A 57,021-nucleotide genomic window follows, 5' to 3' on the forward strand; every position below is an offset into this window, starting at 1 on the left:
GCCATGACATGCTCGATCGTCGCGATCGAGGTCGCCGGCGAGAGGCCAAGGACGGTGCACAGATCGGTGTTGCCGACCTGCGAAGAGACGGCCCGGAATTCGCTCACCCGGCCGCCGGCAAGCACACGCTGGAACACGATCCCGGCGTCGGCATCGGCCGGCTGGAAGGTGATCTCGACTTCCGCACCGGAGTGAACGCCAATTCCCTTGAGGGTTATCGGGTTTGCAATCGTCGTCTGAAACCCGAGCAGTTCGATTCCCATTCTCGTCACTTTCAATCAAGGCGGCCTTCGGCCAAAATCCTAGAGGGTGCCACGTTGCTCAAGACACAAGACGAAGTACCGGGATCCCGCGCCAGTCGGCGGAAATCTCGTCTTCGAACTAACAGCGCCCGATCGAATCGTATGCGTCCCCAATTCCGATGATGAAAATAAGAGTTTGGAGACACCATTCCAAATCACTGTTCGTTTCGGTTTGTTACGCAATTCATATGCGCGCAATGCAAATGATAAGCATCTGATTTCCCGCGGGAAATCGAAAAATGCCCGGGCTGGCGCCCGGGCATCGGCAAGGTGAAGGAACAGTCTCCGCATGTTTCCTCGAACCGGAGCCGGCTCAGGAAAAACTGCGGCGACTGAAAGTACCACGGCGACGTTGCGCGTCCGATCGGACGCACGGCGCCGCAGGTATCAGCTCGACTGGCGGCGCAGGAACGCCGGAATTTCGAGCTGATCGTCTTCATGCGACCGCATCTGAGGCGCAGCGCGACCGTGATCGTCGAGCTGGCCGCGACGCGGCGCATAGAGGCTGGCTTCCGGCGAAAGCGGCCGGCGCTGTTGCGAGGCGGCGCTTGGTGCGGCGGCGGTCATGTCGGACGAGACATTCGTCGCTTCCCGTTCACGCAGCCCGAGCGAGCTCGTGATCCGGTTCAGGAGTCCCATCGGTCCGCGTTCCTCCTGATGCACAGGCGCCGGCTGCGTCCGGTGATCCATTTCCGCCTTCACGACCGGCGGAAAGTCCTCAACCTTCGGCATGCGTACCGGCTGGGCCTGCTGCCGCACGACCGGGGTGGGCTCCTGCCGGACCGGCTGTGCCTGCATCTGCGGCTGAACGGGCGCCTGCATCTCGACCGGGCGCGGTGCCGGCTGCGCCGGCCGCATGACCGGTGCGGCCTCCGCCGGAGCGACGCCTGCGAAAAGCTTGCTCTGCGGACGGAAGGTCTCTTCCTGCAGTTGGGGCTGCGGCTGCGGTGCGGCGACCTGGGTGCGCGCAGCGATGTCGAGTTCGCGCTCCATTTCGGCTTCGCGAATGGCGAGCGCGATGTGGTCGACATTCTGCTGCTGCTGGAGCGGCTGCTGCACCGGCTGCGGCTGCGGGGCCGGCTGCAGCGAAACAGTCGGCTGCGGCTGGGCCGGAACGGCGGCGGACGGGCGGACGATCGGCTTCGGCGCTACCGGACGAAAGTCGGCGGAGCGGCCGGCCACCTCCGCGGCCGTGCGGTCGATGCCGGTCGCGACGACCGAAACCCGAATGAGGCCTTCGAGTTCCTCGTCGAAGGTCGCACCGAGAATGATGTTGGCGTCCGGATCGACCTCCTCGCGGATACGCGTCGCAGCCTCATCCACCTCGAAGAGCGTGAGGTCGCGTCCACCGGTGATGGAGATGAGCAGGCCTTGAGCGCCCTTCATCGAGGTTTCGTCGAGCAGCGGGTTGGCGATCGCAGCTTCCGCAGCGGCCATTGCGCGGCCTTCGCCGGAGGCTTCGCCCGTACCCATCATGGCGCGGCCCATTTCGCGCATCACCGAACGGACGTCGGCGAAGTCGAGGTTGATGAGGCCTTCCTTGACCATGAGGTCGGTGATGCAGGCGACGCCGGAATAAAGAACCTGATCGGCCATGGCGAAGGCGTCCGCGAAGGTCGTCTTGTCATTGGCGATGCGGAAGAGGTTCTGGTTCGGGATGACGATCAGGGTGTCGACCGACTTCTGAAGATCGGAAATACCCTGGTCGGCGATCCGCATGCGGCGTCCGCCTTCGAAATGGAACGGCTTGGTGACGACGCCGACGGTGAGGATACCCTTGTTGCGGGCAGCCTGGGCGACGATCGGAGCAGCGCCCGTGCCGGTGCCGCCGCCCATGCCGGCGGTGACGAAGCACATATGCGTGCCCTGCAGGTGATCGATGATCTCGTCGATGCATTCTTCAGCGGCCGCACGGCCGACTTCCGGCTGCGAGCCGGCACCAAGACCTTCGGTGACGGCGACACCCATCTGGATGATCCGCTCGGCCTTGGTCATGGTGAGTGCCTGGGCATCCGTGTTGGCGACGACGAAATCGACGCCCTGGAGCCCGGCGGTGATCATGTTGTTGACGGCGTTGCCGCCGCCGCCGCCGACGCCGAAGACCGTGATACGCGGCTTCAGCTCGGTAATGTCCGGCTTCTGCAAGTTGATGGCCATAGTCCTGTTCCTTCTCTTTCCCTGGCCGCCTTGCCGAGCCGGCCAATTCCTTCAAACTCGAACACCTGTCCCGTTCGGCGCTATGCCGAGCGGTCTAGAAACTTTCTTTCAGCCATTGCCCCATGCGGGCGAAACGGCTGTTGCCGCCGAGGGTGGAGAACATGCCGCTGCCGGCGGCATGCGTCTCGAGGTCGGCGAGCTGAGGGTAGATCATCAGCCCGACGGCCGTGGAGAAGGCCGGGCCCTTGGCAGCGGCCGGCAGTCCGGATACGCCGAGCGGGCGGCCGATGCGGACATTGCGTGCAAGGATGCGCCGCGCCGCTTCCGGCAGGCCTGTCAACTGGCTGGCTCCCCCCGTCAATACGATCCGCTTGCCGACGATCGGGCTGAAACCGGACCGCTGGATACGGTCGCGTATGAGTTCCAGCGTCTCTTCGATGCGAGCGCGAACGATGCGCGAGACCAGAGCGCGCGGCACGTGTGTCGGCTGGTCGCGGTCGTCTTCGCCGATCGGCGGAACCGAAATGATATCGCGCTCGTCCGCGCTGTTCGGAAGCGCCGAACCGTGCACGACCTTCAGGCGCTCGGCATCCTCGATGCGGGTGGACAGGCCGCGCGCAAGATCGGTCGTGACATGGTGGCCGCCAAGCCCGACGGCATCCGCATGGACGAGCTTGCCTTCGGCGAAAACCGAGATCGTCGTCGTACCGCCGCCCATGTCGATGGCCGCACATCCGAGCTCGACCTCGTCATCCACGAGTGCCGCAAGGCCGCTGGCATAGGGCGTCGCGACCATGCCCTCGACCGAGAGGTGAGCGCGGTTGACGCAGAGCTCAAGGTTCTTCAGTGCGGGCCGCTCCGCCGTCAGCACATGCATGTCGACGCCGAGAACGTCACCGAACATCGCCAGCGGGTCGCGGATGCCGCGCTCGCCGTCGAGCGAGAAGCCTGTCGGCAGAGAGTGCAGGATGGCACGATCGGTGCGCAGCGACTGGTGACCCGCGGCAGCGAGTACCTTCTTCAGATCGTTCGCCTCGACCTCCTGCCCGCCGAGATCGATCGTCGCGGTATAGACGTCGCTCTGCAGGCGGCCGGCGGAAACATTCACGATGAGGCTGTCTATGGTCAGTCCCGCCATGCGCTCGGCTGCATCGACCGCAAGCCGGACGACACTTTCGACCGCGTCGAGATCGGCGATGACGCCATTCTTGACGCCCCGCGACTTCTGGTGACCGATGCCGATGACCTCGATGCTGTGCGTGCGCCCGGGCAGGATCTGGCTCTCGGCACGCGGCGTCAGGCGGCCGATCATGCATACCACCTTGGTCGAGCCGATATCGAGCACCGACACGACATGCGACCGCTTCGAGGGCAAGGGTTTCAGACGCGGAAGGCCGAAATTGGCGGATCCGAACAAACTCATATCCGCTTCTCCTGGGCTTTCAGCATTTTCTCCCTCGCCTTGAGTGCGACTTCCCGGCGCTTCACGGCTTCCGGCGTCAGCTGTACGGTCGTGCGGTCTTCGAGCCTGAGATCGACGGCGGCGATGTCGCGCTCCAGCAACTGATGCGTGTCTTGCATACCGGCGAGCACGCTCATCGCGCGCGCAACATCCTTTTCCGGAAGCTTCACGACGACGCCGTTGTTGAGCCGCAGATCCCAGCGACGCCCGGCCACGCGCACGAAGGCCTTGACGCGGGAGCGGAACTCCGGCCAGCGGGAAAATTCATCGTAGAACGCGGCCGCCGCCGTCTCCGCGTCGCGGCCGACGAAAAGCGGCAGGCTGGCGAACTTGTTGTCCCTGAGCGGCGCGATGACGCTGCCGCTACGCTCTATCAGGGAGAGATCCGATCCGTGCTGCCAGATACCGAAGGCTTCGCGCTCCTTGAGAACGACCTCGATCGTACCCGGATAGATCTTGCGCACCGTGACGGTCTCCACCCAGGGCAGTTCGCCGATAAGCCGACGCGCCTCCTCGATGTCGAGCGCCACCAGTGACGTCGTGCCGTCCAGGCCGAGCTGCTGGAGAATGTCGATCTCGGAGGTCTGCGCGTTGCCGGAAACGCGGACGTCCTCGATCGCGAAGCCGGCGGCAGTCGTCGAGACCTGCGCGAAACTCTGCGTGTGGCCGCCGAGCGACATGCCGTAAAGGCCCGTGGCCACCATGAAAGCTGCGGCGGAAACTGTTCCGGTATGATTCGGGAAGCGGATTCGACCGGCGCCAAGGCTGATCAGAAAGCGCACGCCCTTGCGCAGCGGCCGCGGCAGGACGAACGCTTCATCCGCCTCGGCGACAGCGCCGGCCGGGTAACGAACCCTCTTGCCCCTTCTGCCCCTCAGCGCAAGCACGACGCGTCCTCCACCATCCACCTGAGAAATTCACCGAACTGAAGACCCGCATGCTGCGCCATTTCGGGCACCAGGGACGTTGGGGTCATGCCGGGTTGGGTGTTGATCTCGAGCCAGATCAACTCGCCCTCACCATCCCCACGATCGTCGAAACGAAAGTCGGACCGGCTGACGCCGCGGCAACCAATCGCCTCATGCGCCTTCAACGCCAGTGTTTGTATTCTTTGGTAAATATTTGGTGAAATCTGTGCAGGTATGACGTGCTTCGAACCACCTTTTACGTATTTCGAGTCGTAATCGTAGAAGGCGTGCCCCTGCGGGATGATTTCAGTGACGCCGAGGGCGACATCGCCCATGACACCGCAGGTGAATTCGCGTCCGGCAATATAGCGCTCGACCATGACGCGGTCGCCGTAGCGCCACTCGCTTGAGGTGATCACCTGAGGCGGATGCGACTGATCCTCCTTGACGATCACCACCCCGAAGCTCGACCCCTCGCGGACCGGCTTCACCACATAGGGCGGCTTCATCGGATGCTGATTGCCGAAGCTGCGCCGGTCCATGACCAGCGCCTCGGCAACCGGGATGCCGGCAGCCTTGGCGACATGCTTTGCCTGGTCTTTATCCATGGCCAGCGCCGAAGCCAGGACGCCCGAATGGGTATAGGGGATCTCGAGATATTCGAGAATGCCCTGGATCGTCCCGTCTTCGCCGAACGGCCCATGAAGCGCATTGAAGACGACATCCGGGCGCAATTCCTGAAGAACCGCTGCGACGTCGCGACCGACATCGACGCGCGTGACGCGATAGCCTTCCGCCTCCAGGGCATCCGCGCAAGCCGTCCCCGAAGACAGGCTCACCGGCCTCTCCGAGGAAAATCCGCCCAACAGGACAGCAACATGCTTGCTGCTCATTCAAACCCCCAAACAATACGCCACTATCGCGAAGCTTGCTTGCACCTGGCTGATTTCGAAGCCTCGATTCGCGTGACCGCCGCGTGGAACCACTACAACGACATTATGGTTAATGAAGTGTTTACTTTGGTTAACTCTCGCCGCGAAACGCGCTTCGGCGAAACCCGCCAAGAATCAATCAGAGACAAGATTTCCTAGCTGAATCAGAGCTTTCTGTGGCTTGCAAGGGAAATAATCTTAGGAAAGGCAGAGCCCGCCTGCGTGTGCAGGCGGGCTCTACATGGTCTTACGTGGCGCTATCTTTCCCGATCTAGCTATCGTCGCCGACGATTTTCCATACGATTCCGGCAATGGCTGCACCGATCAGCGGTGCGACCCAGAAGAGCCAGAGCTGGGAAATGGCCCAGTCGCCGACGAACAGCGCCTGTCCGGTCGATCGGGCCGGATTTACGGAGGTGTTGGTGACGGGGATCGAGACGAGGTGAATCAAGGTCAGCCCCAGGCCGATGGCGATGGGCGCGAAGCCCACAGGCACGCGGCCATGCGTCGAGCCAAGAATGATGAGCAGGAAAAAGGCGGTCATGACGACCTCGGTGACGAGAGCCGCCGTCAATGAGTAGCCGCCCGGAGAATGTTCGCCGTAACCATTGGCGGCAAAACCGCCAAGCTGGAAATCGGCCTTGCCGCTGGCGATCACGTAGAGCACGGCAGCTGCGGCGATCGCGCCGGCGACCTGCGCGATGATGTAACCGACGAGGCTCGCCGGCGGCATTCTGCCGGCTACGGCAAGTCCGACCGATACCGCCGGATTGAAATGGCCGCCGGAAATTCCGCCGACCGCATAGGCCATGGTCAGCACCGTAAGGCCGAAGGCAAAGGAGACCCCGAGCAGGCCGATGCCGACCTCCGGGAAGGCAGCGGAAAGTACGGCGCTGCCGCACCCACCGAGAACGAGCCAGAAAGTACCGAGAAATTCCGCAGAGAGCTTTCTGAACATGAATATTCCCCCAAATCGAAGCAAAACGCTTCGCCGGCGAGAGTTCTCCAGTATTCGATTCTCGTCAAGCAGGAGATGTATTTCCTGGCGATGCCCGCAATACGGGAAGCCCTGAATTCATGTAAGTGGGCATGTCGACCCCTCGAGCACACCGGGGCGATGCGCCGGTGGAATATTGCTGCGCCGGCAAGCGCATTTAGTTCGCATTTCTTACGAAATCGGACTTTCTCGATGTGAAAACTTGCGCTAAGAACCGGCCGCCCGCCTCCCAAGACGGCATAACCGCCAGATCATTTTTTTGCGTCCATGGGACAGCGAACTGATCTAACCCTCTGAAACTACGCAATTCCGGCGGGGGAGAGTTTACTCGCTTTCCCGCGAATTGCCACAGGAACGAACCAATGACAGACGCGACAACCTCGCTGTCGCCGCAGGATGGTGCGTTGCATCGGCAGGCCGTGAACTCCCCTGCCCGGGTGCTGTTCGCCAGCCTGGTCGGCACCACGATCGAATTCTTCGACTTCTATGTCTATGCGACCGCAGCGGTAATCATCTTCCCGCACCTTTTCTTCCCTGCAGCCGATCCGACCTCGGCAATGCTGCAGTCCCTTGCCACCTTTTCGATCGCCTTCTTCGCCCGCCCGCTCGGCGCCGTGATCTTCGGTCACTTCGGCGACAGGATCGGCCGGAAGGCGACGCTCGTCGCCGCGCTGATGACCATGGGCATTTCCACGGTCATCATCGGCCTGTTGCCCACCTATTCGACGATCGGCGTCGTGGCACCGCTGCTGCTTGCCCTTTGCCGTTTCGGTCAGGGCCTCGGCCTCGGCGGCGAATGGGGCGGCGCGGTGTTGCTCGCCACCGAGAATGCGCCCGAAGGCAAGCGGAGCTGGTACGCCATGTTCCCGCAGCTGGGCGCGCCGATCGGCTTCATCCTGTCGGCAGGAACCTTCCTCATCCTCGGCGAAGTCATGAGCGAAGAGGCCTTCTTCGCCTGGGGCTGGCGCGTCCCCTTCATCGCCAGCGTGCTGCTCGTGATCGTCGGCCTCTATGTCCGCCTGAAGATCACCGAAACGCCGGAATTCCAGAAGGCGATCGACAAGCACGAGCGTGTCGAGGTGCCGGTCGCGGCGATCTTCCGCTCGCACAAGCGAAGCCTCGTACTCGGCACCTTCGTGGCGCTCGCGACCTTCGTCCTGTTCTATTTGATGACCGTCTTCTCGCTCTCCTGGGGCACGACCAAGCTCGGCTATTCGCGCGAACAGTTCCTGCTCGTACAGATGACGGGCGTCGTCTTCTTCGGTCTGATGATCCCGGTCTCCGGCATACTTTCGGACCGCTTCGGCCGACGCCTCGTGCTGGTGCTGACGACGATCGGCATCGGCGTTTTCGGCCTCTTCATGGCACCGCTTCTGTCATCCGGTCTCGGCGGGGCCTTCGTCTTCTCGATCGTCGGCCTCGGCCTGATGGGCCTCACCTACGGGCCGATCGGCGCGGCGCTGGCGGCCCCCTTCCCGACGGCGGTGCGCTATACCGGCGCCTCGATGACCTTCAACCTCGCCGGCATCTTCGGCGCGTCGCTGGCGCCCTATATCGCCACCTGGCTCGCGACCAATTACAGCCTCGGCCATGTCGGCTACTATCTGCTGGCGGCGGCATCGATCACGCTCGTCTGCCTGCTTCTTTCGAACGAGGAAGAGGTCTCGGGCTGAGAGATGGAATAATCCGGAAAAAAGGGCCGCGTCGGATATCCGCCGCGGCCTTTTTCTTGGTCCCGATTTCGGATCAGGCCGTGGCGCGGCCGAGGAATTCCCTGATTTCATAGCCCGGCATGAAATTGCCGACCCGCTTGATTTCCCATTCCAGCTTGACGCCGGAATGCTCCATCACCCGCTGGCGCACGGTCTCGCCGAGATATTCGAGCTCGTAGCCAGTCGCCTGTCCGGTATTGATCATGAAATTGCAGTGAAGCGGCGACATCTGGGCATTGCCGATCATCATCCCGCGGCAGCCGGCCTCGTCGATCAGCTTCCAGGCCGAGTGGCCGTCCGGGTTCTTGAACGTGGATCCGCCGGTCTTCTCGCGGATCGGCTGCACCGTTTCGCGATGCTGGCGCACGGCGTCCATGTCGGTGCGGATCTTGGTCTTGTCTTCCGCATAGCCCTCGAAGATCGCATGCGTGAAGATCAGCTCCTTGGCCGCGCCGGAATGGCGGTAGCCGTAGCCCATCTCGGCTTTGCTCAGGACATGCCTGTTGCCCTTGCGGTCGACGGCATGGACCTCGACGACGCGTTCGCTGGTTTCGCCGCTATTGGCGCCGGCGTTCATGCGGAGTGCCCCGCCGATCGAACCGGGAATGCCGTAATAGAAGTAGAAGCCGCCGATACCATGGTCGAGCGCCATGGCGGCGATGTTCTTGTCCGGGCAGATCGCGCCCGCCTTGATGCGGTTTTCACCGGCGAGTTCCAGATCGCCGAAGCCCTTCGCCGAAAGCCGGATGACGACCCCCGGAATACCGCCGTCGCGCACGAGCAGGTTGGAGCCCACGCCGACGACCATTACCGGCACCTCTTCGGGCACCAGCTTCAGGAAGGCGACGAGGTCGTCGGTGTCGTGCGGCTGGAACATGAGCTCGGCGAGACCGCCCGCACGAAACCAGGTAACGCGGTCCATCGGCGCATCGGGCGTGAGACGTCCGCGGATTGCAGCGACGCCGTTTCCGAGCGAATCGAGAAGTTTCTGACCGTTGACCTGTTTCATGCTCGATTTCCTGAAATTTCCGCGAGCTGCTTGGGCAAGGCCGCGGCCCAATAGGTAATGCTGCCAGCTCCCAAGAGAACCACAAAATCGCCCGGCTGTGCAATCTTCGCGATAACAGGCGCCAGTGCCTCCTGTCCGGGGATGTGGCGGGCATCGCGATGGCCGGCAGCCTTGATGCGGTCGACAAGCGCTTCCGAACTGACGCCCTCTATGGCTTCCTCGCCGGCCGCATAGACCGGAGCGAGCAGGATCGTATCGGCGTCGTTGAAGCAGGATGTGAAGTCTTCGAAGAGGCTCGACAGGCGCGAGTAGCGATGCGGCTGGTGGACCGCGACGATGCGCCCCTGGCACGCCTCGCGCGCCGCCCTCAGGACCGCCCTGATCTCGACGGGATGGTGGCCGTAATCGTCGAAGATGCGCGCGCCGTTCCACTCACCCGTCAGAGTAAAGCGGCGTTTCACGCCGCCGAAGGTGGCAAGACCTCTCGCAATGTCCTCGGGCTTGATGCCGAGCCGCTGCGCGACCGCCACGGCAGCCGTGGCGTTGGAGACATTATGGCGTCCGGGCATCGGCAGCCTGAGGTCCTTGATCGCGATCACCTGGCCCGTGCGGCGGCGGCGGATCTCGATATCGAAGATGGAAGTCGCACCGTCCATGCGGATATTGTGGAAGCGCACGTCGGCCTGGGGGTTCTCGCCGTAGGTGACGACCTTCCGGTCCTCGATCTTGCCGACCATGGACTGGACCTCTGGATGGTCGAGACACAGCACGCCAAAACCGTAAAAGGGCACGTTCTCGACGAACTGCCGGAATGCCGCGCGCACGGCGTCGAAATTGCCGTAGTGGTCGAGATGTTCGGGATCGATATTGGTGACGACCGCGATGTCGGCCGGCAGCTTCAGGAACGTGCCGTCGGATTCGTCTGCTTCGACTACCATCCATTCGCCGGCGCCCATGCGCGCATTGGTGCCGTAGGCGTTGATGATGCCGCCGTTGATCACGGTCGGATCGAGGCCGCCCGCATCGAGCAGGGCGGCGACCATCGAGGTCGTCGTCGTCTTGCCATGGGTCCCGCCGATCGCAATTGCATTGCGGAAGCGCATCAGCTCGGCAAGCATCTCGGCACGCCGCACGACCGGCAGGAACTTCTCGCGGGCAGCGATGAGCTCGGGGTTGTCCTTCTTGATCGCCGTCGAGACGACGACCACCTCGGCATCGCCGAGATTTTCCGCTTTGTGCCCGATGGAGACGCTGATGCCCTTTTCCCGCAGACGCTGCACATTGGCGCTGTCGGCCTGGTCGGAACCCTGGACGCGATGGCCGAGATTGTGCAGGACCTCGGCAATACCGCTCATGCCGATGCCGCCGATACCAATGAAATGTACGAGCCCGATCGTCTTCGGCATCTTCATGAGCGTGTTTCCTTGAACTTCGCGACTGTCGAGCCGCTGGCAATAGCCTCTACCAGCAAGGCAAGCAAGCGCGCGGCATCCGGCTTGCCGGTCTGGCGGGCGCCGGCCGCCATCTGCGCCAGCGCATCTGGGTTGCTCATCGCATCCGCAAGGATGCCGGCGAGCCGCTCGGCGCTGAGCTCCACCTGCGCGATCACGCGCGCCCCCCCTTTCGCGGCGAGTGCCGCGGCATTGGCTGCCTGGTCGTGGTCGAGAGCGTAGGGATACGGCACCAGGATCGCCGGGCGTCCGATGACCGAGATTTCCGAAACGGTGGACGCGCCCGAGCGGCATATAACGAGCTGCGCCGAAGCGATCCGACCGGCCATGTCGGTGAAGAAGGGAGATACCTCAGCGGGAACGCCGAGCTTCTCGTAGACCGCGATGACGCCTTCGCGGTCCTCGGGCCGGGCCTGCTGCGTCACCTTCAGCCGCTGGCGCAGCGCGTCGTCGAGCCGGCAGACCGCCTGCGGCACCGTTTTCGAGAAGAATTGCGCGCCCTGGCTGCCGCCGAAGACCACGAGATGAAAGGGCGCATCGCCAGCAGCCGGCGCATAAGGAAGCCCGGCAGCCTTCAGCACCGCCGGACGCACAGGATTTCCGGTCGCCACGGTCTTCGCCGCGAAGGCTCCGGCGCCTTCCGGGAGAAAGCCGCCGGCGACGGCCTTGACCCGCGATGCGAGCATTTTGTTGGCGCGGCCCATCACCGCGTTCTGTTCGTGGATGATCGACGGAATGCCCATGCCCGTGGCCGCAAGCAGCGGCGGCACCGTCGGGTAGCCGCCGAAGCCGACGACGGCCCTGGGCCTAAGCCTGGCAATCAGTCGCCGGGCCGCCCTCAGCCCCGTCCAGAGCTTCCACACCGACCGGGCGAGTTTCATCGGGTTCTTCGAACCGATCGTCGCCGACGGCACGACATGAATCTCGTCGGCCGGGAACTTCCCCGTGAAGCGTTCGGCACGGCTGTCCGTCACCAGATGCACGGAATAGCCCGTCGCTTTCAGCTCATGCGCAAGCGCCTCGGCTGGAAAGAGGTGCCCGCCGGTTCCGCCGGCGGCAAGAAGAATGATGCCTTTATCCATGTCTCACTCCGCCGGCACTCCGACGCCCGATCGAAAGAGGCTGCGCTCGACGGCACGTTTCTCCGGCCGATGACGCGTCAGTGCCAGAATGAACCCCGCCGTCACGCAGATCGCCACCATCGACGACCCGCCATAGGAAATCAGCGGGAGCGTCATGCCCTTGGCCGGAAGCAGCTCGAGATTCACGCCGATATTGATCATCGACTGGATGCCGATTTGCAGAACCAGCCCGGCAACCGCGAATCGATTGAAATCGTTGCGCTCGCGGAAGGCATGATTGAGGCCGCGCATGACCACGAAGGCGAAGATCATGACGATGACCATGCAGAAGACGATGCCGAACTCCTCCGCAGCGACGGAGAAGATGAAGTCCGTATGGCTGTCCGGAATGATGCGCTTCACCACGCCCTCACCAGGGCCGCGGCCGAACCAGTCACCGCGAATGATCGCCTCGCGGGCCGTATCCACCTGGAACGTATCGCCTTCGCCGGTCAGGAACCGGTCGATGCGGCCGGCGACGTGGGGCAGGATGGAATAGGCGGCGAAAAATCCGCCTATCGCCACCGACGCGAGCACGATGATCCAGAGCCATGGCATGCCGGCCATGAAGAACATGCCGCCCCAGACCGCCGCAGTGAGGATGGTCTGGCCGAGGTCGGGCTGGGCAACGAGGAGCGCCCCGACGATACCGAAGAGGAGGATCGACAGCAGATTACCGGGAATTTCCGGCTGCCGCGCATGTTCGGCGAAAAGCCAGGCGCAGACTACGACAAAGGCGGGCTTCATGAATTCCGAGGGCTGTATCGAAATGCCGGCGACCGCCAGCCACCGCCGGGAGCCCTTGACCTCCTGGCCGAAGAACAGAGCCAGCACCATCATCGCCGTGGAGATCACGAGCAGGATGATTGCCGTGCGCCGCACCTGTCGCGGCGAGAGAAAGGAGATGCCGACCATCACCACCAGCGACGGCAGGAGGAAGAGGGCATGGCGCTTGACAAAGTGGAAGCTGTCGAGGCCGAGCCGTTCGGCGACCGGGGGGCTTGCGGCGAAGGAGAGCATGAAGCCCACGCCCATCAGCAGGATGAAGGCGGCGAGAAAAAATCTGTCGATCGTCCAGAACCAGTCGGCCACGGGGCCACGTTCGGCTCGGCTTACCATCAGTCTGTCCCCTTTCCGGGCGCGTACCGCGCCAAAATCCACTACCGGCCGAAGCCGTCAAATCAGCATGCTCACGCCCTCGAGCGCCGCCACATGGCCGACGAAGGCATCTCCGCGCACCTCGAAATTCTTGTACTGGTCGAAGCTTGCGCAAGCCGGGGAAAGCATCACGGCCGCAGGGCCTTGCATGTCCCGCGCCGCATCCGCTGCCGCGTGCGCAACCGCCTTCTCCAGCGTCCCCGAGATTTCGTAGGGCACTGCTTCGCCGAGGGTCGCCGCGAAGGAGGGTGCCGCTTCTCCGATCAGATAGGCCTTTACGATCTTCGGGAAGAACGGCGCCAGTGACGTGATGCCGCCCTCCTTCGGCAGACCGCCGGCGATCCAGTAGATTCGGTCGTAACTCGAAAGCGCCGGGGCTGCAGCCTCTGCATTGGTCGCCTTGCTGTCGTTGACGAAGACGATCTCGCCCTTTTTCGCAACCGGCTGCATCCGGTGCTTGAGGCCCGGAAAGCTCCTGAGGCCGTTCACGATTTCCTTCCCGGAGATGCCGACCGCCAGGCAGGCGGCGATCGCAGCCGCGGCATTCTGGGCATTGTGCCCTCCGCGCAGCGTCTGGATGCCGGCAAGATCGGTAAAGAGCGACGATGCCCCGTCCTGCGCCCGCATCAGCGCCGAGCCTTCGGCATATACGCCCTCGGCAAGCGGATGGCGGCGCGATATGCGCACGACCTTTGTTCCTGCCCGCTCCACCCGATCCGCGATCAGGCTCGAGAGGCTGTCGTCGACGCCGACGACCGCCGTTCCGCTCCCCGCCACCAGACGCTCCTTGATATCCGCATAGTGCTGCATCGTGCCGTGGCGATCCAGATGATCCGGCGTCAGGTTGAGCAGTATCCCGGCGGTCGGGTCGAGCGTGGGCGCAAGGTCGATCTGGTAGGATGAGCATTCGACGACATAGAAGCGCCCTGCTTTCGGCGGATCCAGCGTGAGCACTGCGGTGCCGATATTGCCGCCGAGCTGCGTGTCCCGCCCGCTCGTCCTGAGAATATGGGCGATCAGCGCCGTCGTCGTGGATTTGCCGTTGGTGCCGGTGATGGCGATGAAGGGGCACTCGGGCGCGTGCTTGCGTCGCTCACGCACGAAGAGCTCCACGTCGCCGATGATCTCGACGCCGGCCTGATGCGCGAGATCGACGCTCCAGTGCGGCTTCGGATGCGTCAGCGGCACGCCGGGCGAAAGCACCAAAGCGGCAAAGTCATGCCAGTCGACGCCGCGCAAGTCAGCCGTGCTTATCCCGGCCGCGGCAGCCTTGGCGACGCTGTCAGGATTGTCGTCCCACGCCACGACATCGGCGCCGCCCGAAACGAGTGCCTGAGCCGTCGCGAGCCCCGAGCCGCCAAGCCCGAAGAGTGCGACCTTCCCGCCCTTGAATGAGGTGACCGGGATCATCGTGGCTCACCGCAGCTTCAGCGTGGAGAGGCCGACCATTGCGAGGATCACTGCGATGATCCAGAAACGGATCACCACCTGGCTTTCCGTCCAGCCTTTCTTCTCGAAGTGATGGTGGATCGGCGCCATCAGGAATACGCGATGCCCGGTGCGCTTGAACCAGAAGACCTGGATGATGACTGACAGCGTCTCGATGACGAAGAGCCCGCCGATGATGACCATGACGATCTCGTGCTTGGTCGCGACGGCCACGGTGCCGATCAGGCCGCCGAGCGCAAGCGAACCCGTATCGCCCATGAAAATCGCAGCAGGCGGTGCGTTGAACCACAGGAAGCCGAGCCCCGCGCCGATCACGGCGCCGAGGATCACCGCGAGTTCGCCGGTGCCGGGCACGAAATGGATCTGCAGGTAATTGGCGAAGACGGCGTTACCGGCAAGATAGGCGATCAGCCCGAATGCGGCCGACGCGATCATGACGGGAACGATCGCGAGCCCGTCGAGACCGTCGGTCAGGTTTACGGAATTTCCGGCGCCGACGATGACGAACCCGCCGAACAGCACGAAGAAATATCCGAGATTGAGCATCAGGTCCTTGAAGAAGGGAAAGGTCACCGACGAGCCGAAGGTGGAACCCGCCGCCCCCGCGGAAAGCGCCGCCTGCATCATGAAGAAGACGGCAACGGCGGCGATCACGAACTCGATGCCGAGCCGTGCCTTGCCGGAGAAGCCCTTTTCCGACTGCTTCGTCACCTTCAGATAGTCGTCGTAGAAGCCTATCGCGCCGAACCCGAGCGTCACCAGAAGCGTCGATACGACGTAGATGCTGGATAGATCGGCCCAGAGCAGCGACGACACCACGATGCCGGTCAGGATCATCAACCCGCCCATGGTCGGGGTCCCTGCCTTCTTGAAGTGCGTCTGGGGGCCGTCCGCACGGATCGGCTGGCCCTTGCCCTGGCGGATGCGCAACGATGCGATCATGGCGGGGCCGAACAGGAAGACGATCAAGGCAGAGGTGAAGAGAGCCGCCCCCGTACGGAAGGTGATGTAGCGAAAGAGATTGAAGAATTGAAAGTGGTCCGCCAGTTCCACAAGCCAGATCAGCATAAGGGACCTTTCCCCCAGAAGTTTATAATCGGACATCGTCCAACAGAATCATCTGCCAGAAGATACCCGCTTGCGTTCGACTATGTTAGGCCATTTCCCCTGGCCGAAGGGCGTATCCACCAGCACTGCGGCGCCGCGCACCCTTTCGGGCGTACAAGAGCCGCCGCAGCGCTTTCAGTAGCCGCATGTTCTTCCGCAGACCGGTTCCGGGTTCGAGGAAACATGCAGCGATGGCAACGTCCCTATACTTCCCCTGCTCCGGCCGTCTCCTGCGGATAGGCATCGAGAAGCGCCTGGACGATCTTTGCGCAACCGGTGCCCTTCGAAGACTTGACCATTACTACGTCGCCGGCCGCGACAGCTCCGAGCGCGTAGGCCGTGAGATCATCCACCCGGTCCCGATGGACGACGGATACCTCCTGCGGCAGGGCGTCGCGCAGATGGGCCATCTCGGGCCCGGCCAGCCAGACATCGGCAATACCCGCCTCGACAATGGGTCTCGCAAGCGCCGCATGAACCGCCGCCGAATGCTCGCCCATTTCCAGCATGTCGCCGAGAACGGCAATGCGTCGCCCGCCGGGTGACGGCTCTGCATCGCGCAGAAGCGAGATCGCCGCCCGCATCGAGGCGGGATTGGCGTTGTAGCTTTCGTCGATCACGGTGAGGTGCCCGGTGCCGATCCTGAGGTGATGCCGCAGCCCCCGGCCCTTTTCCGGCTGCATCGTCGCAAACGACGCGGCGACGCGATCGGTATCCGCGCCTGCCAGCGTCGCCGCGGCGATCGCCGCCAAGGCGTTCTCGGCAATATGGCGCCCGGGTGCCCCTATCGCTACCTCAAGCGTTCTGCCTCCGACGGCGGCCCAGAGCACCGAGCTTTCCGCTCCCCCGGCAAACTCGGCCAGACGGAACTCCGATCTCGGATTTGCGCCGAAGGAATGGACATGGCTGACCCCCGCCGCCGCAGCCGCCCTTTCGAGGAGCTCGTATTGCGCGCTGTCGCGATTGATGACCGCATGGCCGCCATTGACCACGCCTTCGAAGATCTCGGCCTTGGCGGCCGCAATCTCGTCCAGGCTCGTGAAATTGCCCAGATGGGCGGCGGCAATGCTGGTCACGACCGCGACATGCGGGCGGACCATCCGTGTCAGCGGCAGAATTTCGCCCGCATGGTTCATTCCGATCTCGAAGACCCCGAAATCGGTCGTCTCCGGCATGCGCGCAAGCGTCAGCGGCACGCCCCAGTGATTGTTGAAGGACGCCACGGAGGCGTGGACCCGGCCGAGGGGCGACAGCACGTGCCTCAGCATCTCCTTCGTGGTGGTCTTGCCCACCGATCCCGTGACGGCGATGATTTTCGCCGCGCTGCGGTCGCGGGCGGCGCAACCGAGCCGGATCATCGCCTCCAGCACGTCGTCAACGACGATCATCGGGGCGGTCAGGCGCCCCAGCGCCGGGAGTTTCGCTTCGCTGACGACCAGGAGCGCGGCTCCGTTTGCAAGCGCGATCCCGGCATAGTCGTGGCCGTCGACGCGATCGCCTCTGATCGCGAAAAAGGCCTCGCCATCGCCGATCGTGCGGCTGTCGATCGAAATGCCGGTGATCCCTTCGGGCAGGTTCCCGACCGGGCGGCCGTTCATGGCGGCCAGAAGATCGCTGCTTGTCCAGAGCCAGTTCAAATCAAAGACCTCCCAGTGCCTTGCGGACCTCCGCGTGGTCGGAAAAAGGCAGCGTCACCGAACCGACCGTCTGCCCCTCTTCATGCCCTTTTCCGGCAACGATCAGCGTATCGCCGGTCTTCAGCATTCCGACGGCCGCACGGATCGCCTCGGCGCGATCGCCGATTTCCGTAGCCCCCTTGGCCGCAGCCATGATCTCGGCACGGATCACTTCCGGTACTTCCGAGCGCGGATTGTCGTCGGTGACGATCACGACATCGGCGAGGCGGCTGGCAATCTCTCCCATGATCGGGCGCTTGCCCTTGTCCCGGTCGCCGCCGCATCCGAAAACCACCACGACCCGGCCGGTGGTAAAGGGACGCACGGACTCCAGTACGTTTGCGAGTGCGTCCGGCTTGTGGGCGTAGTCCACATAGGCGAGTGCGCCGTCTTTCGTCTGTCCGACGAGCTCCAGCCGCCCCGAAGCGCCCTGCAGCCTCTCCAGCGCCGAGAATGCCGCCTTTGCGGTGATCCCGGTGGACATTGCGAGCCCCGCGGCAACGAGCGCGTTGGCGATCTGGAAATCACCGGCAAGCGGCACGTGAATTTCGTAGATGTCGTCGCCGACATGCACCTCCGCCGACTGCTTGTGGCGGAAATGCTCGACGCGCTTCAGCGCGATGAAATCGCCATTGCGCCCGACGGTGCGCACATCGTGGCCGGCCTTGCGAGCGGCAGCGATCGCCTCGGCGGACCATTGGTCGTCCGCGAAGATCACCGCCGGCGAACCTTTCGGCAGGAGCGCCCCGAAGAGGCGCATCTTGGAGGCCATGTAGTGTTCGACCGTCGGATGGTAATCCATGTGATCGCGGCCGAGATTGGTAAAGGCGGCGGCCGCGAGGTTGACCCCGTCCAGCCGGCACTGGTCCAGGCCGTGGCTCGAAGCCTCCATTGCCGCGTGGGTCACGCCCTCATCGGCAAGTTCGGCAAGCAGCTTATGCAGGGATACCGGGTCGGGGGTCGTCAGCGAGCCGTATTCGGTGCGGCCGGGCGCCACCACTCCCGTGGTGCCGATCATCGCCGCCGAGAAGCCGCTATGCGCCCAGATCTGCCGGGTGAAGGAGGCAACGGACGTCTTTCCCGCCGTGCCCGTGACCGCCACCATCGTCTCCGGCTGGCGCTCGTAGAAGCTGGATGCCGCCTTTGCCAGGAACCTTCGCGGTTCGGAGATCGCAAAGACGGGCGCACCCGCTTCCGCCTGGGCGCCTTTTCCGGCGACGACCGCCGAGGCTCCGCGAGACAGCGCATCCGCTATGTAAGCAGCCCCGTCAGCCTTCGATCCGGCAACGGCGACGAAGAGATCGCCGGGCTTGACCTGCCGGCTGTCGGCCGTGATGCCGCCGATCTCGATGGTTGCGGCGTCGCCCTTCAGCTGCGCCGAAAGTTCCGGGAAATTCGATCCCGCCAGATCCGTGATCTTCATGAACTGCACGTCTCACATCGATATGAACCAACAGCGCCGTGCGTCTTTTCAGACGCGCAAAGGTCGCCGTAACACTTTGAATGCAGCATGGTATGGTCCTTGAATCGACTCCGGTTCACGGAGCCATGCAGCGGAATCGCGAATCCTCCGCCTTTCATTTCACGGTCAATAAGACACAAGCAAGGCAGAACCGTCTTGTCCGAATTTCGGCTCCACGCCGAGCAGCGGAGCGGAGCGGCTGATGATGTCGCGCACCATCGGGGCGGCATTCGAACCGGCCGTGCGGCCCCCGCCTTCGCCGGTCTTGGGCGCGTCGATGAAGGTCAGCACCATGTATTTGGGATCGTCGATCGGAAACGCCGCAAGGAAGGCATTGAAGTTCAGGTCGCTGGCATAGCGGCCGTTGACGACCTTGTCGGCCGTGCCGGTCTTGCCGCCGACATTGAACCCCGGAACGAGCGCCCGCTTGCCCGAACCCGCGATGCCGTTCCAGCGAAGCAGATAGCGCATGTCTTCACTGGTGCTCTTCTTGACCACTGCGCTCGCAAGTTCGCTCGCTTTTTCCTCGCTGCGCGGCAGGAAGGTCGGCGGGATGAGTTTGCCGCCATTGACCAGCGCGGCACCTGCGACCGCCGTCTGCAGCGGCGTCGTCGAAACGCCGTGGCCGAAGGAGATCGTGATCGAGTTGATCTTCTTCCACTCGCGCGGCTGGCTTGGCGCCTTTACTTCCGGCAGTTCGGTCGGCAGCCTCGTCAGCAGGCCTATCCGTGTGAGGAACTCCTTGTGGCCCGGAATGCCGATCAGGTCGGCGATCTTGGCGGTACCGATATTCGAGGAATACTGGAAGATTTCCGGCACCGTCAGTACGCGGCGCTTGCCGTGGAAGTCCTTGATCGTGAATCCGCCGATGCGGATCGGCGCGGTCGCATCGAAACTGTCGTTGAGCGTCACCTTGCCGGAATCGAGACCCATGGCGATGGTGAAGGTCTTGAAGGTGGAGCCCATCTCGAACGTGCCGTTCGACATGCGGTTCATCCAGCCCTCTTCGGCGCCTTCCGCGGGCCTGTTCGGGTCGTAATCCGGCACGGAGGCCATGGCCAGCACTTCGCCGGTATGGACGTCGAGGACGACGGCACCGGCGGCAATCGCCTGGTAGTTCTTCATGCCTGCGTCGATGACGTCGCGCACGATGTTCTGCACGCGCACGTCGATCGAAAGCCTGACCGGTTCGAGCTTGGCATCGCTGGTCATTCCGATCGCCGCAAGATCGGCGAGACCCTGCTCGTCTATGTAGCGCTCCATACCGGCGACGCCGCGGTTGTCGATGTTGACGTGACCGAGGATGTGGGCGGCAGTCGGCCCTCCCGGATAGAAGCGCCGTTTCTCCGGGCGGAAGCCGATGCCGGGAATGCCGAGCGCGAGGATTTCGCTCTGCTGCTTCGGCGTCAGTTGCCGGCGCAGCCATTGAAAGCGCGAATTCGACTTGAGCTTGTTGTAGATTTCGCGCGCGTTGAGATCGGGAAGCACCGTCGCCAATCGCTCCACCGCCTCGTCGGCATCGACGATCTTGTGCGGCTCCGCATAGAGCGAGACGGTACGGATATCGGTCGCGAGAACCTCGCCGTTGCGGTCGAGAATGTCCGGCCGCGAGGCCATGAGACTATCGGCGCGGCCGATCGAGGAGACCGTTTCCGGCTGCGCGAGACCATATTGGACGAGGCGTCCTCCGATCGCCGCGTAAACGAGGCCGAAACTGGCGATGATGATCGCGACCCGGCTTTTCGCCCGGCTTGCGCTCTTCTTGCGCGTTCCTTCGAAAGTGACGTTGAGCCCGCTGTCGGCGGGGCGGTTATTGCCGCCCGCCGAAAAATGCGCCTTGCTCTTCAGCACCATGATACGAGAGAGAAACGACATCAGCGCGCCACCGAACCTGTTGCGATATTGTCGGCCTCGATGACGGCGGCGATATTGTCCGCCGCCTGGTCCCTGGCCTTCTTATCCTCTTCGGAAGGAGGCAGATCAGCCCTCAGCATCGGCAGCTCCTCCGGCCGCGCCAGCTGCGTCGAGGGGGTCGGCGCGAGTTGCAGATCGGCTGCAAAGACGGTCACCAGCCTCTCCAGCCGGTTCGGCTGGGTCAAAAGCGCCCAGTCGGCCTTGAGCAGATCGATCGTGTCCTCTTCGAGCTTTATCGCTGCGTCGAGCCTGCGCACCTCTTCGAGCTTGTTCTCGGCCTTATGCTTGATCGTGTAGGTGACCGTCGCGGCCGCCGTCATGATGACGATCAGGACAATATCGAGCGTTCTGAGCATCGTCTTCTAGCCCCCCAGCCTTGCAAGGCTCGCCAGTTCCGGCAGATTGAAAATCGAAAGATCGGCGCCCGGCGACGGAGCCTCGGTGCGGACACCCGCTCTCAGCTTCGCGGACCGGGCACGAGGATTGCGGGACGCCTCCTCCTCGCTTGCCGCGACCATAGGCTTGCCGACTGGCGTGAAGGTTGCGGCGCGCGCCGTCACCAGCGGCAGATGGCGGGAGCCGCCCGCCTTGCCGGACCGATCCTGGAAGAACGTCTTTACGATTCGATCCTCGAGCGAATGAAAGGTAACGACGACGAGCCGGCCGCCAGGTTTCAGAGCCCGTTCGGCCGCAAACAGGGCGTGGGCGAGCTCGCCCAGCTCGTCATTGACGAAGATGCGCAACGCCTGGAAGACACGCGTTGCGGGGTGAATCTTGTCCTTGGCCTTGCGCGGCGTAACCGTCTCGATGAGATTTGCGAGATCGCGGGTGGTCTCGAACGGCGTCTCGGCGCGGCGCTTTTCGATGGCGCGCGCAATCCGCCCCGCCTGCTTTTCCTCTCCGAGGAAGCCGAAGATGCGGATGAGGTCCGACACCTTCGCGCGATTGACGACATCGGCGGCGGAGACGCCGGCGGCCGACATGCGCATGTCGAGCGGCCCCTTCTTCTGAAAGGAGAAGCCGCGCTCCGCCTCGTCGATCTGCATGGAAGAGACGCCGATATCGAGCACGACGCCGTCGAGCCCCTGTGCCGGCGCATGCTCGGCCAGATCGGAAAAACGGGAATGAACGAGCTTCAGCCGCCCGCCGCTCGCGTGCATCATGGATTGCCCCGCGGCGATCGCCGTCGGATCGCGGTCGAGCGCGATGACGTCGGCACCGGCATCGAGAATGGCGGATGCGTAGCCGCCGGCGCCGAAAGTGCCATCGAGAACGATCTTGCCGGGAGCGGGATCCAGAGCCGCGAGAACTTCCTTCAGGAGGACGGGAATGTGACGAACCGGTCCGCCGTCGGCATCAGAAGTTCCGCCGCCTTGATCCGTCACCATTCCGCCTCTCCATTCTATTGTGAACGCAGCCCCCGTTGCTTGCGCCCTTCTCTGGCCTCCGCCTGCGCCCTCGCAAACGCCTGCGGATCCCAGAGCTGAAAATGATCGCCCCGCCCGACGAAGGTCACGTCGTTCGAGATGCCGGTGAAGTCGCGGATGAAATCCGTCACCATCAGCCGGCCCTCCGGGTCGAGCTTCACATAGACCCCGCCCCCATGAACAAGGAGCGACATCTCGTTGGCCGCATCCGAAAACGGATCCTCGGCGGCCATCTGCTTCTCGAACCGGTCCAGAAGCTCCGGCCCGCCGACGCTGATCGCCGGAAAGACGAAGTCCTGAAAACAGTATAACTCCCGCACGCCTGCCTCCAAAAGCACGGCGCGGAAGGCCGACGGGACGGAGACCCGCCCCTTGGCATCGATCCGGTTCGTAACATGTGACAAGAAGCGGTTCATGACGCGAAACGGCCGCCTCCGATTGACGGGCCACGATCATCGGCCCGCACATACACTCGCACCACCGCGCATGGATCCCCCGCCGGGCACGTGCGTGCCCGCCTGATCTTCCCATCGACGGAAGCCTCGAATTTCGCGATGGAGGGCCGCTGCATGGCCCTTGCGCAGTACCATTATGGGATAACATGGGACCATATGGGCGTCAATGGGAGAAGCTCGTAACCAGCCTTGCGGATGATCAAATATTGATAGGTTGTTAAGTTTAACAAAGGGTTACGATCCAAATCCTAATGCCTTGGAATCGCGCGCAAAAGCGAGCCCCGCCGGTGAGGTGCGGCGAGCCTCGCAGGCGTGATTCGCCTGAGTCAGGGAATTGAGGAGACGTGCTTTGCCGCAGTGGCGAAAGCTGCAAAGAAAAAAGCCAGTTGGCCTGTAAGCCGGGTTCTGTATGGCTCCGCCTCCGGAGAGACGAAACGTGGCAGCCATTCATCTGGGGCTGCGCTTGCGCGCAGCCTCGTGCAACCCACCCGGACGACGCGCCTGGAAACCGGCTGGGCGCTTGCGCGCCCATGTCGTCCCTATTCGGTCTTGCTCCCGGTGGGGTTTGCCGTGCCGTCCATGTCGCCATGTCCGCGGTGGGCTCTTACCCCACCCTTTCACCCTTACTCCGCAAGCGGAGCGGTCTGCTTTCTGTGGCACTTTCCCTGGGGTCGCCCCCGCCGGACGTTATCCGGCACCGTGTTTCCGTGGAGCCCGGACTTTCCTCGCCCCGCGGCCTTTCGGCACTTGCGAGGCGCGGCTGCCCGGCCAACTGGCAGAGGCTCATTAAACGACCGGGACGGCAAGCGCCAGAGAAATCGGCACTGCCGCGCGGTCCGGCGGTTACTTAGCGATACGCGACCGCGAAGTCCGTTTCGTACCCGTCCGCCTCGAGCCGGCCTTCCGTCATTAGCAACGCGCCAAGCCTGCCGATCTCGTCGGAGCTCTTGGCAGCCTGGCCATTGCCGCCTGTGAGCACGGCGATGCGGTCGCTCACGAAACCGATATAAGGATAGCCGTGTCGCGTGAACGCCGTGACGCAGGGCGAATAATGCGTCGAAACGGGTCTCAAGGCGGGGATCGTCTCGGCGAGCAGTCCGCGCATGTGTTCGGCCGCTTCCGCGTTTGCACCGCTTCGGAACCAGTCCCTGATCGCCCGCTCGCTCGCAAGGATCCGATCGGTCGGATCGCCGCCGATCTTTACGTAGTGTTTGCCATCGGCATAGGCAACCGGCGGCAACAGGTAATAGCTTCTCTCCTGCTCCGGCGCGACGCCGATCAGCGACGGCATGCCTTCATAGAAGGAAAGATCATCCGCGCCCACCTCCGCAAAAAGCACGGTGCGCGCCTTTACCGCAAGGTCGAGCGGCCGCGGAAGAAGCGCCTGCGAAAGCGAGAAGCCGCCCGCAGCGACCAGGACGCGGCCGGCCCGTACCAGGTGGCCGTCGGTCGTGCCGACCACCACGTGATCCGGGCCGTCTTCGACCGAGATCACCTCCGAGCGGATCACCCGTGCACCCGATTTCTCGGCCGCGATCGTTTGCGCCCGGACGAGCGAGCGAGGATTTATGTAGCCTGCGCCGCTTGCCTCGTGAACGCCGGCATAGCCTTGCGGGAAGCGGAACCAGGGAAACCGCCCGGCAAGGTCGTCGCCAAGGATCAGCGGTGCCTCGAGGCCGAGCCTGTCGCAGGCACGCTCGACATTCTCGAGATAATCGAACGCGCCGCCGGGAGCTGGGGCCGCGATCAGACAGCCGACGGGAAAATAGAATTCGACGCCGCTTTCCTGTGCGATTTCCGGATACCGATCGATCGAGCGCCGGGCCAGACGCGCCCAGACCGGGTCGTCGTCGATCGTACGGGTGATGCGGGCATTGTCGTAATGACTGGCGAAAACGCCGCCGTGGTTCGCCCAGTCCTCCGGCTCATCGGGGCCGATAAGCGCGACACCGGCGCCCGCCCTCGCAAGGTGACGCGCCGCTGCGGCGCCCATCATCCCCTTGCCAATGATAACGAAATCAACGCTCTCCGACATGCCTTTCCCCGATGTTCGCTTCGCGACCGAGATAGCACGCCGTTCAGGCTTTCGCACCGAATTCCTTCGGACAATCAACAATATGCCGGAACGCAATACCCACCCGGCGTATGTCTTACAGCGTCACATGCGATAGATCACAACCAGTCCAGGATGTTCTTGACTTTACCGCAATAGCGCTTCGAAACGGGGTTCATTCGCTTCGCGGCGTGGCCGGCATTGTATTTGAGGATGGTGCCGCAGGTCGTCCCGTCCGAAAGCTCCTGCGCCTTCGCCAGGTACTTCATCCCGAATTTGATATTGGTCTCAGGCTCGTAGAGGTCTTTGATCGAGCCGGTATAGCCCATCATCCGGGCCGTGGCCGGCTTGATCTGCATCAGGCCGACTTCGCCGGCGCTTCCGCGAGCCTTGGCATTGAAGTTGCTCTCGACCTCGACGATCGCGTGAGCGAGGTCGGCGGGAATGCCGTATTGCTTGGCATAGGACTGGATGAGGATCGTATATTGGGATCCGCGCGGCAAAGTCAGGTCGGGTTTCGGATAACCCGTCGTTCTGCTTACCGACGGAATTGCAGAAGTCTTGACGGTTTTGTCGATGCCCCCTGCATACGACGTACCAATCCCGGCGAAGAACATGCCAAGGCATGCCGCCACCGCAGCAACAGACGCTATTCTCATTTAGTTTGAAGTCTCCGGTCTGGGGAACCGATCGCGCGGCGCACCCCACCGCGACGATCGAATTTCCCGATCGTTTTCATTGACAAGAGTGCCGCGCCCGGCGCCACATCCCCTGCAGTTGATGCAACGGAAATGACCGGCGCATCATGGTAAACATGTGGCAGCACGAGAAAATCGTGCACGAAAATCAATCAGACGCTAATTTAGGGCGGACAAAAATCGCTTTTCAGGCGGCCAGAATCGGCAATGTCGAAAGCAGGCGGTGCAACGTATCGATGGTGGAAACGTCGGCGATGCCGTCCACTCGCGATTGTCGGAAATGGCGCTGGAACGCAGCGACCACCCCTTCGGTCTTCGCGCAGAAATCCCCTGTGATTTCAACTCCGTAACCATAAAGCAAAAGCATGGACTGGAGTGCTTCCACGGGCTGGCCCCGGTCGCCGCGCTGGAAGAAGCGACCGCCCCTCACGGAGGCCGGTTCAACCCAGTGTCCGACCCCGCGACGAAACAGCACATCCCAAGGAAAATTTTCTCCAGGATCAACCTTGCGAATCGGCGCGATATCGCTATGCGCAAGCACCCTCTCCGGGGTGATTTGCCAGCGTTCGCCACAGTCCAGACACAATTCGGCGACCGCCTCGATCTGCGCTTCAGGGAAGTCCGGGAGGCCGCCCGGGTGACCGGCATTGGCAATCTCGATCCCGATGGAGCACGAATTGATATCCGTTTCGCCCTTCCAGACGCCCTTGCCCGCGTGCCAGGCCCTGCGTTCTTCCGGCACCAGCTGGGCGATTCGCCCCTCCTCGTCTACGAAATAATGACAGGAGACCTGGCTTTCCTCGCGACAGAGCCAGTCGAGCGCGGACGCCGCCGTCTCCATGCCGGTGTAATGAAGGATGATCATATCCGGCCTGCGCCCGCCGGCGCGCTCGCCATGGTTGGGCGAGGGCACGAGATGAGCGCCGGGGAAGTCGCAGGTCTCGGATGTCATGCGGCGCGGCGCTCTCTTTCGATCGCCTCGTAGGCCGCGTTGAGCACGGCCATGCGATCGTTGGCGATCGCGTGGAACTCTTCCGGCACGCCACGCGCCACGAGCATGTCCGGGTGGTTCTCGGAAACGAGAACGCGATAGCGCTTGCGAATCGCGGAAAAGTCATCCTTCGGCGAAACGCCGAGAACCTGGTAGGGATCGCGGTCGTCGCCATGAACGTGGCGCGCCATGATGCACCCGAAATGCTCGTCGTCCATCCTGAATATTTCAGCCACACGCCTCAGGAACGTAAGCTCCTTCTCGTGCACCGCCCCGTCCGATTTCGCGATATGGAACAGGCCGTCGACGATGTCTTCGAGAATCGGGCAATTCCTCTCGCAAGAGGAGCAGAGCGAAGCCATTTTCTCCGCATAGGCCTCGTAGCCGGCAACGTCCTGTCGGGCGAGATTGTAAAGCCTGGCGACGTTCCTCGCCTGGTCCGCGGGAAACTTGAAGATGTCGCGAAAGGCGCTCACCTCGGCCTCGTTCACGATGCCGTCGGCCTTCGCCATTTTCGCTGAAAGCGCGATCATGGCGACCGAAAAGGCGACCTTTCGCCGGGTTTCCGGATCTCCTTCGAAGAGCGTCCGGACCGCCTCGACCACTCCAGTAAGGGCGTTACCAGTGGTCGTGACGATTTTGAGGAGGCTGTCCCAAAATGACATGAGTGCGATTGTTCCCTGTCCACCCCGCGAGCATGATCTGATGCGGTGGCGATTTGCAAGCGGCAGAGCCGCGTCAACCATCATGGATGACGAATTTGTGATGGCCCCTCAATAATTCATATCGTCACAAATCTCAATCGAATTCCTGGACGGCGCCGTGCGACCTTCAGGCGCAACGCTGCTACCGCGCGGCCGGTTCCCCTTTCTCGTGATCCACAACCCTGTCATTTAATTTCCATCGGATTTGGGTTAGACCACCGCTATCTTTGATCTAAGGCAAGGATTTAGAATGCGGTTGATCTCACGAGCGATCGCTTGATGCCGAAATCCCCAGGAGGACCCCATGGCCAAGAAGAAAGTCGCAATGTTGACGGCAGGCGGGCTCGCGCCCTGCCTCTCATCCGCTGTCGGCGGCCTGATCGAACGCTACACGGACATCGCGCCGGACTATGAGCTCGTGGCCTACCGTTCCGGCTATCAGGGCCTGCTTCTCGCCGACCGGATCGAAATCACCCCGGCCATGCGCGAGAAGGCGCATGTGCTCCACCGCCACGGCGGATCGCCGATCGGCAACAGCCGCGTGAAACTCACGAACACGGCCGACTGCGTGAAGCGCGGCCTCGTCAAGGAAGGGGAGAATCCGCTGCGCGTTGCGGCCGAGAGGCTCGCCTCCGACGGCATCAGCATCCTGCACACGATCGGCGGCGACGATACCAACACCACCGCGGCCGATCTCGCAGCCTATCTCGGGGCCAACGGCTACGATCTGACGGTCGTGGGCCTGCCGAAGACGGTCGACAACGACGTGGTGCCCATCCGCCAGACACTCGGCGCCTGGACGGCGGCCGAATACGGCGCACGCTTCTTCGACCATGTCAGCAACGAACAGAGCGCTGCGCCGCGAACCCTCGTCGTCCATGAAGTCATGGGCCGCCACTGCGGCTGGCTGACCGCGGCAACCGCGCGCGCCTATATCCAGCTGGCCGGCAACAAGGAATATGTCGACGGCTTCATGATGAACGCACAGCTGAAGAACATCGACGGCCTCTACCTTCCCGAGATGGCGTTCGATCTGGAAGCGGAAGCCGAGCGCCTGCGCGAAGTCATGGATCGCGCCGGGTTCGTCACGCTGTTCGTGAGCGAAGGCGCCTGCCTCGACGCCATCGTCGCCGAGCGGGAGGCCGCCGGCGAGACGGTCAAGCGCGACGCGTTCGGCCACGTGAAGATCGATACGATCAACGTCGGCAACTGGTTCTCCAAGCAGTTTGCGGCGCTCCTCGGCGCCGAGCGGTCCATGGTGCAGAAGTCCGGCTACTATGCCCGCTCCGCCCCCGCCAATGTCGACGATCTGCGCCTCATCCAGAGCATGGTCGATCTTGCGGTCGAGAGCGCGCTCAACAAGGTCTCCGGCGTGACGGGTCACGACGAGGACCAGGGCGGGCGGCTGCGCACGATCGAGTTCCCGCGCATCAAGGGCGGAAAGCATTTCGACACGTCCGCGAAATGGTTCGGCGAGGTCATGGATGTCGTCGGTCAGAAATGGCAGGTGGCCGACTGATGAAGGACGAGGAACGGTTCGCTGTTTTCTGAAACGGCGAACCGCTTCTCACCGGAGGCTTTCGGCTCGAGAGGAGTTGACGGCTGCGCGCCGGCATGGCTCCCTCCTCTTCAGCAGCCATTCAACCGCGGAGCCCACTCATGTCCTTCGAACACTGGTTCGCCTTCGCCGCCGCATCTGCGGTGCTGCTTGCGATTCCCGGCCCCACGATCCTTCTCGTCATATCCTATGCGCTCGGCCACGGCCGCAAGATCGCGGGGGCGACCGTGGCTGGTGTCGCTCTTGGCGATTTTACCGCAATGACGGCGTCGATGCTCGGCCTCGGCGCTCTGCTTGCAACCTCGGCGGCGATTTTCACCGTGCTGAAGTGGGTCGGTGCCGCCTATCTCGTCTGGCTCGGCATCAAGCTCTGGAAGGCGCCGGTCGGCAACGACAGCGGGAGCACCCTTGAAACGAGTCCTGCAGAAAGGCCGTTGCGGATCTTCGTTCACACCTATGCGGTGACCGCACTCAACCCGAAGAGCATTCTCTTCTTCGTCGCCTTCCTGCCCCAGTTCCTCGATCTGTCGCGGCCGCTTTTCGCGCAGATGGCGATCTTCGAGACAACATTCCTGATACTCGCCACGATCAACGCGGCGCTTTATGCCTGGCTTGCTGCCGCGGCCGGAAGCACCATCCGCAAGCCGAATGTCCGGCGCATCGTCAATCGCCTCGGTGGTTCGCTGCTCATCGGCGCCGGCCTGCTGACGGCGGGTCTGAAGCGCGCCACGACCTGACATGAGCAGTCTCTGAAATGCTCTCACGCGCTTGCCGCAACCGGCGGCATAGGTTAATGGAGATTCAAGCGCGGCGGGGTGGCAACCGCTGATTTGCAGGGGCTACGGGGCCCAGAAGCACGAAAGTGACAGCATGGCGAAATTCCGTATTCCCCTTTCGAAGCGGGCACTTGCCGCCGTGTCCCTTGTTTCCGTCGCTGTTGCTTCCGGGTGTTCCACGGTCGAGCATACGTCGCTTGCGGAGTTAACGGCCGTGCAGACGGTCACGCCACTGCCGAAGCCGGGAACAGAGACGACGGCTTACGCACTGCCCGCGCCGGTCGGCGCAACGGCGAGCACCTCGGCCGCATTGACCGCACAAACCTCGTCGGCGGCGCCGGCAAGCGCCGCAGGAACTGATTTCGCTGGCGAAACGAAGACGGCGCCCGCGACAGACACGACCCTCGCTTTCGCGGCTCCCCAGTCGGTCGCCGTGCCGGCAGCCAAACCCGCGCAGCCCTTTGAAGTAGCGATGGCGACACCCGCCTCGGCAGGTACCTCCCCGGCAGCCGCGCCGCCGGTCCCCGAGAAAGGCGCCGGACATCAGTCCGCCCCGCTTATCGGGGTTGCCGCCTCGTGGGAATCGGATTTCGACACCGGCGAGCCGGTCGGTCTGGAAACGCTTGTCGCCAAGCGCATGATCGTTCCGACGGAGCGCCCGAAGACGGGCGTGTTCGGCACCGCAGTCGGCGCGGTCGCAAGCGTCATCCCCGATTCGCTGAAGTCCGGAAAAGCACCGACCAGCTCGCGGCCGGAGCTTGACAGGCTGATCAAATATTATGCCGAACTGAACGGTCTGCCGCTCGAGCTGGTGCACCGGGTGGTCAGGCGCGAGAGCAACTACAACCCCCGCGCCTACAGCAAAGGCAATTTCGGGTTGATGCAGATCCGCTATAACACGGCCAAGGGTCTCGGCTATGAGGGCCCGGCCGAAGGGCTCTTCGACGCGGAAACCAACCTCAAATACGCGACCAAGTATCTGCGCGGAGCGTGGATGGTTGCCGACAACCAGCACGACGGCGCGGTAAGGCTCTATGCCAGCGGCTATTATTACCATGCCAAGCGCAAGGGCATGCTCGACGAGCTGAATATGAGGTAAGCCGAGCGGCTGGCCTGTCTGCCGGACATCGCTCAATCGAGCGCATCGATTATCCTCGCATTCAGCTTCTGCACGTCGTAGCCGAGGCGCGACGGTGTCAGCCCCAGGCGGACGACCGCGAGGCGAAGCGAGGGGACGATCATGATCGCCTGCCCGTCATGTCCAAGCATCCAGAACGTGTCGGGCGGGAAATTCGCCGTTCCGGCGCGGATACCGTTTTCCTTGAGCCAGACCTGTCCAGCCCCGTAGTCGCCGCCGGAAGCCGCAGTCGGCGTGCGCATGAAGGATACGTAACCTTCCGGCAGGAGCCGCCTCCCCTTCCAGCTTCCGTCCTGAAGCAGAAACTCCGCGAAGCGCGCCCAGTCCGGCGCCGACGCATACATGTAGGAAGAGCCGACGAAGGTTCCGCTTGCATCCGTCTCCATCACGGCGCTCGTCATCCCGAGGGGAGCGAAGAGCGCCTCGCGCGGATAGGAAAGCGCTTCGGCCGGATCGTCGAATGTCTCCATCCAGAGCCGGGACAGAAGATTGCTCGTGCCGCTCGAATAGGCGAATTTCGTGCCCGGAGCCGCCTCCAGAGGCTTCGAGGCGACGAAGCCGGCCATGTCGCTTTCCAGATAGAGCATGCGCGTCACGTCCGTGACGTCGCCGTAATCCTCGTTGAAATCGAGCCCGCTCTGCATCGCGAGAAGATCGGTCAGCTTGATGCGAGCTCGCTCGTCGCCGTTCCATTCGGTCACCAGATCGGTCTGGGCCAGATCCATCCGCTCTTCGGCAATGCGCCGGCCGATGATCGCCGCCGTCACGGACTTCGTCATGGACCAGCCGAGCAGGGGCGTGTTCCGGTCGAAGCCCGCCGCATAGGTTTCCGCGACCAGCCTGCCATCCCTGACGACCACGATTGCGCGCATGCCCGGACCTGCCAGTGCCGGATCTTCGACAAGCATTTGAATGGCCGCGTCGATGTCCGGCTTGTCCCCGTCCGGCCAGTCGACGCCAGGATCGTGGGCGAGAGGCGCCGTCGCCGACTCGGTCCCGCGCATCCCCGCGATGGCCTCGGCGCTGCCTCCGCTCACATTGGCGCAACCGCTGCCCGGACGGTAGACGGCGCGGCCGGGTGCGGCAAAGCCCAGGATACGCGCCGTCACGCTCTGCTCTTCCCGATCGACCGAAACGCGCACGAGCTTCAGCAGCGGGTGCCCGGGCGCCTGCACGTCCTGCGCCAGCACTTCCTGCGGATCGCGTCCGGCGAGGAACACGTTGGAGCAGACGATCTTGGCGGCATAGCCGTCTCCCACCTTGAGGAGTTCAGGCGGAAACAGCGCCAGCCAACCGACGAGGCCCACGAGCGAGGCCGCCCCCAGTCCGCCAAGCGTCTTCAGAAGACCCTTCATTCTCGCCCTCCCGCTCTTCGCATAAGTGCTACTGCGCTTTCGCCCGTCTGACCAGTCGGATGAGGGGCAATACCCGAATCCCTGCGAGCCCTTGTGCGAAACCTCGTCATCAAAGTGTAGCCGAGTCACCTTAGAAGCGGCTCAGTTTCAACTGGACGATAGGCAAGATGACCGACTTCGCCCCGGATGCCGGCTTCGGCAAGAAGAATCCGAAACTGAAAAGCGCACTCCTGCAGCATAAACCTCTCTCCCCCGCCGGTCTCTCCGAACGCCTGTTCGGTCTGCTCTTTTCCGGACTCGTCTACCCGCAGATCTGGGAGGATCCGATTGTCGACATGGAAGCGATGCAGATCCGCCCCGGACATCGGATCGTGACGATCGGTTCCGGCGGCTGCAACATGCTGACCTACCTCTCGGCCGCGCCTGCCCGGATAGACGTGGTCGATCTCAATCCCCATCACATCGCGCTCAACCGGCTGAAGCTTTCGGCCTTTCGCCACCTGCCGAGCCACAAGGACGTGGTGCGGTTCCTCGCCGTCGAAGGTACGCGCACGAATGGTCGGGCTTACGACGTGTTCCTCGCTCCGAAGCTCGATCCGGCAACCCGCGCCTATTGGAACGGCCGGGATCTCACCGGCCGCCGGCGCATCGGCGTCTTCGGGCGCAACATTTACCGTACCGGCCTGCTCGGCCGCTTCATTACCGCGAGCCATGTTCTCGCACGGCTGCATGGCGTCAATCCTGAAGACTTCGCAAAGGCGCGCTCCATGCGCGAGCAGCGGCAGTTCTTCGACGACAAGCTCGCTCCGCTCTTCGAGCGTCCGGTCATCCGGTGGATCACCAGCCGCAAGAGCTCCCTTTTCGGCCTTGGCATCCCGCCGCAGCAGTTCGACGAACTCGCGAGCCTGAGCAGGGAGAAATCCGTCGCCGCGGTGCTGCGCAATCGCCTGGAAAAGCTGACCTGTCATTTCCCCTTGCGCGATAACTACTTCGCCTGGCAGGCCTTTGCGCGGCGCTACCCGCGGCCGGACGAGGGCGAGTTGCCGCCTTATCTTCAGGCATCGCGATACGAAGCGATTCGCCACAATGCGGAGCGGGTCGAGATCCACCATGCGAGCTTCACCGAGCTTCTCGCCGGCAAGCCCGCCGCCTCCGTCGACCGCTACGTGCTCCTCGACGCACAGGACTGGATGACCGACCAGCAGCTGAACGATCTCTGGACGGAGATCACCCGCACCGCCGACGTCGGCGCGGTGGTGATCTTCCGCACGGCGGCGGAAGCGAGCATCCTGCCGGGGCGCCTCTCCACCACGCTCCTCGATCAGTGGCACTACGATGCCGAGAGCTCGATGAGGCTCGGCGCCGAGGACCGGTCGGCGATCTATGGCGGCTTCCACATCTACCGGAAGAAAGCATGAGCGCCGTGCAGACTGCGAATGAAAGCCAGGCTCACCTCATGGACCGCATGTATCGCTATCAGCGGTACATCTATGATTTCACGCGCAAATACTATCTCTTCGGCCGTGACACGCTGATCCGTGAATTGAACCCGCCGCCGGGTGCATCCGTGCTGGAAGTCGGTTGCGGCACGGGCCGCAATCTCGCCGTGCTCGGGGAACTCTACCCCGGTGCGCGCCTCTTCGGCCTCGATATCTCGGCCGAAATGCTGGCGACCGCCAAAGCCAAGCTCCGGCGCCAAAATCGGCCGGACGCAGTGTTGCGGGTCGCCGACGCGACGAACTTCACCGCCGCCTCCTTCGATCTGGAAGGTTTCGACCGGATCGTCATCTCCTACGCCCTTTCCATGGTTCCCGAATGGGAAAAGGCGGTCGATGCCGCGATTGCCGCGCTCAAGCCGGGCGGCTCGCTGCATATCGTCGATTTCGGCCAGCAGGAAGGTTGGCCGGCCGGCTTCCGCCGCCTCCTCCAGGCCTGGCTCGGACGTTTCCACGTCACGCCGCGCGAATCGCTTTTCGACGCGATGCGCAAAAGGGCCGAGAGAGACGGAGCGGCGCTCGAGGTCAGATCGCTCGGACGAGATTATGCCTGGCTCGCCGTCTATCGCCGCGCGGCACCGTAGCGGACGATGGCGGAAAGCATTCGGCTGCAATTCCCACTTGAGCTAACGCAATTTTTACGATGATATGGTGAAAAGGAGGTCACGCCTCCCTGGGGGACATCACCAATCATGGAAACCATCGCGTGAGGCAGGATCGTCGTTCGTCTCGAAACGGAACCCCCATGCGCCGGCTTCTCCTGGCATTGCTGCCCATCGCCTCCATTCTCTCTTCCTGTACCTCCACCGATTACGACCTCGTCAAGACGGCCTCCATTCAGCCGCGCTTCCACGATACGGATCCGCAGGATTTCGGCGGCCGCACGCCGCACCATCACAGCGTTCACGGAATCGACGTCTCCAAGTGGAACGGCGACATCGATTGGCGAAAGGTCAAGAATTCCGGCGTGTCCTTCGCGTTCATCAAGGCAACCGAAGGCAAGGACCGGGTGGACTCGCGCTTCCACGAATATTGGCAGCAGGCGCGCGCCGTCGGCCTCGCCTACGCGCCCTATCATTTCTATTATTTCTGCTCCACCGCCGACGCCCAGGCCGACTGGTTCATTGCCAACGTGCCGAAGAGCGCAGTCCACCTGCCACCCGTCCTGGATGTCGAATGGAACGGCGAATCGAAGACCTGCCGCTACCGGCCGGCGCCGGACACCGTACGGTCCGAAATGAAGCGGTTCATGGACCGGCTCGAGGCCCATTACGGCAAACGCCCGATCATCTACACGTCCGTCGACTTTCACCGCGACAATCTGGTCGGCGCCTTCAACGACTATCATTTCTGGGTGCGCTCGGTAGCCAAGCACCCAAAGGACATCTACGTCGAACGCCGCTGGGCCTTTTGGCAATATACCAGCACCGGCGTGATCCCCGGCATTCAGGGCAGCACGGACATCAACGCCTTCGCCGGTTCCGCCAGGAACTGGCAGAAGTGGGTCGCGACCGTCTCGCAGGCAAGATAGACCGGAGGACGGGGCGGCATGGTCCGCATTTTTCTTCATTCGGTCATAATGCTCTGAGAGAGCATCGATAGATTTCATTCTCGACAGACTTCGGGCCCGGCGGCATTCCGTGCGGCCGGCCACGGAAAGGAATTGTAATGACAGGCACAGCGCGCAAAGCCCTTCTCTCCCTCGGATTCCTTGCCATCGCCGGCACGCCGGCCCTGGCGCAAGCTCCGGCTCAGTCGGGAAACCCAGCCGCCGCGTGCGGCGGCGACCTCGGCTCCTTTCTGGAGGGCGTCAAGGCAGAAGCGGTCGCCAAGGGCATTCCCGCAGACGTCGCCGATCGGGCCCTCGCAGGCGCCGCGATCGACCAGAAGGTGCTCAGCCGCGACCGCACCCAGGGCGTGTTCAAGCAGACCTTCACCGAATTTTCGAAGCGAACCGTCAGCAAGTCGCGCCTCGACATCGGTGCGCAGAAGATGCGGGAATATGCCGACGTCTTTGACCGGGCCGAGCAGGAATTCGGCATACCGGCGCCCGTGATCACCGCATTCTGGGCGATGGAAACCGACTTCGGCGCCGTGCAGGGCGATTTCAATACGCGCAACGCGCTGGTGACGCTGGCGCATGACTGCCGCCGCCCGGAAATGTTCCGGCCGCAGCTTCTCGCTGCAATCGAGATGGTGCAGCACGGCGATCTCGATCCCGCGACGACCACGGGCGCATGGGCGGGCGAGATCGGCCAGGTACAGATGCTGCCTGAGGACATCATCGCCTATGGCGTCGACGGCGACGGCGACGGCCATGTCAATCTCAAGAAGAGTTCTTCGGATGCCATTCTGACGGCGGCGAAATTCATCCAGAGCCTGGGCTTCAAGCGCGGCGAGCCGTGGATTCAGGAGGTCCGCGTCCCGGAGCGACTGCCTTGGGAGAAGACGGGCCTGCAGTCCGGCATGACCGCCGGCGACTGGTTCGCACTCGGTGTCACGCCGCGTGACGGCAACACCTCCAACAGTGGGCTCGAAGCCTCGCTGGTTCTCCCTCAGGGCCGCAAAGGCGCCGCTTTCCTGACCTACCCGAACTTCAAGATCTATCTCGAGTGGAATCAGTCCTTCATCTACACGACCTCCGCCGCCTATTTCGCGACCCGGCTTGCCGGTGCGCCTCCCTATCAGCAGGGCAATCCGGAACCGGGGCTCGGCGACGCCGAGATGAAAGCCCTGCAGACCAGATTGCAGGCGCTTGGTCATGACGTCGGCAAGATCGACGGCATTCTCGGCTCGGGCACGCGGGCCGCACTGCAGAAGGAGCAGTTGAAGCTCGGCCTTCCCGCCGACGGCTGGGCAACACCGGGCCTGCTGGAGGCGCTTTAACCTTTGGCAGGACGCAAGAAGCGGGTGGCGACACCCGCTTCGCCGCAATACTGCTTGCGCAATTCTGAATTGTCGGGCTCCTATTCCGGCTTAGAGCGCGGTCGTTCCGGATGGGCGCACGAAGTGCGCTCCAACTTATTCGGTCGACGCATCGTGCTTTCCGAAATCGTCCGATTTCGGGCCGATGCGGCAGCTGCTGCGCAGGCAAGATATGGCTTCACCCGCAAATTCCATCAACACCCACATGACCATGCGCCTCTGGGCACTGCTCGGGCTGCTCGGTCTCATCTGGGGCGGTTCCTTCTTCTTCGCCCGGGTGGCCGTTGCCCATGTGCCGCCTTTCACGCTCGTGCTTTTGCGTCTCGGCCTCGCTGCCCTCGCCCTGCATCTCTATCTTCGCGGGCGACACGGCATATATCCGGCGCTCGCCGAGCGCTGGCGCGAGTTCCTGCTCATGGGGCTCATCAACAACGCCATTCCGCATGCGTTCATCTTTCTCGGCCAGACGCATATCGGCGCCGGTCTCGCTGCAATCCTCAACGCCACGACGCCGGTCTGGACGGTGCTCATCGCGAATGTCGCGACCGAGGATGAAAAGCTGAGCACCGCGAAGTTCAGCGGTTGCCTGCTTGGGCTTGCCGGTACCGTCGTGCTCATAGGGCCGAGTGCGCTTGCCGGCCTCTTCGGCGCTGCCGGCGACGTGCCGCTCTGGGCGCTGGTCCTGCCGGTCCTGGCGGCAGTCAGCTACGGCTTTTCCGCTTCTTACGGCAAACGCTTCCGCAATCTGGCCGCGCCGGTGACGGCCGCCGGGCAATTGACGGCATCGACACTCATCATGCTGCCGGTCGCGGTCCTCGTCGACATGCCATGGACCCTGCCCATGCCGCCGCTCACGACCGTGCTCGCGATCCTCGGACTGGCGCTCGTCTCGACCGCCTATGCCTATATCCTGTTCTTCCGCATCATGGCCGAAGCGGGCGCCACCAACACCTCGCTGGTAACGCTGCTCGTCCCGCCAAGCGCCATCCTGCTTGGCTATCTCTTCCTGGGAGAAATACTGCAGGCGACGGATATCGGGGGCATGCTGCTCATCGCCGTCGGCCTGGCGATCCTGGATGGGCGCGTCCTGAAGCTCGGATATTCCGCCGGACGGTGACCGTTCCGCGCGCCACGATCCGCCCGGCGGGCGCCGGTAGACTGATTCACCGTCTTTTTCACACACTCACGCAGCGTTACAGATGTTTACATTAACCTCCTGGCAGGAATTGTGAATAAAATGTGGCATTCAGAATAGTTGATTATTTTCAACATATTACATGTATTCATGAAAAAATCGGAGATAGGGAATTTCGCAGTGCAGCACAAGTTTCGCTTTCACATGCCGTTTTTTCGCCCTATGTTTTACCCGTCAACGCAGGGAGGATCAGCTTATGGGACTTACACACTCGTTGAACGTCCTTATGATCAGTGCAGCGTTCGCATTCGTGGCCGTAATGCTTTTCGTGTGATTCAGGGCCACTGACAGTCCAGCCGAAACGGGGACTTTAATTTCCGGAAAATCCATTTTGCAGCAAGGTCTCACCGCCGCTCAGGCGCAATAGTTCGACAGGCTGCAACAATCAGAAAGCCCATGAATGCTGCGGCATTCATGGGCTTTCGCTATGGTGCTGTTTATCCGAGGTCGGCCGTCATGCCCTCGCGACGGCCCGGACCGGGCGTTCCGTGTCTGCCGGCTGAGCCGGCGCGAGTTCCAGATCATAGCCCATCAGTTCGCAAACGGCAGTGATGAGCTGCGGGCGGTTCATCGTGTAGAGGTGGAAATCGCTGACGCCGCGCCGGACGAGATCGGTGATCTGTTCGGCCGCGATATGGGCCGCCTCCCGGAAACGCCCTTCCGGCTGATCGTCAAGAGGACCCAGCCGCGAAACGATCGACTCCGGAACTTTGGCGCCGCAAAGACCGGCAAATTTCTGCACCTGGGTGAGATTATTGATCGGCAGTATCCCGGGTACGATCGGGATCGCGATGCCCGCGCGCCTTACGCGTTCCAGATAGCGCTCGAAGTCGTCATTGTCGAAGAAGAACTGCGTAAGCGCGCGCGTTGCGCCATTGTCGACCTTGCGCTTCAGCATGTCTATGTCGGCAGCGACGTCGGGGCTCTCCGGATGCTTTTCCGGATAGGCGGAGACGGAGATCTCGAAATCGCCGCGCGCCCGCAGGGCCTCGACGAGGGCGGCGCCATTTTCGTAGCCGCCCGGAAAAGGCTCGTAGACGCTGCCGATACCGCCTTGCGGATCACCCCTCAACGCCACGAAATGGCGCACGCCGCAGGCGACGAACTCGTCGATGACCGCATCCACCTCCGCCTTCGGCGCGCCGACGCAAGTGAGATGCGCGGCCGTATTCCCGATCTCCATCTCCCCGATCATCCGCTTGACCGTCGTCAGGGAGCGCGCCTTGGTCGACCCGCCGGCACCGTAGGTCACGGTGACGAAGGCGGGCGCGAAGACGGAGAGAGCCGTGACGGTCTGAAAGAGTTGCGCCTCCATCTCGTCGTTCTTCGGGGGGAAGTACTCGAAGGAAAATCTAAGACCGTCGCAGTCCACGGGATAAGGCGTCCGTCCGTTCATTCTCAAACTCCCCCTGCATGAAGACGCTGGCGCGGCAAGTCGGCAACGGTTTCGACCGCGCGCTGATCGCGCGCCAGCCAGATGGTGACAGTCAGCTTCCCCTCCTGCCCGCCTTCCGGCGCAAGATCGGTCGTCTTCTCGAGCGAAAGATCCGCCTTCTGCAGCCATTCGCTCATTGTCTGGTGCGAAAAGCCCAGGCGCGCATGGGCATGGTCGTCACGCAAATGTTCAAGCCCATGCGGCGCGAAATCGATGATCACGAGCCGGCCGCCCGGGACGAGCATGCGCGCGGCCTCGGCAATCGCCGCCTCGGGCTCCTCGAGATAATGCAGCACCTGATGGATCGTGACGAGATCGAAGGATTGACCATCAAGCGGCAGGTTGAAGATGTCGCCGTGGCGGATCGACGCCTTGGTGATGCCGGCCCTGTCCAGGTTGGACCGCGCGACCGCCAGCATGTCGCGGCTGGCGTCGACGCCGATGCCGCGACGGTAAATGCCCTCGAAGAGCTGCAGGATACGTCCGGTTCCTGTGCCGAGGTCGAGCAGGCTGTCGACCGGCTCGTCGCCGACCATCGCCTTGAGCGCCGCCTCGACGTCGCCTTCGGCGATGTGCAGACGTCTGAGCTTGTCCCATTCGGCGGCGTTGCGGCTGAAATAGGCCTGCGCCTTCTCCGCGCGGGTTCTCTTCAACGTGGCAAGGCGGATTGCATCCCTGGCCAGAATTGCATCGTCGGCTGCAGCCGATGCGAGAAGCTCGCGGATCAGCGCGACGCGACGGCCCTCCTGCCGCAGGCGGAAATAGGCCCAGGCGCCTTCCTGATAGCGATCGATGAGCGCGACCTCGGCCAGCAATTTCAGATGACGGGAAATGCGCGGCTGCGACTGCCCGAGAATTTCGGTAAGATCGGTGACCGTCAGGTCGCCGGCCGAGAGAAGGGCCAGCAGGCGCAGGCGCGTCGGCTCGCCCGCCGCCTTCAGCACGTCGACCAGCGCATCCAAACCAAGCGTTTCCCGATCAGCCATAGCCTTCCCCATCAACACATAAAGATATGTTTATGTGATTTGTGGCGGCCGCGCAAGAGATTTGCGCATAGAGGCAATGGAATGGCGCCTGGAGGATAGAACGGCCGGACCTTGCGGTCGCCCGGCCGACAAATGGCGCGCTACGATCTGTGGAGATTTCAGAACGCTTCGGGAGCAGGCTCTGCCCGTCGACCTCTGGACCGGAGGATCCACACGCCGGGCATAGCAGCCGAACTCCGTGGATGACGCGGTGCATGCAACGGACTGCGCGTAACGCCGCCTGTTTGAGTATCGGTCGCTTGTGAACGGATCCTCGGGTCAAGCCCCGAGGATGCGCGGCGAAGCCCGGCGATGGCGACCCGGAGAAGCCGCCTTCGCTGGATGTGCAGGCTCAAAGAACGCGGTCAGCGATGCGCCGCCGCAAACCTATGACGGTCAACGCGTCAGGCGCTTGTAGGTTACGCGCTTCGGATTGACCGAGTCCGGGCCGAGGCGGCGGATCTTGTCCTTTTCATAATCCTCGAAATTGCCTTCGAACCATTCGACGTGGCTGTCGCCCTCGAAGGCGAGGATATGGGTGGCAAGGCGGTCGAGGAACATGCGGTCGTGGCTGATGATAACAGCGCAACCCGCGAAGTTTTCGAGCGCATCTTCCAGTGCGGCCAGGGTCTCGGTGTCGAGGTCGTTGGTCGGTTCGTCGAGCAGGACGACGTTGCCGCCGGACTTCAGCATCTTGGCAAGGTGAACGCGGTTGCGCTGGCCGCCCGAAAGCGTGCCGACCTTCTGTTGCTGATCGCCGCCCTTGAAGTTGAAGGTCGAGCAATAGGCCCGCGAATTGACCTCGTGCTTGCCGAGCTTGATGATGTCGTTGCCGCCCGAGATTTCTTCCCAGACCGTCTTGTTGGCGTCGAGCGCATCGCGGCTCTGGTCGACATAGGCGAGTTGCACGCTGTCCCCGATCCGGATGGAACCGTCGTCGGGCTGCTCCTGGCCGGTGATCATGCGGAAGAGCGTCGTCTTGCCGGCGCCGTTCGGGCCGATGACGCCGACGATACCGCCCGGCGGCAGCTTGAAGCTCAGGCCTTCGATCAGCAGCTGGTCGCCATAACCCTTGGAAATATTCTCCGCCTCGATGACCACCTGTCCCAGTCGTTCGCCAACGGGAATGACGATCTGCGCATCGCCGGGACGCCGGTCCGCAGCCGCCTCGACCAGTTCGTCATAGGCGCGAATACGAGCCTTGGACTTCGCCTGGCGGGCCTTGGGGCTCGAAGAGATCCACTCCTGCTCGCGGCTGATGGCCTTCTGGCGGGCAGCCTCCTCGCGTCCTTCCTGCGCCATGCGCTTGGCCTTCGCCTGCAGATAGGCGGAGTAGTTGCCCTCATAGGGAATGCCCCGTCCGCGGTCGAGTTCGAGAATCCAGCCTGTGACGTTGTCGAGGAAGTAGCGATCGTGCGTGACCATCAGCACGGCGCCCGGATATTCGCGCAGGTGTTTTTCGAGCCAGGCGATCGTTTCCGCGTCGAGGTGGTTGGTCGGTTCGTCGAGCAGAAGCAGTTCGGGCTGCGACAGCAGAAGCTTGCAAAGCGCCACGCGGCGCTTCTCGCCGCCGGAGAGATTGGTGACCTCCGCATCGCCCGGAGGGCAACGCAACGCTTCCATCGCCATTTCCACCTGACTGTCGAGGTCCCAGAGGTTCTGGCTGTCGATGACGTCCTGGAGCTTGGCGCCCTCTTCCGCGGTTTCGTCGGAATAGTTCATCATCAGCTCGTTGTAGCGGTCGAGGATCGCCTTCTTGGCAGCCACCCCTTCCATCACGTTCTCGAGCACGTTCTTCTGAGGATCGAGTTGCGGCTCCTGTGCGAGATAGCCGACCCTCGCACCTTCGGCGACCCAGGCCTCACCGGTATATTCGGTATCAAGGCCGGCCATGATCCGGAGCACGGTCGACTTACCGGCCCCGTTCGGGCCGAGAATGCCGATCTTCGCCTCCGGATAGAAGGAGAGATGGATGTTCTCGAGGACCTTCTTGTTACCGTAGGCCTTGTTCAGCCCGGCCATGTGATAGATGAATTGACGTGCCATAAAGGAAATGCTCCGCATCGGAAGGGAATTTTGCCCGCTATGTAGGCGAATTATGGTGGCGGGGCAACGCCAAAGGCCCTTGCCCCCACGCTCCCCCGCCGCCTCCTCAATGCGAATTGCGGTCCGGATCAGCCCCGCCCGGCAGCGTCTGCGACCCCCTTCGCGCATTTGAATTCCGTCGGCCCCGCCGCCTGGATCAAATCCGCCAGCTCGGCTTTGCCCGAGAGGTCGCCCGAGAGCCCGATCGTCAGCCCGGTAATCACGTCGCGGCCGTTCACCGACTGGCAACGCATGCGCACCCGGTCTCCGGCCCCCGCCCCGAAAGCCTGGTCGAAGGCCTGCTTGATCTGTTTTTCGTCGAGTTCCCTGCCGATCCCGCCGGCGAAGAGCGCACGCACTGCCGACCGGTTGAGCTCGTCCAGAAGCCGAAGCTGCAGCGCGAAGTAGTCCTCGGCGTTTGCCGTCTGGCAGGTACCGTTGCGCAGCCATTGGTGCCGGTCCAGACCGGACTTGACGCCTGGCATGGCGACGAGCAGGCGCTTGGCCGTCTCATCCCCCATGGCGACTTCCGGCAGTTCCAGCCAATCGCCCTTGCGGTCGCGCGCTTTCAGATCCGCCTCCACGCCGCAATAGCTCTTCTTGAGCGGCCATAGTCCATGAAGCGAGAAATTCGTGGCGTCGAAGCGCTCCGCGGTCTGATCGACGCATTCCTTGCGATCGGGCCGGGTCTCGCAGAATCCCGGCTGCCAACTCACGGCGAGGACATATTCCGTCCTTCCCGCGCCGGTTTCGCCCTCGCTCGCCTCACTCTCCTGAGCCGCAGCGAGGGGCGCATTCGCCAAACCCAGCGCCAGCGCCGCCAACCTGATCAGATGCATCATCGCCCTTGTCTTCATTGCCCCAAACCCTCTAAAGGAAACAAAACAGGAACAAATAACGCCATATACGGGAAAATTGCAACCCTGAATCGCATCTGCGGATTCGTTGTGATCTCATGCGCAACGAGCAACAAGCTGCGGTTGCCTTTCCCACCCAAATCGATTTGATATCCGCACGGCATCCGCAAGTGGGGAGAGCGCATGGCATGTTCGGGCAGGTGAGGACACATCGAAGCCCGACCGGCGCGACGCTCGGCTGGCGCCATCTCGGCGCCGCGGGCGAACCGCAAGGCATTCTCGTCATCAGCCACGGCCTTGCCGAGCATTCCGGCCGTTATGCCCGCTTTGCCGAAGCCATGGCCGGCCAAGGTTTCCACGTCTACGCCCATGACCACCGCGGCCACGGCACGAGCTGTGCCCCCGATGCATCTCCCGCCATGTTCGCGCAGCGGGACGGCGCGGCCAAGGTCGTCGCGGATCTCCGCGCGCTCCGCGATATGGCGGCGGCCAGCCATCCCGGCCTGCCGGTCGTGCTGTTCGGCCATTCGATGGGCGGCCTGATCGCGCTTAACGCCGCCGAAACCGATCCGGAACTCTACGACGCGCTTGCTGTGTGGAACTCCAATTTCCGGCCCGGCCTTGCCGGGCGCGGCGGCCAGTTGCTGCTGGCGATCGAGAAGATGCTGAAGGGTTCGGACGTGCCAAGTCCGCTCGTGACGAAACTCACCTTCGGTGCCTGGAGCACCAGCATCGCCGACCGGCAGACCGATTGCGATTGGCTCTCGCGCGATAAGAGCGAGGTTGCCAAATATCTCGAAGATCCGCTCTGTGGTTTCGACCCGACCGTATCGCTGTGGCTCGACGTATTCGCCTTCGCCTTTGCCGGCGCCCGCTCCGACCGGCTGTCGCGGCTGCCCTCCAGCCTGCCGGTTCACCTCGCCGGCGGCAGCGCCGATCCTTCCACCCTCAACGGAGAGGCCGTTCGCTGGCTGGGCAACCGCATGAAAGCGCGGGGCATGACGGATGTCACGATCGTAATTCACGAGGGCATGCGCCACGAAACGCTGAACGAGATTGGACGGGAAAAAGCGATGACGGAGTTCGCCGCCTGGTGCCTGAAGGCAGTCGGGGGAAAGCGGCACCGTCCATGAGCGAGCTCTCCCTTTCCAAGGCGGCAATCGACCACAACCGGATCTCCTACGGCCTGACGCTGATGGTCCTTTCGGTGTTGCTGTCTCCGCTGATCGACATCTTCTCGAAGCTCGCCATAGCGACGGTCCCCTCGGCCGAGATCACGGCGGCCCGCTTCCTGCTGCAGATCGTCTTCATCCTGCCGATCGTCCTTCTGCGCGGCACGCTGTTTGATCTCACCTGGCGCAAGAGTGCGCTGCATGCGCTGCGCGGCGGCCTTTTGGTGGTGACCATGCTTTCCTTCATCACCACGCTGAAGGTCATGGAGGTGGCCGATGCCATCGCCATCTTCTTCGTGGAACCGATCATCCTCACCATTCTCGGCAGCATTTTCCTCAAGGAGACGATCGGCTGGCGCCGTTACACCGCCTGCGCTGTCGGCTTCCTCGGTTCGCTGCTCGTCATCCAGCCGAGCATGCAGGAAGTTGGTTGGGTCGCGCTTCTGCCGATCGTCGCCGCCTTCGGTCTCGCCGTTTTCCTGCTCGTGACGCGCATGGTCGCGCAGAACGAGGATCCCTGGTCGATGCAGTTCCATGCCGGCATCTGGGGAGGCCTCTTCTGTCTCGCGCTGCTCTGGTTCGGCGAGGGCAGCGGATCGAGCGTCTTCGATCCGGTCTGGCCGGACGGGCGCGCCTGGTACTTTCTGTTGGGAGTCGGCGTCACCGCGACGATCTCCGGCGTGCTCGGCGTCTATGCCTATCGGGCGGCGCCGGCCTCGGTGCTCGCGCCGCTGCAATATCTCGAGATCGTCTCGGCGACGATTTTCGGCTGGCTCGTCTTCGGCGATCTGCCGGACGCGCTGAAATGGCTGGGTATCGCGATCATCATCGGCTCAGGACTTTATATCATCTGGCGCGAGCGACAGGTGCAGAAGACGGCGGGTATCGCGCCGGTGTCGCCGGCGATCTGACAGCGGCGAAACAGGACAGTATTTGGGAGGTGCACATGAAAACGGGCGGACAACTGGTGGTGGAGGCGCTTGCCGCAAACGGGGTGAAGCGCATCTCTTGCGTACCGGGAGAAAGCTATCTGGCGGTGCTCGATGCGCTTTACGACGCCGACATCGAGGTCGTGGTCTGCCGGCAGGAGGGCGGGGCCGCAATGATGGCGGACGCCTGGGGCCGGCTGACGGGCGAGCCCGGCATCTGCATGGTCACCCGCGGCCCCGGCGCGACCAATGCCTCCGCCGGCCTCCACGTGGCCCGGCAGGATTCGGTTCCGATGATCGTCTTCATCGGCCAGGTGCAGCGCGACGCCCGCGAGCGGGAGGCTTTTCAGGAAATCGAGTATCGCCGGGCCTTTACCGAAGTCGCAAAATGGGTCGGCGAAATCGACGATCCGGCGCGCATCCCGGAATTCGTGACGCGCGCCTTCGCCGTCGCGACGTCCGGCCGTCCCGGCCCCGTGGTCCTGACCTTGCCGGAAGACATGCTGACACTGAGCGCCGAAGCACCGGCCGCACGCGCTTACCGGCCGGTGGAAAGCCACCCCGGCCCAGGCCAGATCTCCCAGCTTGCAGAGCTTCTCTCCACCGCGAAAAGGCCGATCGCCATTCTCGGCGGTACCCGCTGGTCCGCCGAGTCCGTAGCCGGATTCCAGAGCTTCGCCGAGCGTTGGCAGCTGCCTGTCGGCTGCTCCTTCCGCCGCCAGATGCTTTTCGACCACCTGCATCCGAACTATGCGGGCGATGTCGGCATCGGCATCAATCCGTCGCTGGCAGGCGAGATCCGGGATGCCGACCTCGTCCTCCTCGTCGGCGGGCGGTTCTCGGAGATGCCTTCCTCCGGCTACACGCTGATCGACGTCCCCTACCCCAGGCAGACTCTGGTGCATGTCCATCCGGATCCGGGCGAACTCGGCCGGGTCTACCGTCCGGACCTCGCAATTGCCGCGAGCCCGCGCGACTTCGTCGCGGCGCTCTCTAGCCTGACGCCTGCGGCCGAGCCCCATTGGTCCGCCCGCACCGGGGAAATGCATGCGGCCTACCTCAAATGGTCGACGCCGCCGGAAAAGGGACCGGGCGACGTGCAGATGGGCCCGATCGTGAACTGGCTGGAGGCGAATACGGGGCCGGAGACGATCTTCACCAACGGTGCAGGCAACTACGCCACCTGGCTCCATCGCTTCCACCGTTTCCGGCGTTACGGGACGCAGGCTGCTCCCGCTTCCGGTTCGATGGGCTACGGCCTGCCGGCCGCAGTCGCGGCCAAGCATCTGCATCCCGACCGCGAGGTGGTCTGCTTTGCCGGGGACGGCTGTTTCCTCATGCACGGCCAGGAGTTCGCGACCGCCGTCCGCTACGAACTCCCCATCATCGTGCTCGTCGTCAACAACGGTATCTACGGTACGATCCGCATGCATCAGGAGCGCGATTATCCCGGCCGCGTCAGCGCGACGGATCTGACGAACCCGGATTTCGCAGCGCTCGCCCGCGCCTATGGCGGCCACGGCGAAACGGTGGCGAGGACGGAAGAATTTGCAGGCGCCTTCCTGCGGGCGCGTGAGAGCGGCAAGCCGGCTATCATCGAGATCAAGCTCGATCCGGAAGCGATCACGCCGACGCGGACGCTGAGCGAAATCCGGAACGGGTGAGTGCATTTGGTGGCCCGGCTGCAGCCGGGCCCGCCTCAGCCCCGAATGTGCAGCGTCTGCTGATAGACTGCGGTGGAGCGGGCGCCGGAGCGGCAATAGCCGAGCATCGGTCGCTGGAATTCGTCCAGTGCGTCGACCATGCTCTTGACCGCGTCCGCGGTCACGCCCATCGGGCCAACCGGGATATAAGTGATCTCCAGCCCGAGTTCCTGGGCACGTGCCGCGATGGCGTCGAAGGTCGGCTGATCGGGGGCCTCGAAATCCGGGCGATGACAGACGATGGACTTGAAGCCGAGCGCCTTGATCTCGTCTAGGTCGTCGACGGTGATCTGGCCCGAAACCGAGTACTCATCGTTGATCTGGCGAATGTCCATGTGGCGTCCCTCAAGAAAAGCGTTGCCCTGATTTAGGCCCGGCGCCGGGCGGCGTCAATCGAGAAGGCGTCATCGGGAGACAGTGAAAGCCAGGCGATATTCACGCGATTGACCGGGCTGAAGAGGACCAAGCTCCCCGTTTGCGGCAAGTTCCGGCCGCTTTGCCAGGCGATGCGAGGCCGGTTCGATGCTGACGACGTTGGCGCCGCCGCGCTGACAGCGCCACATCTGCAGGAACGGCAGCGTGTCGGTCCGGAACCGCACACGGAGTGCACGCCCGTGAAGACCCGGCATTGCGGTCAGCGCCACCTCCGACCATCCCTCACAGGCAACGGCAGGCCGGCAGAAATGCGCGCTGTCCCCCTCGCCGAAGCGCCAGGGAAGCGATCCGCCGTCGACCGACGGGCTTTCGATCCGCGTCATCTCGCCGAGCAGCCGGCCCGCGATGTTCATGTGATACATCATCATCGGCGCAAAGGCCGACGAACCGATGTTGACGACGCGGTCGGCAAGCGTCACGGCGTGCGCGGCCGCATCGACTTGCCAGAGCCGCTCTATGGCCGCTCGGCCGCCGCAGGCGAGATCGACTTCGGTCACCGCAGTACGGCGATCGCCTGCCCCGCACATCTCGGTCCGGCTGACAGGCGTTCCGGCGAGCGAACCGTGCAGGGGATAATATGCGCCGGCGCCGCCTTCCAGAGCCTCGGGATGACGAATGTGCTCGGGACCGCAGGTGAACAGGAAACCCGCAAGCGCGCGGTCGATCCGCGGATCGCCGTCCGAGGGGATCGCCGCGCCGGGCGACAGGTCGACGCCGGCGACGACGAAGGCCGCGACATCGAGTGCCGAGGACGGGTCGAACAGGAGGTGGATCGGGGCGCCATCGGCCGCGTTCAAGGTCGTCCGCATTTCACCTCCTCAGAAGGAGCCCGGAATCAGGCAGAGAATCCATGATAGTCGAAGCCTCGGAACCGGGCCATTTCGGCGAGCGTTGCAATGGGCAGGATGTTGGCCTAACTAATTTAACCGGCTGTTCATGATGAATTCACTTTTTTCACATTAACGTCCAAATCGGTATGTACCGCCGCAAAGCAACCGCCATGAAGACAGGTTCCCTAGTGACGCCCGCGACCCGCACCGGCCTTTCGCTCTTCGCAGCATTCGCCCTCATCGCCGTGGAGCTTGCGCCCGCCAACGCACAGGATGCCTATGGTGGCTATTGGGGCGGCGGCGGCGACGTGATGCTCGTCACCCCCGAAGGCGACATTCTCGACTATATCCCCGGAGAGGCCGAGGTTCACGCCATGCGCGACCGGCGCGGACGCACGGTGCTCGTGGATCCGTGGGGCAATATCGTCGCCACCGTCGTGCCGAATGACGGCTATGGTCGCGGACAGCGGCGCCGCCAATACGGGCGCGATGGCTATCCCGATCCCCGCGATCGCGGTTACGGCTATACCGAGCCCGGCGAGTTTACCGGCGCCATCCCCGAATATCGCGATATTGCGCCCGCTCCGGTCGAGCGCGAGGATCTGCCCAACAGCCTTCCCTCGCTCTCCGATCGCGAGGAGGCTGCCTACGATCCGCAATACGATGACCCGCTGGCACAGCCGATGCCGCCGGCCATGACGGTGAGGGGAAAGTCGCGCGCCGAGATCGCTGCCCTGCAGGTCTTCCTCGACCGCGAAGGCTATTCTCCCGGCGTGATCGACGGCAAGATGGGCTCGAACGTCACCAAGGCCATCGAAGCCTGGCAGCAGGCAACGGGCGAAACGCTCGATCCGAACAATACCGAAGACATTCTCGAGCGGCTGCGCTTCAACGGCGGCTTGCCGATTACGACCTACACGATCACCGCCGCGGATGCGGCCGGCCCCTTTGTCGCCTCCATCCCGGAAGATTACGCACACAAGGCGCAGCTGCCGCATCTGTCGTTCACGTCGGTGACGGAGATGCTCGGCGAAAAGTTCCACATGGACGAGGGCTATCTGCGCGAGCTCAATCCCGGTGCCGATTTTTCAATTCCCGGCACAACGATCAAGGTCGTCAATCCCGGCCCGAACAAGAAGGGCAAGGTGGCGCGCATCCTCGCGGACAAGGCCCGCAAGCAGGTGCTCGCCTACGACGAGGCGGGGAAACTGATCGCCGCCTATCCGGCCACGATCGGCTCCTCCGACACGCCGTCGCCTTCCGGGACGGTGCATGTCGAGCGTATCGCCTTCGATCCTGGTTATACCTATAACCCGAAGATCAACTTCCAGCAGGGCGCGAACGACAGGATCCTGCAATTGCAGCCGGGTCCGAACGGCCCGGTTGGCACCGTCTGGATCGCACTGTCGAAGCCGACCTACGGCATTCACGGGACACCGGAGCCGTCGAAGATCGGCAAGACCCAGAGCCATGGCTGCGTCCGCCTTACCAACTGGGATGCGACCGAACTCGGCAAGATGGTGAGCACTGGCGTCACGGTCGAATTCGTCGACTGACGCACGACAATCGGCCAAGCGTGCCGCGTGAATGCGCATGATCGCGACACGCTTGAGCTGCCTCGAATGCCATACAGCCCTGCCGGCCGCAGCAGCCTCATGACATCATGAAACATTGTCATGAAAAACTCCGCCGCATTGCCTTTATCACAGGCGAAACACCCCTGACTCTAAGGAACTGTCCGCGATGGCAACGGAGCGTGCTCTCCCCAATCTCTGGCATGCGACGGCACCGGCCGCTCCGCGCACCGCTCCGCTAGCAGGCGACCTGGCGGTCGAGGTGGCGATCGTCGGAGGTGGTTTCACTGGCCTTTCGGCCGCGCTTCATCTGGCCGAGACAGGCGTCAGGACGGCGATGATCGAATCGCGGATGATCGGCTTCGGGGGTTCGGGCCGCAATGTCGGCCTGGTCAATGCCGGCATGTGGGTGCAGCCCGACGACCTGATTGCAACGCTCGGAGCAGCCGCGGGCAATCGGCTTCTCGACGAACTCGGCGACGGCCCGTCATTCGTCTATGATCTCGTTGCGAAACATGGAATCGAATGCGAAGCTGTTCGCAACGGCACGCTGCATATGTCGGTCGGCGCGGAAGGGCTCAAGGAAATCCGGGAGCGCGAGGCGCAATGGAAAAAACGCGGTGCTCCGGTTGAGGTGCTTTCGGCAGAAAAGGCGCACGCGCTTTCAGGGGCCGAGTGCTTCACCGGCGCACTGCTCGACCGTCGCGCCGGGACGATACAGCCGCTCGCCTATGCGCGGGGATTGGCGCGCGCGGCGCTTGCCGCCGGCGCCGAAATCTTCACCGATACCCCCCTCCTTGGAGCCAGCCGCCAAGGCGATCTCTGGAAATTGAAGACCGGGCGGGGGACGGTCACGGCCCGTCACGTCATTTTAGCGACCAACGCCTATGGAGGCCTTGTCACCGATGTCCCATGGAAGGAGTATCGGCAGGAACTGACGATCCTTCCCTATTTCCAGTTCGCGACCAATCCGCTGCCCGACAACGTGGCCGAGCGCATATTGCCCGAACGGCAGGGGGCTTGGGACACCGGGCTGGTGATGACCTCCTTCCGCATGGACAAGCAGAACCGGCTGATTTTCGGATCGATCGGCAGGCTCGATGCGATCGCCGCGGGCACACACCGGGCCTTCGCCGCCCGGTCCTTGCGCAAGCTCTTCCCCTTTATCGGGGATTTCCGCTTCGAATATTGGTGGGACGGCCGCATCGGCATGACCACGAACAATCTGCCGGCCATGCATGTGCTCGCCCCGAATGTCGTATCGATCAGCGGATATAACGGCCGCGGCATAGCCCCAGGTACGGTCTTCGGCCGCGCGCTTGCCCGTCACGTCACCGGCGACACGTCCGCGATCCCGCTTGCCGAGACGCCGGTCACGCCGGATCCGTGGCGGACCCTGAAATCCGTCTTCTACCACGCCGGCGCCCAGGCCAAGCATTTCATCGATAAACGGTTCTGAACGGCAACGCCCTTCGCGATCGATCGCTACGCCGCCCGCGGCAAAGCCGAGCGCAGACGGGACATCAGGGCGCGGCGTGCGGTCACGGGGAGCAGGTTCTGCACCTCGGCGGCAAGCGCGTAGGCGTTTTCGCGCGCCTTGTCGAGATTGCTGACCCTGTTCGGGTCCATCATCTGCAGGGTGCCGCCGCACTCGAAGATTTCGCGATAGGCAACACGCTCGACGATCGGCGTGTCGAGCACCGAAACGCCGCGGGAGGCGAGCAGCGCCTTGATCGTCTGCAGCGCTCGCGTGGTCACCAGCGAATTGACGCGCGTCAACACGACCGAGTGGTTGATGCGTACCCTCGCCTTCTCTCCGATATGGCGGATAAGTTCAAGAATCTGTACGGCCCCCCGCGCATCCATGGCGCAGCCCTGAACCGGTATCAGCACGTGATCGGACAGCCCCAGCGCCAACGCGACGATCGCGTCCTTGGCTCCGGCGAGATCGATGACGATGAAATCGGCCTCACCCTTGAGTTCGCGGATATGACAGGGAAGCGAAGCCGGAGTGACGTGCGAAATCACCTCGAGATTGGCGACACGGCCGGATACTTCGGACCAGCTCGTGATCCAGCGCTGCGGATCGGCGTCCAGTACCACGACGCGGTTTCCCTGCCTCGCCAGTTCCGTCGACAGGATCAGCGCCGCGGTCGTCTTTCCCGCACCGCCCTTTGCATTGGCGAATGTGATGACCGCCATTTCTCTCACCTCGTCCTTGCTCGTTTCCGGTCCGCCGAGCGATGCCCGGCGCGCGGTTTCCTTAATAGAACCTTGCAGAACATGGTTAACGAAATGGAAACTTTTGGCCCCCAAAAGTTAACCGTGGGGCGCATTTCCCGATAACGAGCAACGAAAAAGCCCGGAAAACATGGGTTTTCCGGGCTTGAAAAAATTAACGACGGCTCCCGTCAAATGCATTCGGCGAACAGCTTTTTGGCGGCATCGAGCGTCAGTTCGACGGGATTGCCGCTGGCCGTCGGATCGACGATCGCCATCTCGGCCATCTCGTCGATACGGTCCGTGCCGACACCAAGCGCCGACAGCTTGTCGGGAACGCCGAGTTCCTCCCGGAGCTGCAGCACATAGTCATAGAAACCCTCGAAGCCGCCCGCAATGCCGAGATAGGCGGCGGCGCGACCGATCTTCTCCTCGATCGCGGAGCGGTTGAACCGCAGGACCGGGGGCATCACCACGGCGTTGGTCATGCCGTGATGGGTGTTGTATATCGCGCCGACGGGATGCGACAGCGAGTGGATCGCGCCGAGGCCCTTCTGGAATGCGACTGCCCCCATGGCCGCCGCGCTCATCATGTTGGCACGGGCTTCGAGGTCGGTGCCGTCCTTATAGGCGCGCGGCAGGTATTCCTTGACGAGCCGCATGCCCTCGAGGGCGATACCTGCCGACATCGGGTGATAGAAGGGAGACGAATAGGCTTCGAGGCAATGGGCAAAGGCGTCCATGCCCGTGCCGGCGGTGATCGCCTTGGGCATGCCGACCGTCAATTCCGGATCGCAGATCGTGACGCCAGGAAGGAACTTCGGATGGAAGATCACCTTCTTCACATGACTTGCCGAATTGGTGATGACGCTGGCGCGCCCGACTTCTGACCCGGTACCGGCGGTCGTCGGCACGGCGACGATCGGCGCGATACCTTCGACGCTCGCGCGGGTCCACCAGTCGCCGATATCCTCGAAGTCCCAGACCGGCCGCGTCTGGCCGGCCATGAATGCAACGCACTTGCCGAGGTCCAGGCCCGAGCCGCCGCCGAAGGCGACGACGCCGTCATGGCCGCCGTCACGGAACGCTTTCACGCCGGCTTCGAGGTTCCTGTCGTTGGGGTTCGGATCGACGTCCGCGAATATCGCGCGTCCGAGGCCACCCGTTTCCAGAATATCGAGCGCCTGCTGCGTGATCGCCATCGGGGCAAGTCCGCGATCCGTTATGAGCAGCGGCTTCTTGATGCCGAGCGCCTTGCAGTGGTCGGCAAGCTCCTTGATCCGGCCGGCGCCGAATTTGACGGCGGTCGGATAGCTCCAGTTGGCGGTGATGGTCATGCGGTCACTTTCTTGAGGTGATAGGATTTCGGGCGGGTGAGGTTGTGGAATCCGAGCACCGAGAGCGAGCCGCCCCGGCCGGTCTCCTTGACGCCGGTCCAGCACAGCGCCGGATCGAGATAGTCGGCGCGATTCATGAAAACCGTGCCGGTTTCGAGCTCACTGCCGATCCGGGCCGCGCGCTCCGCATCCTTCGTCCAGAGCGACGCGGTGAGACCGTACCGGCTGTCGTTCATCAATTCGATCGCCTCGGCGTCGCTCTTCACCTTCATGATGCCCACGGCCGGCCCGAAGGTTTCCTCGCGCATGAACTCCATGGAGTGATCGACGTCGACAAGGACTTGCGGCGCCAGATAGGCACCGCCATCGTCCTGCGGGAAGAGCTTCGGGTCGATCAGCGCCTTGGCACCCCTGGAGATCGCATCGGCGATCTGATTGCGCACCGTTGCCGCAAAGCGCTTGTTTGCCATCGGACCGAGCGTCGTCTCCGGATCGAGCGGATTGCCGAGCTTGTAATTGGACGCCCAGGCGACCGATTTCTCGACAAAGGCGTCATAGAGCGACTCATGCACATAGATGCGCTCGATGCCGCAGCAGCACTGGCCGGAATTGTAGGTCGCGCCGTCCATCAGCGTGTCGACGGCCGCGTCGAGGTCGGCATCCTCCATCACATAGCCAGGATCCTTGCCGCCGAGTTCGAGGCCGAGGCCGGTAAAGGTGCCGGCCGCCGCCCGCTCGATCGACCGGCCACCTTCGACCGATCCGGTGAAGTTGATGAAGTCGAAGCTCTTGGCGGCAATCAGCGCCGCCGTCGTGTCGTGATCCAGGAACAGGTTCTGGAAAACGTCCGCCGGAACGCCCGCCTCGATGAAGGCGCGCACCATGCGCTCGCCGACGAGGATCGTTTGGCTGGCGTGCTTGAGGATCACGGTATTGCCGGCCATCAGCGCCGGCGCGACCGTGTTGATCGCGGTCATATAGGGATAGTTCCACGGAGCGATGACGAAGACGACGCCATGCGGCTCGCGCGCGATGCGCCGCTCGAAGCGGTCGCTCTCCTCCACGACGAGCGGCTTCAGCGCATCGGCCGCGATCGAGGCGACGTAATTGGAGCGCTCGTTGAATCCCTTGAATTCGCCGCCATAGCGCACCGGCCGGCCCATCTGCCAGGCGAGCTCCGGCACCACCTCGTCGACCATCTCGTTGAGGCGTGCCACGCCGGCAAGCACCAGCTTCACACGTTCATCGAGCGGGCGCCTGGCCCAGGCCTTCTGCGCGAGGCGCGCATGTGCCACGGCCTGCCTCGCCATCTCCAGCGGCATTGCCGGGCGCTCGGCATAAACCTCGCCGTCGACCGGCGAAACACATCGGATCATCGTCATGATCGTCTTCCTGTTCTCATTTCACAATGAACTCCCCTCCCAACCCTTCCCACGCGAGGGCGGGGCTTGACCTGCGGCACCGCTCCGCACGGTAATTTGGCCATGCTCCTTGTGGAGGCATCGGCTTTCGATCGGAGGGTGCCGCAACGTAGCCCATCCCCCTCGTGGGGAGGGATTGTGGAGGGGCGTTTTACGCCCTTTCGAACCCGCGCGCGACCTCCCAGTCGGTCACCCGCCGGTCATATTCCTGCTGCTCCCATTCTGCGGCGTGCACATAATGATCGACAACCTCTTCGCCGAAGGCGGCACGCAGCATCTTCGAACCGGAAAGCGCCTCGCTCGCCTCTCTCAGCGTATGCGGGATCTCGCGCACCTCCTTGCCCTGGTAGGCGTCGCCCACGAAGGGTGCCTCCAGTTCCATCTTGTTCTCGATGCCGGAAATGCCGGCCGCGATCAGGGCGGCAAAGGCAAGGTATGGATTGAGATCGGAGCCGCCGACGCGGCATTCGATGCGGATCGCTTTGCTGCCCTCACCGCAGAGGCGATAGCCGGCGGTGCGGTTGTCCTTGCTCCAGATCGCCTTGGTCGGAGCGAAGGTACCGGCCATGAAGCGCTTGTAGGAGTTGATATAGGGCGCCAGGAAATAGGTGACCTCGCTCGCATGGGCGAGCTGACCGGCCACATAGTGGCGCATGAGCTCAGACATGCCATACTGCCCGTTCTTGTCGAAGAACAGCGGCGTTTCTCCGTCCTTGCTCCAGAGCGACTGGTGAATGTGCGACGAGGAGCCGGCGGCCGAGTAGTTCCACTTGGCAAGGAAGGTGATCGCCTTGCCGCGCTGCCAGGCGATTTCCTTGCAGCCGTTCTTGATGATCGCATGCCGGTCGGCCATCGTCACGGCGTCCGCGTAACGGACGTTGATCTCCTCCTGGCCGGCGGACGCCTCGCCCTTGGAGTTCTCGACCGGGATCCCGGCACCCTGAAGACCGTTGCGGATCGCCCGCATCACATCCTCTTCCTTGGTCGTCTGGAAGATGTGGTAATCCTCGTTGTAGCCGCTGGCGAGCTGCAGGTCGCGATATCCCGAGAGCCTCGCATCGTCATAGGACTGATCGAAGAGGAAGAATTCGAGTTCGCTCGCCATATAGGCCTTGAAGCCCAAGGCTTCGAGGCGCGCCACCTGCTTCTTCAAAATGGTGCGCGGCGAGTGCGGCACTTCCGCATGCGTGTCATGGTCCAGCATGTCGCAGAGAACCAGCGCGGTGCCTTCGAGCCACGGAATGCGCCGGAGGGTCGAGAGGTCCGGCTTCATCGTGTAATCGCCGTATCCTTTCTCCCAGCTCGTCGCCTTGTAGCCGGGAACGGTCTCCATCTCCATATCTGTGGCAAGCAGGTAGTTGCAGCTATGCGTCTCCTTCCATGCGCTTTCCACGAAATATTCCGCATGAAACCGCTTGCCCATCAGGCGGCCCTGCATGTCCACCTGGCAGGCGAGCACCGTGTCGATGCGGCCGGCGGCAACATCCTCTTTCAGTTCCTCGAACGAATAGCTCATGAAAGTGTCATCCCATGTTCGGCGCGGCCGTTCCCTTGAACCGCGAAACGAAGCGGGGATCGCGGTCGCGACCCCCACTCTCTTGATGTTGGTTCAGGCTTCGCCGACCGCCTTTTCGGCAGCGGCGATCTCGGCCTGGCGGCGCGCAACCTCGTCGCCGATCGGCGGACCGCGGAAACGGCGGTTTTCGAAGGCGAACCAGATGATGCCGGTCACGATCAGGAAGCCGACAGTGATGTAGAGCGCCCAGTCGTTCGGCGGCTGAATGCCGAGGACGAAGATCAGCACCATGGCGACGATAGAAAGGATAGCGAAGAGCTTGAACATGCCCTCACCGAGGTTCCACGGCCCCATCTTGTCCCACTTCGATGTTCCCCAGGCGAACAGACCCAGGGTGATCGGGATCGCGAAAGAGAAGAACAGGAAGATGACGGTGCAGGAGACGACGATCGTGTAAACCGGCGTGTCGCCTATCGACACCAACGACGATCCCCAGACGAAGAGCACCGCAAGAATGGAACCCGTCCAGATGGCGGCCACCGGCGTGCGATAGGTCGGGCTCACCTTCGACAGCGCTTTGGAGGCCGGCAGGCCGCCGTCCCGCGAGAAGGCGAAGATCATGCGGGAAACCGAGGTAACCGTTGCCAGCCCGCACAGCCACTGACTGACGAATATGGCGAGGTAGAGGATATCCTTGATGATCGGGTTGACCTGGGCGTCCATCGCCCAGAAGAACACGTTCCAGCCCTGCTTGGCAGCCTCGTCCATATCAGGAATCATCAATACGAAGGAGCACAGCATGATGTAGCCGAAGAGAGCGGCCCAGAGCACGGAGGAAATCATGCCGCGCGGCACGGAATGTGCGGCCTTGACCGTTTCCTCCGAGGTATGGGC

Annotated in this window: 49 protein-coding genes and 1 other RNA gene (2 of these 50 cut by a window edge); 15 read left to right on the top strand and 35 right to left on the bottom strand. The window is 63.1% G+C overall.

Features of this window, described 5'->3' with window-relative positions; genetic code table 11:
• From lpxC to ACTJKL_RS01250, 5 genes are all read right to left on the bottom strand, one after another.
• Positions 1-263, bottom strand: partial view of a UDP-3-O-acyl-N-acetylglucosamine deacetylase gene (gene lpxC, locus ACTJKL_RS01230; protein ID WP_018095446.1) — the start only. It extends 691 nt beyond the left edge of the window; only the first 263 of its 954 coding nucleotides appear in the window; its start codon is at positions 261-263; its stop codon lies beyond the left edge, outside the window.
• 426 nt (positions 264-689) lie between these two features.
• Positions 690-2,459, bottom strand: coding sequence for a cell division protein FtsZ (gene ftsZ / locus ACTJKL_RS01235; RefSeq protein ID WP_440851973.1), 1,770 nt, complete (start codon positions 2,457-2,459; stop codon positions 690-692).
• Between the two features lie 94 nt (positions 2,460-2,553).
• Entirely contained in the window at positions 2,554-3,882 is a 1,329-nt protein-coding gene (ftsA, locus tag ACTJKL_RS01240; protein WP_440851974.1) for a cell division protein FtsA, read from the bottom strand.
• The gene (gene ftsQ / locus ACTJKL_RS01245; RefSeq protein ID WP_018095449.1) at positions 3,879-4,808 is read right to left on the bottom strand and encodes a cell division protein FtsQ; all 930 of its coding nucleotides are present in this window, start codon (positions 4,806-4,808) and stop codon (positions 3,879-3,881) included. The genes ftsA and ftsQ overlap by 4 nt, the downstream gene beginning before the upstream one ends.
• Positions 4,796-5,722 carry a D-alanine--D-alanine ligase gene (locus ACTJKL_RS01250; protein WP_440851975.1) on the bottom strand — a complete coding sequence of 309 codons (927 nt, stop codon included), beginning with the start codon at positions 5,720-5,722 and terminating at the stop codon, positions 4,796-4,798. Before ACTJKL_RS01250 ends, ftsQ begins: the two co-directional genes overlap by 13 nt.
• On the opposite strand from ACTJKL_RS01250, the gene ACTJKL_RS01255 reads away from it, so the two are divergent.
• Positions 5,708-5,920: a hypothetical protein gene (locus ACTJKL_RS01255; protein ID WP_157813664.1), complete on the top strand. Its 213-nt coding sequence runs from the start codon at positions 5,708-5,710 to the stop codon at positions 5,918-5,920. The genes ACTJKL_RS01250 and ACTJKL_RS01255 overlap by 15 nt on opposite strands.
• Before the next feature lie 112 nt (positions 5,921-6,032).
• Here ACTJKL_RS01255 and aqpZ read toward each other — a convergent pair whose 3' ends face one another.
• Positions 6,033-6,719, bottom strand: a complete 687-nt coding sequence (gene aqpZ / locus ACTJKL_RS01260; protein ID WP_100671693.1) for an aquaporin Z — start codon at positions 6,717-6,719, stop codon at positions 6,033-6,035.
• A 401-nt stretch (positions 6,720-7,120) separates the two neighbouring features.
• Between aqpZ and ACTJKL_RS01265 the strand changes: the two genes are divergently transcribed.
• Complete coding sequence (locus ACTJKL_RS01265) at positions 7,121-8,431, top strand: MFS transporter (RefSeq protein ID WP_440851976.1); 1,311 nt, start codon at positions 7,121-7,123, stop codon at positions 8,429-8,431.
• Positions 8,432-8,504: 73 nt separating this feature from the next.
• Here the strand turns inward: ACTJKL_RS01265 and murB are convergent, their stop codons facing one another.
• The 17 genes from murB to ACTJKL_RS01350 form a co-directional block, all read right to left on the bottom strand.
• Entirely contained in the window at positions 8,505-9,479 is a 975-nt protein-coding gene (gene murB, locus ACTJKL_RS01270; protein ID WP_018095453.1) for a UDP-N-acetylmuramate dehydrogenase, read from the bottom strand.
• Positions 9,476-10,891, bottom strand: a complete 1,416-nt coding sequence (gene murC, locus ACTJKL_RS01275) for a UDP-N-acetylmuramate--L-alanine ligase (protein ID WP_018095454.1) — start codon at positions 10,889-10,891, stop codon at positions 9,476-9,478. The genes murB and murC overlap by 4 nt, the downstream gene beginning before the upstream one ends.
• Entirely contained in the window at positions 10,888-12,012 is a 1,125-nt protein-coding gene (gene murG / locus ACTJKL_RS01280; RefSeq protein WP_324762018.1) for an undecaprenyldiphospho-muramoylpentapeptide beta-N-acetylglucosaminyltransferase, read from the bottom strand. The genes murC and murG overlap by 4 nt, the downstream gene beginning before the upstream one ends.
• Before the next feature lie 3 nt (positions 12,013-12,015).
• Positions 12,016-13,170, bottom strand: coding sequence for a putative lipid II flippase FtsW (gene ftsW, locus ACTJKL_RS01285; protein ID WP_440851977.1), 1,155 nt, complete (start codon positions 13,168-13,170; stop codon positions 12,016-12,018).
• Positions 13,171-13,227: 57 nt separating this feature from the next.
• Entirely contained in the window at positions 13,228-14,619 is a 1,392-nt protein-coding gene (gene murD, locus ACTJKL_RS01290) for a UDP-N-acetylmuramoyl-L-alanine--D-glutamate ligase (protein ID WP_440851978.1), read from the bottom strand.
• Positions 14,620-14,625: 6 nt separating this feature from the next.
• On the bottom strand, positions 14,626-15,726 hold the full coding sequence (gene mraY, locus ACTJKL_RS01295; protein WP_018095458.1) for a phospho-N-acetylmuramoyl-pentapeptide-transferase: 1,101 nt from the start codon (positions 15,724-15,726) through the stop codon (positions 14,626-14,628).
• Between the two features lie 242 nt (positions 15,727-15,968).
• Positions 15,969-17,402 (bottom strand): UDP-N-acetylmuramoylalanyl-D-glutamyl-2,6-diaminopimelate--D-alanyl-D-alanine ligase, encoded by a 1,434-nt coding sequence (locus ACTJKL_RS01300; RefSeq protein WP_440851979.1) that lies wholly within the window; start codon positions 17,400-17,402, stop codon positions 15,969-15,971.
• A 1-nt stretch (position 17,403) separates the two neighbouring features.
• The gene (locus ACTJKL_RS01305) at positions 17,404-18,864 is read right to left on the bottom strand and encodes a UDP-N-acetylmuramoyl-L-alanyl-D-glutamate--2,6-diaminopimelate ligase (RefSeq protein WP_338282378.1); all 1,461 of its coding nucleotides are present in this window, start codon (positions 18,862-18,864) and stop codon (positions 17,404-17,406) included.
• Positions 18,865-19,029: 165 nt separating this feature from the next.
• The gene (locus ACTJKL_RS01310; protein WP_018095461.1) at positions 19,030-20,778 is read right to left on the bottom strand and encodes a peptidoglycan D,D-transpeptidase FtsI family protein; all 1,749 of its coding nucleotides are present in this window, start codon (positions 20,776-20,778) and stop codon (positions 19,030-19,032) included.
• The gene (gene ftsL, locus ACTJKL_RS01315; RefSeq protein WP_127712415.1) at positions 20,778-21,173 is read right to left on the bottom strand and encodes a cell division protein FtsL; all 396 of its coding nucleotides are present in this window, start codon (positions 21,171-21,173) and stop codon (positions 20,778-20,780) included. The genes ACTJKL_RS01310 and ftsL overlap by 1 nt, the downstream gene beginning before the upstream one ends.
• A 6-nt stretch (positions 21,174-21,179) precedes the next feature.
• Positions 21,180-22,205 carry a 16S rRNA (cytosine(1402)-N(4))-methyltransferase RsmH gene (gene rsmH, locus ACTJKL_RS01320; RefSeq protein ID WP_100671701.1) on the bottom strand — a complete coding sequence of 342 codons (1,026 nt, stop codon included), beginning with the start codon at positions 22,203-22,205 and terminating at the stop codon, positions 21,180-21,182.
• Between the two features lie 14 nt (positions 22,206-22,219).
• The gene (gene mraZ / locus ACTJKL_RS01325; RefSeq protein WP_018095464.1) at positions 22,220-22,660 is read right to left on the bottom strand and encodes a division/cell wall cluster transcriptional repressor MraZ; all 441 of its coding nucleotides are present in this window, start codon (positions 22,658-22,660) and stop codon (positions 22,220-22,222) included.
• Positions 22,661-23,077: 417 nt separating this feature from the next.
• An RNA gene (rnpB, locus tag ACTJKL_RS01330) (RNase P RNA component class A) lies at positions 23,078-23,475 on the bottom strand.
• A gap of 71 nt (positions 23,476-23,546) precedes the next feature.
• Positions 23,547-24,734, bottom strand: a complete 1,188-nt coding sequence (locus ACTJKL_RS01335; protein ID WP_440851980.1) for an NAD(P)/FAD-dependent oxidoreductase — start codon at positions 24,732-24,734, stop codon at positions 23,547-23,549.
• A 137-nt stretch (positions 24,735-24,871) separates the two neighbouring features.
• Positions 24,872-25,411 carry a lytic transglycosylase domain-containing protein gene (locus tag ACTJKL_RS01340; protein WP_100671704.1) on the bottom strand — a complete coding sequence of 180 codons (540 nt, stop codon included), beginning with the start codon at positions 25,409-25,411 and terminating at the stop codon, positions 24,872-24,874.
• 226 nt (positions 25,412-25,637) lie between these two features.
• On the bottom strand, positions 25,638-26,402 hold the full coding sequence (locus tag ACTJKL_RS01345) for an N-acetylmuramoyl-L-alanine amidase (RefSeq protein WP_275597650.1): 765 nt from the start codon (positions 26,400-26,402) through the stop codon (positions 25,638-25,640).
• Complete coding sequence (locus ACTJKL_RS01350) at positions 26,399-27,106, bottom strand: J domain-containing protein (protein ID WP_275597649.1); 708 nt, start codon at positions 27,104-27,106, stop codon at positions 26,399-26,401. The genes ACTJKL_RS01345 and ACTJKL_RS01350 overlap by 4 nt, the downstream gene beginning before the upstream one ends.
• Positions 27,107-27,449: 343 nt before the next feature.
• On the opposite strand from ACTJKL_RS01350, the gene ACTJKL_RS01355 reads away from it, so the two are divergent.
• The 3 genes from ACTJKL_RS01355 to ACTJKL_RS01365 all read left to right on the top strand — a co-directional run bounded on the left by ACTJKL_RS01355 (position 27,450) and on the right by ACTJKL_RS01365 (position 30,578).
• Entirely contained in the window at positions 27,450-28,664 is a 1,215-nt protein-coding gene (locus ACTJKL_RS01355) for a pyrophosphate--fructose-6-phosphate 1-phosphotransferase (RefSeq protein WP_018095469.1), read from the top strand.
• Between the two features lie 140 nt (positions 28,665-28,804).
• The gene (locus tag ACTJKL_RS01360) at positions 28,805-29,440 is read left to right on the top strand and encodes a LysE family translocator (protein WP_018095470.1); all 636 of its coding nucleotides are present in this window, start codon (positions 28,805-28,807) and stop codon (positions 29,438-29,440) included.
• A 133-nt stretch (positions 29,441-29,573) separates the two neighbouring features.
• Positions 29,574-30,578 (top strand): transglycosylase SLT domain-containing protein, encoded by a 1,005-nt coding sequence (locus ACTJKL_RS01365; protein WP_338282390.1) that lies wholly within the window; start codon positions 29,574-29,576, stop codon positions 30,576-30,578.
• Positions 30,579-30,610: 32 nt separating this feature from the next.
• Here the strand turns inward: ACTJKL_RS01365 and ACTJKL_RS01370 are convergent, their stop codons facing one another.
• A complete protein-coding gene (locus tag ACTJKL_RS01370; RefSeq protein WP_440851981.1) occupies positions 30,611-31,972 on the bottom strand; it encodes a serine hydrolase domain-containing protein in 1,362 nt (453 codons plus the stop codon).
• A gap of 167 nt (positions 31,973-32,139) precedes the next feature.
• Here ACTJKL_RS01370 and ACTJKL_RS01375 point away from each other — a divergent pair, with 167 nt between their 5' ends.
• The 5 genes from ACTJKL_RS01375 (at position 32,140) to ACTJKL_RS01395 (ending at position 37,510) form a co-directional block, all read left to right on the top strand.
• Positions 32,140-33,390, top strand: coding sequence for a BtaA family protein (locus ACTJKL_RS01375; protein ID WP_440851982.1), 1,251 nt, complete (start codon positions 32,140-32,142; stop codon positions 33,388-33,390).
• Positions 33,387-34,052, top strand: a complete 666-nt coding sequence (locus ACTJKL_RS01380) for a class I SAM-dependent methyltransferase (protein WP_440851983.1) — start codon at positions 33,387-33,389, stop codon at positions 34,050-34,052. Before ACTJKL_RS01375 ends, ACTJKL_RS01380 begins: the two co-directional genes overlap by 4 nt.
• Before the next feature lie 161 nt (positions 34,053-34,213).
• On the top strand, positions 34,214-34,999 hold the full coding sequence (locus tag ACTJKL_RS01385) for a glycoside hydrolase family 25 protein (RefSeq protein ID WP_100671713.1): 786 nt from the start codon (positions 34,214-34,216) through the stop codon (positions 34,997-34,999).
• A gap of 137 nt (positions 35,000-35,136) precedes the next feature.
• Positions 35,137-36,354, top strand: coding sequence for a lytic murein transglycosylase (locus tag ACTJKL_RS01390; RefSeq protein WP_440851984.1), 1,218 nt, complete (start codon positions 35,137-35,139; stop codon positions 36,352-36,354).
• 211 nt (positions 36,355-36,565) lie between these two features.
• Positions 36,566-37,510: a DMT family transporter gene (locus ACTJKL_RS01395; protein WP_440851985.1), complete on the top strand. Its 945-nt coding sequence runs from the start codon at positions 36,566-36,568 to the stop codon at positions 37,508-37,510.
• Positions 37,511-38,042: 532 nt separating this feature from the next.
• Here ACTJKL_RS01395 and metF read toward each other — a convergent pair.
• The 4 genes from metF to ACTJKL_RS01415 all read right to left on the bottom strand — a co-directional run bounded on the left by metF (position 38,043) and on the right by ACTJKL_RS01415 (position 42,990).
• Positions 38,043-38,984 carry a methylenetetrahydrofolate reductase [NAD(P)H] gene (metF, locus tag ACTJKL_RS01400; protein ID WP_440851986.1) on the bottom strand — a complete coding sequence of 314 codons (942 nt, stop codon included), beginning with the start codon at positions 38,982-38,984 and terminating at the stop codon, positions 38,043-38,045.
• A 2-nt stretch (positions 38,985-38,986) separates the two neighbouring features.
• Complete coding sequence (locus tag ACTJKL_RS01405) at positions 38,987-40,009, bottom strand: ArsR/SmtB family transcription factor (RefSeq protein WP_018095479.1); 1,023 nt, start codon at positions 40,007-40,009, stop codon at positions 38,987-38,989.
• Between the two features lie 435 nt (positions 40,010-40,444).
• Positions 40,445-42,094 carry an energy-dependent translational throttle protein EttA gene (gene ettA, locus ACTJKL_RS01410; RefSeq protein ID WP_440851987.1) on the bottom strand — a complete coding sequence of 550 codons (1,650 nt, stop codon included), beginning with the start codon at positions 42,092-42,094 and terminating at the stop codon, positions 40,445-40,447.
• Between the two features lie 128 nt (positions 42,095-42,222).
• Positions 42,223-42,990, bottom strand: a complete 768-nt coding sequence (locus tag ACTJKL_RS01415; RefSeq protein WP_018095481.1) for a ribonuclease T2 — start codon at positions 42,988-42,990, stop codon at positions 42,223-42,225.
• Between the two features lie 188 nt (positions 42,991-43,178).
• Here ACTJKL_RS01415 and ACTJKL_RS01420 point away from each other — a divergent pair, with 188 nt between their 5' ends.
• Genes ACTJKL_RS01420 through ACTJKL_RS01430 form a run of 3 tightly spaced genes read left to right on the top strand, consistent with a single transcriptional unit; the run spans position 43,179 to position 46,755 of the window.
• Positions 43,179-44,123 carry an alpha/beta fold hydrolase gene (locus tag ACTJKL_RS01420; protein WP_440851988.1) on the top strand — a complete coding sequence of 315 codons (945 nt, stop codon included), beginning with the start codon at positions 43,179-43,181 and terminating at the stop codon, positions 44,121-44,123.
• A complete protein-coding gene (locus tag ACTJKL_RS01425; RefSeq protein WP_018095483.1) occupies positions 44,120-45,073 on the top strand; it encodes a DMT family transporter in 954 nt (317 codons plus the stop codon). Before ACTJKL_RS01420 ends, ACTJKL_RS01425 begins: the two co-directional genes overlap by 4 nt.
• Positions 45,074-45,108: 35 nt before the next feature.
• Positions 45,109-46,755, top strand: coding sequence for a thiamine pyrophosphate-binding protein (locus ACTJKL_RS01430; RefSeq protein ID WP_440851989.1), 1,647 nt, complete (start codon positions 45,109-45,111; stop codon positions 46,753-46,755).
• Between the two features lie 35 nt (positions 46,756-46,790).
• On the opposite strand, the gene ACTJKL_RS01435 is transcribed toward ACTJKL_RS01430, so the two are convergent.
• Positions 46,791-47,129, bottom strand: coding sequence for a protein tyrosine phosphatase family protein (locus ACTJKL_RS01435; protein WP_440851990.1), 339 nt, complete (start codon positions 47,127-47,129; stop codon positions 46,791-46,793).
• Positions 47,130-47,198: 69 nt separating this feature from the next.
• Positions 47,199-48,038 (bottom strand): DUF4432 family protein, encoded by an 840-nt coding sequence (locus ACTJKL_RS01440; protein WP_440851991.1) that lies wholly within the window; start codon positions 48,036-48,038, stop codon positions 47,199-47,201.
• Positions 48,039-48,205: 167 nt separating this feature from the next.
• Between ACTJKL_RS01440 and ACTJKL_RS01445 the strand changes: the two genes are divergently transcribed.
• Both ACTJKL_RS01445 and ACTJKL_RS01450 read left to right on the top strand, forming a co-directional pair.
• Entirely contained in the window at positions 48,206-49,615 is a 1,410-nt protein-coding gene (locus tag ACTJKL_RS01445) for a L,D-transpeptidase family protein (RefSeq protein ID WP_440851992.1), read from the top strand.
• A 187-nt stretch (positions 49,616-49,802) separates the two neighbouring features.
• Entirely contained in the window at positions 49,803-51,092 is a 1,290-nt protein-coding gene (locus ACTJKL_RS01450) for an NAD(P)/FAD-dependent oxidoreductase (protein ID WP_440851993.1), read from the top strand.
• Positions 51,093-51,118: 26 nt separating this feature from the next.
• Here the strand turns inward: ACTJKL_RS01450 and ACTJKL_RS01455 are convergent, their stop codons facing one another.
• From ACTJKL_RS01455 to ACTJKL_RS01475, 5 genes are all read right to left on the bottom strand, one after another.
• The gene (locus tag ACTJKL_RS01455) at positions 51,119-51,835 is read right to left on the bottom strand and encodes an AAA family ATPase (protein ID WP_003529183.1); all 717 of its coding nucleotides are present in this window, start codon (positions 51,833-51,835) and stop codon (positions 51,119-51,121) included.
• A gap of 209 nt (positions 51,836-52,044) precedes the next feature.
• Positions 52,045-53,190, bottom strand: coding sequence for an iron-containing alcohol dehydrogenase (locus ACTJKL_RS01460; protein WP_440851994.1), 1,146 nt, complete (start codon positions 53,188-53,190; stop codon positions 52,045-52,047).
• Positions 53,187-54,572 (bottom strand): aldehyde dehydrogenase family protein, encoded by a 1,386-nt coding sequence (locus ACTJKL_RS01465; protein WP_127711242.1) that lies wholly within the window; start codon positions 54,570-54,572, stop codon positions 53,187-53,189. The genes ACTJKL_RS01460 and ACTJKL_RS01465 overlap by 4 nt, the downstream gene beginning before the upstream one ends.
• 190 nt (positions 54,573-54,762) lie before the next feature.
• Entirely contained in the window at positions 54,763-56,127 is a 1,365-nt protein-coding gene (locus tag ACTJKL_RS01470) for a glutamine synthetase family protein (protein WP_440851995.1), read from the bottom strand.
• A gap of 93 nt (positions 56,128-56,220) precedes the next feature.
• On the bottom strand, positions 56,221-57,021 hold the 3' portion of the coding sequence (locus ACTJKL_RS01475) for an amino acid permease (RefSeq protein ID WP_275597632.1). The gene runs 747 nt beyond the window's last position; 801 of the gene's 1,548 nt are visible here — the last part of the coding sequence; the start codon falls outside the window, past its right edge — the gene reads right to left on this strand; it ends in the stop codon at positions 56,221-56,223.

The organism is Sinorhizobium sp. 22678, from assembly GCF_052044265.1.
Taxonomy (GTDB): domain Bacteria; phylum Pseudomonadota; class Alphaproteobacteria; order Rhizobiales; family Rhizobiaceae; genus Sinorhizobium; species Sinorhizobium meliloti_A.

What these genes read in the sequence shown, in the direction of transcription:
- rsmH (WP_100671701.1), bottom strand. Translation starts at nt 22,205, where the DNA reads ATGGTGACGGATCAAGGCGGCGGAACTTCTGATGCCGACGGCGGACCG.
- ACTJKL_RS01365 (WP_338282390.1), top strand. Translation starts at nt 29,574, where the DNA reads ATGGCGAAATTCCGTATTCCCCTTTCGAAGCGGGCACTTGCCGCCGTG.
- murB (WP_018095453.1), bottom strand. Translation starts at nt 9,479, where the DNA reads ATGAAACAGGTCAACGGTCAGAAACTTCTCGATTCGCTCGGAAACGGC.
- ACTJKL_RS01310 (WP_018095461.1), bottom strand. Translation starts at nt 20,778, where the DNA reads ATGTCGTTTCTCTCTCGTATCATGGTGCTGAAGAGCAAGGCGCATTTT.
- mraY (WP_018095458.1), bottom strand. Translation starts at nt 15,726, where the DNA reads ATGCTGATCTGGCTTGTGGAACTGGCGGACCACTTTCAATTCTTCAAT.
- ACTJKL_RS01355 (WP_018095469.1), top strand. Translation starts at nt 27,450, where the DNA reads ATGGCCAAGAAGAAAGTCGCAATGTTGACGGCAGGCGGGCTCGCGCCC.
- metF (WP_440851986.1), bottom strand. Translation starts at nt 38,984, where the DNA reads ATGAACGGACGGACGCCTTATCCCGTGGACTGCGACGGTCTTAGATTT.
- ftsW (WP_440851977.1), bottom strand. Translation starts at nt 13,170, where the DNA reads ATGGTAAGCCGAGCCGAACGTGGCCCCGTGGCCGACTGGTTCTGGACG.
- ACTJKL_RS01430 (WP_440851989.1), top strand. Translation starts at nt 45,109, where the DNA reads ATGAAAACGGGCGGACAACTGGTGGTGGAGGCGCTTGCCGCAAACGGG.
- aqpZ (WP_100671693.1), bottom strand. Translation starts at nt 6,719, where the DNA reads ATGTTCAGAAAGCTCTCTGCGGAATTTCTCGGTACTTTCTGGCTCGTT.
- ACTJKL_RS01370 (WP_440851981.1), bottom strand. Translation starts at nt 31,972, where the DNA reads ATGAAGGGTCTTCTGAAGACGCTTGGCGGACTGGGGGCGGCCTCGCTC.
- ACTJKL_RS01455 (WP_003529183.1), bottom strand. Translation starts at nt 51,835, where the DNA reads ATGGCGGTCATCACATTCGCCAATGCAAAGGGCGGTGCGGGAAAGACG.
- ettA (WP_440851987.1), bottom strand. Translation starts at nt 42,094, where the DNA reads ATGGCACGTCAATTCATCTATCACATGGCCGGGCTGAACAAGGCCTAC.
- ftsL (WP_127712415.1), bottom strand. Translation starts at nt 21,173, where the DNA reads ATGCTCAGAACGCTCGATATTGTCCTGATCGTCATCATGACGGCGGCC.
- ACTJKL_RS01450 (WP_440851993.1), top strand. Translation starts at nt 49,803, where the DNA reads ATGGCAACGGAGCGTGCTCTCCCCAATCTCTGGCATGCGACGGCACCG.
- ftsZ (WP_440851973.1), bottom strand. Translation starts at nt 2,459, where the DNA reads ATGGCCATCAACTTGCAGAAGCCGGACATTACCGAGCTGAAGCCGCGT.
- ACTJKL_RS01360 (WP_018095470.1), top strand. Translation starts at nt 28,805, where the DNA reads ATGTCCTTCGAACACTGGTTCGCCTTCGCCGCCGCATCTGCGGTGCTG.
- ACTJKL_RS01405 (WP_018095479.1), bottom strand. Translation starts at nt 40,009, where the DNA reads ATGGCTGATCGGGAAACGCTTGGTTTGGATGCGCTGGTCGACGTGCTG.
- ACTJKL_RS01335 (WP_440851980.1), bottom strand. Translation starts at nt 24,734, where the DNA reads ATGTCGGAGAGCGTTGATTTCGTTATCATTGGCAAGGGGATGATGGGC.
- ACTJKL_RS01425 (WP_018095483.1), top strand. Translation starts at nt 44,120, where the DNA reads ATGAGCGAGCTCTCCCTTTCCAAGGCGGCAATCGACCACAACCGGATC.
- ACTJKL_RS01350 (WP_275597649.1), bottom strand. Translation starts at nt 27,106, where the DNA reads ATGTCATTTTGGGACAGCCTCCTCAAAATCGTCACGACCACTGGTAAC.
- mraZ (WP_018095464.1), bottom strand. Translation starts at nt 22,660, where the DNA reads ATGAACCGCTTCTTGTCACATGTTACGAACCGGATCGATGCCAAGGGG.
- murD (WP_440851978.1), bottom strand. Translation starts at nt 14,619, where the DNA reads ATGATCCCGGTCACCTCATTCAAGGGCGGGAAGGTCGCACTCTTCGGG.
- ACTJKL_RS01440 (WP_440851991.1), bottom strand. Translation starts at nt 48,038, where the DNA reads ATGCGGACGACCTTGAACGCGGCCGATGGCGCCCCGATCCACCTCCTG.
- ACTJKL_RS01250 (WP_440851975.1), bottom strand. Translation starts at nt 5,722, where the DNA reads ATGAGCAGCAAGCATGTTGCTGTCCTGTTGGGCGGATTTTCCTCGGAG.
- ACTJKL_RS01445 (WP_440851992.1), top strand. Translation starts at nt 48,206, where the DNA reads ATGTACCGCCGCAAAGCAACCGCCATGAAGACAGGTTCCCTAGTGACG.
- ACTJKL_RS01380 (WP_440851983.1), top strand. Translation starts at nt 33,387, where the DNA reads ATGAGCGCCGTGCAGACTGCGAATGAAAGCCAGGCTCACCTCATGGAC.
- ACTJKL_RS01395 (WP_440851985.1), top strand. Translation starts at nt 36,566, where the DNA reads ATGGCTTCACCCGCAAATTCCATCAACACCCACATGACCATGCGCCTC.
- ACTJKL_RS01345 (WP_275597650.1), bottom strand. Translation starts at nt 26,402, where the DNA reads ATGACATCCGAGACCTGCGACTTCCCCGGCGCTCATCTCGTGCCCTCG.
- ACTJKL_RS01265 (WP_440851976.1), top strand. Translation starts at nt 7,121, where the DNA reads ATGACAGACGCGACAACCTCGCTGTCGCCGCAGGATGGTGCGTTGCAT.
- ACTJKL_RS01305 (WP_338282378.1), bottom strand. Translation starts at nt 18,864, where the DNA reads ATGAAGATCACGGATCTGGCGGGATCGAATTTCCCGGAACTTTCGGCG.
- murC (WP_018095454.1), bottom strand. Translation starts at nt 10,891, where the DNA reads ATGAAGATGCCGAAGACGATCGGGCTCGTACATTTCATTGGTATCGGC.
- ACTJKL_RS01420 (WP_440851988.1), top strand. Translation starts at nt 43,179, where the DNA reads ATGTTCGGGCAGGTGAGGACACATCGAAGCCCGACCGGCGCGACGCTC.
- ACTJKL_RS01470 (WP_440851995.1), bottom strand. Translation starts at nt 56,127, where the DNA reads ATGAGCTATTCGTTCGAGGAACTGAAAGAGGATGTTGCCGCCGGCCGC.
- ACTJKL_RS01465 (WP_127711242.1), bottom strand. Translation starts at nt 54,572, where the DNA reads ATGACGATGATCCGATGTGTTTCGCCGGTCGACGGCGAGGTTTATGCC.
- ACTJKL_RS01435 (WP_440851990.1), bottom strand. Translation starts at nt 47,129, where the DNA reads ATGGACATTCGCCAGATCAACGATGAGTACTCGGTTTCGGGCCAGATC.
- ACTJKL_RS01460 (WP_440851994.1), bottom strand. Translation starts at nt 53,190, where the DNA reads ATGACCATCACCGCCAACTGGAGCTATCCGACCGCCGTCAAATTCGGC.
- ACTJKL_RS01385 (WP_100671713.1), top strand. Translation starts at nt 34,214, where the DNA reads ATGCGCCGGCTTCTCCTGGCATTGCTGCCCATCGCCTCCATTCTCTCT.
- ACTJKL_RS01375 (WP_440851982.1), top strand. Translation starts at nt 32,140, where the DNA reads ATGACCGACTTCGCCCCGGATGCCGGCTTCGGCAAGAAGAATCCGAAA.
- ACTJKL_RS01415 (WP_018095481.1), bottom strand. Translation starts at nt 42,990, where the DNA reads ATGAAGACAAGGGCGATGATGCATCTGATCAGGTTGGCGGCGCTGGCG.
- ACTJKL_RS01255 (WP_157813664.1), top strand. Translation starts at nt 5,708, where the DNA reads ATGCTTGCTGCTCATTCAAACCCCCAAACAATACGCCACTATCGCGAA.
- ACTJKL_RS01390 (WP_440851984.1), top strand. Translation starts at nt 35,137, where the DNA reads ATGACAGGCACAGCGCGCAAAGCCCTTCTCTCCCTCGGATTCCTTGCC.
- murG (WP_324762018.1), bottom strand. Translation starts at nt 12,012, where the DNA reads ATGGATAAAGGCATCATTCTTCTTGCCGCCGGCGGAACCGGCGGGCAC.
- ACTJKL_RS01340 (WP_100671704.1), bottom strand. Translation starts at nt 25,411, where the DNA reads ATGAGAATAGCGTCTGTTGCTGCGGTGGCGGCATGCCTTGGCATGTTC.
- ftsA (WP_440851974.1), bottom strand. Translation starts at nt 3,882, where the DNA reads ATGAGTTTGTTCGGATCCGCCAATTTCGGCCTTCCGCGTCTGAAACCC.